We start from the raw sequence: 57,028 nt of genomic DNA on the forward strand, positions 1-57,028 counted from the left end.
GCCCTGCCTGCGCAAGGACTTTCTGGTCGATCCGTGGCAGGTCGCCGAAAGCCGGGCGCTGGGCGCCGACTGCATCCTGATCATCATGGACATGGTTGACGACACCCTGGCCGCCGACCTGCTGGCCGAGGCGACCCGCTGGGGCATGGACGCCCTGATCGAGACGCACGACGCGGATGAAATGGCCCGCGCCGCCAAGTTGGTTCAAGGCCGCGACGACGCCCTGATCGGCGTCAACAACCGCTCGCTGCGGACCTTTGAGGTCGATCTGGCGACGACGGAGCAACTGGCGGCGCTGAGCCCCGACGGCGCGTTGCTGGTCGCCGAAAGCGGCCTGTTCACGCCAGACGACGTGGCGCGCGTCGCCAAGGCCGGAGCCCGCGCCCTGCTGGTCGGCGAAAGCCTGATGCGCCAGGCCGATGTGGAAGCCGCGACGCGGGCGCTGCTGGCCTAAGTCTTTCTAAACCCGCTCATCCCGGCGGAAGCCGGAACCCAGTGCTTTGGCCACAGTCACAGCAGTAGCCAAGGGGGCTTCCAGCCCCATCAGCCGAGAACTGCGCGCGAGGTTCTTACTGGGTCCCGGCGTCCGCCGGGATGAGCGGAAATGAGCGCGCTACCCCGCCTTCGCCGCAATCACCCGCAGCACCGCATCGGCCGCCAGTTCCGACGGGTCCGGTCCCCCGCGCCCCATCAGGTCCAGCGCCTCGGTCTGGCGGCGCGCCTGATCGGCCGCCGCCTCGGGATCGGTCAGCAACCGCCCGACCGCCTTCGCCAGGGCCTGCGGCGTCGCTTCGTGCTGGATGAACTCCGGCGCGATGGCCTCGTCAGCGGCGATGTTGAACAGGGTGATGTGCTTGGCCGTCACCAGCCGCTTCATCAGAACGTAGCTCAGCCCGTCGATCTTATAGGCGATGACCATCGGCGCGTCCGCAAGCGCCAGTTCGGTGGAGACCGTGCCGCTGGTGGCCAGGGCGGCGTTGGCGGCCTTCATGGCGTCGTACTTGTCGGCTTCCTGCACCACATGTGCTCGGAAGGGCCAGGCGGCGACCCGGCCCGCCACGTCGGCGGCGACAGTGCCCGCCGCAACGACAGCGACTTCCAGCCCCGGAATCTGGGCCTTCAGCTGTTTGACCGCCTGCTCATAGACAGGCGTCATCCGCGTGATCTCGCTGGGTCGGCTCCCTGGCAGAACCAGCAGCAGCGGCGCATCCGCCGCAATGCCCCGCGCCGCGCGGAAGCGGGCGCCGTCGGCCCCCGCCATATCGACGTGCAGCGCCTGCGAACCCACGACCGTCGTCGGCAGACCCGCCTTCTCGAACCACGGCGCATCCAGCGCATAGAGGGCCAGCAGGTGATCCACCGCCCCCGCCAGCGTCTTCGCCCGGCCCGGCCGCGAGGCCCAGACCTGCGGCCCGACGTATTTGATCAGCGGCGTCTTCGGCGAGGCGGCGCGGATCGCCTGAGCCACGCGGATGGTGAAGCCCCAGCTGTCGATCAGCACCACGGCGTCCGGCTTTTCCGCCGCCGCCAGCGCCGCCGTCTCGGCCACGCGCTTCTTGACCCGGCCATAGGCCTTCAAGCCCTCGATCCAGCCCAGAATCGACAGTTCAGCGATGTCGAAGGGGCTGACGACGCCCTCGGCCGCCATCTTGGGGCCGCCCACGCCGACGAAGATCACGTCATTCCCCAACCGCGCCTTCAGCGCTCGCGCCAGCCCGGCGCCCAGAGCGTCGCCGGAGGCCTCGGCCGCCACAAGCATGACTTTCAGAGGACGGCTCATCGCGGTTCTCCCCAGACGAACAGGCCCAGACGGTCGGCCGCCTCGACCAGACCTTCATGATCGATGACGATCAGCCGCCCTTCGAACCCGCCGATCCCGGCCAGGCCGGCAGCGGCGGCCAGTTCAACCGTCATCGGTCCGATAACGGGCATGTCGACGCGCAGATCCTGAATCGGCTTGGGCGCCTTGCCCAGAGCCCCGCGCGCAAAGCCGGGTGAGCCGCGCAGGTCTGCAGGCAGACCCGCCACGCGGCGCAGCATCTCGTCCGTGCCTTCCTGCGCCTCGACCGCCAGCACCAATCCATCGCAGACGACCGCGCCCTGACCGATATCCAGTTCGCCTGATTTTTCAGCGACGTGCAGCGCCTTCTTCAGGTCCGCCAACTGCTCCGCCGTCGGCGCCACGCGGCCCAGCGCGCCCGCCGCCAGCATCTCGCCGCCCAGAATGTCGTCCGCGCCCTCTACGACGAAGCCTTCGTCCTCGAACACCGACAGGATCTTGCGCAGCAGGGCGTCGTCGCCCTTTGAGGCCGCCGCGATGATGCCGGGCAGCAGGGACGCACCCTTGAGATCGGGCTTCAGCGTCCTGAAATCCGGGCGGTTGACGTAGCCCGCCAGACAGACCGCGCGGCAACCTTCGGCGCGCATGGCTTTCACGATCCTGCCGATCTCGGCCATGCCGAAGTCCTGCCCAGGCCAGCGGTGCAGGTGGGCGTCGGCGAAGCCCTTCAGGCGGATGATGAAGACCTCGCGCCCCTCGGCCTCGCAGCGCTGGGCGACGCGGATGGGCAGATCGCCCGACCCCGCGATCAGGGCCAGCTTGGGCGCGGTCGTCATTCCGCGCCCGGAAGGCACAGCGGGCGCTTCCCGCCGTCACGGATGAAGGACGTGATCTCCATAATCTCGGGCAGGTCGGCATAGGCCTGTTCGACCCGATCCAGACGCTCGGCGAAGACGCCTTCGCCCTCGAACAGGTCGCGATAGGCGGCCAGCAGGCGGCGCACCGCATCCTTGTCGTAGCCCTTGCGCTTCAGCCCGATCACGTTGAGGCCGTGCAGGCTGGCGTGATTGCCCCAGACCGAGCCGTAGGGAATGACGTCGCGCGTCACAGCGGCCAGGCCGCCGACGATGGCGCCCTGCCCCACCCGGCCGTTCTGGTGGATAGCGCACAGGCCGCCGAGGAACACCCTGTCGCCGACATGGACGTGGCCACCCAGGGTGGCGTTGTTGGCCATGGTGACGCTGTCGCCGACCACACAGTCGTGGCCGACGTGGGCGCCGGTCATGAACAGATTGTTCGAGCCGACGCAGGTGACGCCGGCTCCCTGAGGCGTGCCCCGGTTGAAGGTGCAGTGCTCGCGGATCAGGTTGTTCTCGCCGATCTCCAGCCGCACGGGCTCGCCCTTGTAGCCGCCGTGCTGGGGATCGCCGCCGATGACCGCGAAGGGGTGGATCGTCGTCCCGGCCCCCACGGTCGTGTCCTGCTGGATCACCACATGGCTGACCAGACGCACGCCGGAAGCCAGCGCCACGCCCGGCCCGACGGTGCAGAACGGGCCGATCTCGACCCCGTCCGCCAGGGTCGCCGAGGCGTCGACGACGGCGGTCGGGTGGATGGTCACTGGGCGGGCTCCGCCACGGTCACGACCATGGCCATGAACTCGGCTTCAGCCGCCAGCTTGCCGTCGATGAAGGTCTCGCCGCGGAACTTATAGGCGTCGCCGCGCGCCTTGATCACCTTGACCTCCATGCGCAGCTGGTCGCCCGGACGGGCGGGCTTGCGGAAGCGCACGCCGTCGATCGACATGAACATGATGACCTTATCAGCCACCGCCACGTCCAGCGACTTGGACATCAGCAGCGCGCCCGTCTGGGCCATGGCCTCGACGATCAGCACGCCCGGCATGACCGGGTCGATCGGGAAGTGGCCGGGGAAGAAGGGCTCGTTGTGGGTGACGTTCTTGATGCCGACGATGGAGGTCGCCGCCACGAAATCCTGCGCCTTGTCGACCAGCAGGAAGGGATAGCGGTGCGGCAGGCGACGCATCACCTCGGCATAGTCGATCTTGTTGTCTTCGCTCATTCTTTCGATTCCTTCGCGCCCTTCTTCTGGGACGCCTGTTTGGACAGCCACACCGTCTCACGCAAGAACTGGCGGATGGGCTTTGCGGGATAGCCGGACCAGGTCTCGCCCGGCGGAATGTCGGCCAGAACGCCGCCGCCGGCCGCGACGCGCGCGCCTTCGCCGATGGTGATGTGGTCGCCCACGCCCGCCCGGCCGCCGAAGATGCAGTTGTCGCCGCTGGTGACCGAACCCGAGATACCGGTGTGCGCCGCCATCAGGTTGTTGCGGCCGATGACGCAGTTGTGGCCGATCATGACCAGATTATCGATCTTGGTATTCTCGCCGATGACGGTGTCGTCATAGGCGCCCCGGTCGATGCAGGAGTTGGCGCCCACCGTCACCCCGTCCTGCAGGATGACGCGGCCCAGTTGGGGAATGTCCACCGGTCCGGCCTTGGACCCGGCGGCGCCGAAGCCCGCCTCGCCGATGCGTGCGCCCGCCAGCAGCTTCACCCGGTCGCCCAGCAAGGCGAAGCCGACAGTGACGCCGGGGCTGATCAGGCAGTCGCGACCGATCTGGACGCCCGGCCCGATGACGGTGTTGGCGCCGATGCGACTGCCGCGACCGATGCGGACGCCCTCGCCCAGGATGACGCCCGGCTCGACCACCACGGTGTCGTCCTCAGCGGCCTCAGCGGCGGTGATGGCGCGGTCCAGACGGATCGGTCGGTGCAGCAGGGCCGAGGCCCGCGCCCAGGCGGCCTGAGCCTCGCCTGACACGATGACGGCGGCGTCAGCAGGCGCCGCATCCACGGCCGACGACGGCACGATCACGCACCCGGCCTTGGTCTCGGCCAAGGCGGCGGCGAACTTGCGGTCGCCCAGAAACGCAATCGCGCCCCGGTCCGCACTGGACAGGGGCGCAACGGCCGAGATGACGACCTCGCCGCCTCGGACCGCCTCCCCGCCGATGTGCTCGGCGAGGGCGGCGACCGTCAGGGGCGACAGGGTCTGGAAGAACCTCGGATCGGGCATGGCCCGTCTTACGACTGCGGCTGGGCCGGAACCGGCATGCGGTTGAAGCTCAGCGTCGGCAGCTGGGCGTTCAGGCGCTGGATCACAGTGTCGGTCACGTCCATGGCCGGGTTCATGATGAAGACGCTCTCACGGTCGAGCATGATGCCGCAGCCCTTCTCCTGATAGACGGCGACCAGCAGGGGCTCGATGGCCTCCGAGATCTTGCGGCGCTGTTCAGCCAGGGTGTAGCGCAGCTCATTGTCGCGCGTGGCTTCCAGTTGCTGGGCTTCCTGGATGCGCTGCTGCAGTTGCTGGCGGCGCTGGTTCATCTGGTCGGCCGGGATCGTCGCCTGACCCTGCTGCAGGGCCTGGGCCTCGGTCTGGATGGCGGTGGCGTAGGGCTGGAGTTCGCCCTGAACTTCCTGCGCCAGCTGTTCCATGCGGGCCTGAACAGCTTGGCCGACCGTCGACTGAGCCAGGACGCGTTGGTTGAAGTAGACGCAGACGCCGGGGATGGCCGGGCCGGGGTTGGCCGGGCCCTGCGACTGGGCCAGGGCGGCCGAGGCGGTCAGCGAAGCAAGGGCGAAGGCGCCGATGGCGATGAGTTTCATAATCTAAGCCTTAGTGACGGCGGTCAGACCGCAGTTAGAATTGGGTGGAGGTCGAGAAGCGGAACGTCTCGGTCTTGTCGTAGTCTTCGCGGTTCAAGACCTTGGACAGGTCGAAACGGATCGGCCCCATCGGCGAACGCCAGTGGATGCTGACGCCGGCCGCTGCGCGCAAGGCCAGGTCGTCGACAATGTTGGGGTTACGCAAACCCGTAGAGGGATCGATCAGATAGCGATCGTCCAGCTTGCCGATCGTGCCGAAGTCCGCGAACAGCGAGGTCTTGATGCCGTATTCATCGGGCAGCATGTTCGGCACGGTCAGCTCGACCGTACCAATGGCGTAGAAGTTGCCGCCCAGGGCGTCGGTCGTGGTCAGGTCGCGCGCGCCCATACCGGCCGTCTCGAAGCCACGGAAGGTGTTTCCGCCCTTGAAGAAGCGGTCGTTGATCCGGATCGGATCGCCGTTCCAACCGCTGACGTAGCCGGTCTGGCCTTGGAAGCTGACCACCCAGTTCGGGCGGATGCCATAGTACCAGGAGGCGTCCGCCTCGGTCCTGATGTAGTTCACGTCGCCGCCGATGCCGGCGAAATCCTGACGCAGGGAGGCGGTCCAGCCGCGCGTCGGGCGCACGGGATCGTTCAACCGGTTCACCAGCAGGGTGTAGCCCGCCGAGGAGTTCAGGTACGAGCCCGCCTGATCGCACAGGGCCGACGAGCCGGCGCCGACGCCGCCGCAATAGCCGTACGGGATGATGACCTCGTCATCCTTCAGGAAGTAGCGGGCGCTGAAGCTGGCGTAACCGTTCAACGGATAGGTGATGCGCACCCCGCCGCCCGTCGAGCGATAGTCATAGGACGAATATTTGCTGAGGTCGTAGCGGGTGTGGAACAGGTCAAAGCCCGCGCGCACGTCGCGACCCAGGAATTTGGGCTCGGTGAAGCGGAAGTCGATCTGTTGGCGCAGCGAACCCCATTCAGCGCGGGCCACGACGTTCTGGCCGCGACCCCGGAAGTTGCGCTCGGTGATGCCCAGGTTCAGCACGAAGGAGTCGACCGAGCTGAAGCCCGCGCCGACCGACAGTTCGCCGGTGGGCTGTTCTTCGACGGTGACGTTGACGACCGAACGGTCCGGCGCGCTGCCGCGCGTCTCTTCGATCTTGACGTCCTTGAAGAAGCCCAGGGCGCGCAGGTTATTGCGCGACCGCTCGACCAGCGAGCGGTTGAAGGCGTCGCCCTCGCCCACCATCAGCTCGCGGCGGATGACGCTGTCCAGGGTGCGGGTGTTGCCGACCACATTGATGCGGTCGATGTAGACACGCTGGCCTTCGCGGACATTGAAGGTGACGTTGACGGTGTCCGTCTCGGGGTCCGCGCGATAGGTCGGATTGATTTCGACGAAGGCGTAACCGGCCGAACCGGCGGCGAAGGTCAGGGTATCGACCGCCGCCTGGATGCGATCGCTCTCGTACAGGTCGCCCTTACGGATCGGCAGCAGCAACTGCAGGAAGTCGGCGTTCAGGCGGTCATTCTCCGTGACGACCTTGATCTCGCCGAAGTTGTAGCGATCCCCTTCATCCACCGTGACGGTGACGCCGAAGGCGCTGTTGTCGGGCTTCAGCTCAGCCACGGACGACAGGATGCGGAAGTCGTAATAGCCGCGGTTCGTATAGAATTTACGCAGCTGTTCCCGGTCGTAATCCAGCCGGTTCGGATCGTAGTTGTCGTTGGAGCTGAACAGCCGCCACCACTTGGAGGTCTTCGTCACCATGACCCCAGCCAGGTCGCTGTCCGAGAACGCCCGATTGCCCAGGAAGGTGATGGCCGCGATGCCCGTCTCAGGCCCCTCGTCGATCTCGAACACGACGTCGACCCGGTTTTGGTCCAGCTGGACCAGCTTGGGCGTCACCGTCGCCGAGATGCGGCCCGACAGGCGGTACAGTTCGACGATCTTGCCGACATCTTCCTGCACCCGCGCGCGGGTGTAGATGCCGCGCGGCTTGATGGTGACCTCGTCGCGCAGCTTCTTCTCGGCCAGCGCCTTGTTACCCTCGAACGTCACCTGGTTGATGATCGGGTTCTCGGCGATCTCGACGATCAGGTCGCCGTTCGCCTGCAGGCCCAGCTGGACGTCGGCGAACAGCCCCGTGCGCGACAGGGTCCGCACCGCCACGTCGATGGTCACGGCGTCGATGGTGTCCCCCGGCTGAATCGGCAGGTAGGACAGGACCGTCGTCTGGTCGATCCGTTCGTTGCCGCGCACCACGATGCGGTTGACCACGGCGCGATCAGCCTGAGGCGGCGCTTCCTGAACAACGACGTTGGGCGTCTGTTGCGCCAGCGCGGGGCTCGCGAGGCCGGCGGCGAAGGTCAGGGCCAGGGCGCTGACCCCGATAATGCGGCCACGGGTCTGGGTCATGAGGCGACTGTCGTTTTGATTCATGCGGATACCATCGGGGGCTGGCGTCGGCTCACGAGACGAGCCCGCCGAGGAATTTGAAGAGATTGAGCTTCTGCAGATCGTTCCAGGTCGCGAACAACATCAAACCCGCCAGCAAAGCAAGACCGACCCGATATCCCGCCTCCTGAACCCTGGCCGCCATCGGACGGCGCGCCACGGCTTCGTAAGCGTAGAACAGCAGGTGCCCCCCATCCAGGACGGGAATGGGCATCAGATTTAAAAAGCCGATTCCGACCGAAAGTATGGCCGCGAAGCTCGTCAGCGTCAGCAACAGATTGCGGACGATGGCCCAGGGCTCGGGATTGGCCGCCACGGCGGCGTTGGTCAGGGCGCCGGAAGCCTTGGCGATGCCCAGCGGCCCGCTGAACTGATCGCCCGACTCGCGGCCGGTGAAGATGCGGCCGATATAGGTCAGGGTCGTGTTCAGGATAGCGCCCGTCTCGCGCACGCCCTGCCCCACGGCCGCGACCGGACCGTAGCGGACATGGCGAATCTCGTCGCGGGTCGAGCCCAGGGCCAGGCCGATGCGGCCCACGCTGACCCGGCCGGCGATGCGATCGGTCTCGACGCGGCGCTCTGGCGTGGCCGTCAGTTCCACGGCGCGGTCGCCACGCTCGACGGTGAAGCGCACCGGATCGCCGCTGCTCAGGGCCACGACGCGCGTCACCTCGCCGCCGTCCGAGATCAGCTTGCCGTTGACGTGGGTGATCAGGTCGCCCTGCTGGAAACCGGCGGCGGCGGCGGGCGATCCCGCCTGCACCTGCATCACCCGCGCCGGGCGAAGCTCGACGCCGACCAGGCTGAACAGCAGGGTGAAGATGAAAATGGCCAGGACGAAGTTGGCGAACGGACCGCCCGCCACGACCAGGGCGCGCTGCCACAGCGGCTTGAAATACAGATAGTCGCGCTCAGCGCCCGGCCCGTGGGCCGCGACAAGCTGCTTGCGCATCGCCTCCAACCCGGCCCGGTCGGGCACGCCGGTCGCATCCAGATCGCCGGAAAACTTGACGTAACCGCCCAGCGGCAGCCAGCCGACGCGCCATTCGACGCCGTGTTTGTCAGTGCGTTTGAAGAGGGCGCGGCCAAACCCGATGGCGAAGCGGTCCATGTTCACGCCAAAGGCGCGCGCGGTCAGGAAGTGCCCGAGTTCGTGCACCGTCACGACCAGCGTCAGGACGAGCAGAAACGGCACGACATAGGTCAGAATCTGGCTGATCGCGCCTAACATGCCGCTCGTCTCTCCTGCGCCCTCAGGCAGCCATGTTCAGCGACGCGATGACGTCGCTCGCAATCCGCCGCGCCTGCGCATCGACGGCCAGAGCCGCATCGCAGGCATCGTCCGAACCGCAAGACACGCCCGCGCTGGTCGCCTTCTCAAGGGTGTCGGCGACGACTGCGGCAATATTGAGAAAGCCCAGCCGTCGGTCAAGAAACGCCAGAGCCGCCACTTCGTTGGCCGCATTGAAGACGATCGGCGCCGCGCCGCCCGCCGCCAGAGCTTCGCGCGCCAGCCTCAGGGCCGGAAAGCGCGCCTCATCCGGCGCCTCGAAGGTCAGTCGTCCCAGCGACGCCAGGTCCAGCTTAGGCGCGGGCCAGGCCAGTCGATCCGGCCAGGACAGGGCGCAGGCGATCGGCGTCCTCATGTCCGGCGGCCCCATCTGGGCCAGCGTCGAACCATCCACATATTCCACAAGGCTGTGGATGATCGATTCCGGGTGGACGACCACATCGATCCGCTCGCCCGGCATGTCGAACAGATAGGCGGCCTCGATCAGTTCCAGCCCCTTGTTGGCCATGGTGGCGCTATCGACCGAAATCTTGGCGCCCATGCTCCAGTTCGGATGGGCGACCGCCTGCTCGGGCGTAATCCGCGTCATGGCCGAGCGGGGCAGAGTGCGGAATGGCCCGCCCGACGCGGTCAGCACCAGCTTCGACACCCGCTCGGGCGCCTCGAGCGGGAAGACCTGAAAGATGGCGGAGTGCTCCGAATCGACCGGGATCAGCTGGCCCCCGCTGCGCCGGACCCGCTCGATCAGCGCCGGACCGCAGCAGACCAGGCTCTCCTTATTCGCCAGGGCCAGGGTCGCGCCCGTCCCCGCCGCCGCCCAGGCCGACCGCAGGCCCGCCGCGCCGACGATGGAGGCCATGATCCAGTCGGCCGGGCGCGTGGCTGCTTCCACGATGGCGTCGGGGCCGGCCGCCGTCTCGATCCCGGTTCCCGTCAGGGCTTCGCGCAGTTCATCCAAACGCGCGGGATCGGCTGTTACGGCGATGCGCGGCCGCCAGCGGCGCGCCTGCTCGGCCAGCCGGGCGATATTGGCGCCGCCGGTCAGGGCCTCGACCTCGAACCGCGCAGAGCCCGCGCCTTGCGTCTGTTCCATAAGGTCCAGCGTCGACGAGCCGACCGACCCGGTCGAGCCCAGAATCGTGACGCGCCGCGCGATCACGCCGCCCGCTCCAACATGAGGACGATCAGCCGCCCGGCGGCGACTACGACCACGGCGAACATGAGGCCGTCGACGCGGTCCAGCAGACCTCCGTGGCCTGGAATCAGATTGCCCGCGTCCTTGACGCCGAAACGCCGCTTCAGCGCCGACTCCCACAGATCGCCGCCCATAGTGGCCAGGGCGGCGGTCAGGCCCAGCACCCCGCCCCAGACGGCGGTCAGCATCCCCATGTCCAGCCAGCCCGCCATTGCGGCGCCGGCGATCATCCCGGCGGTCAGACCGCCGATGAAGCCGGACCAGGTCTTGTTCGGCGAAAAGCGCGGCCACAGCTTCGGGCCGCCGACGAAGCTGCCGACCAGATAGGCCAGGATGTCCGCCGACCAGGCGACGGCGAAGACCAGCACGGTCCAGTACAGCCCCTGCACTTCATGCAGGTCGCGCAGCCAGATCAACAGAACGCAGGGCCAGCCGAGGTAGAGCACGCCATAGGCGGTATCAAGCGCCGACTGGCCGCGCGTCCGGGCGAACAGGCCCGCCGCCAGCGCTCCGAACACCATCAACACCAGCGCTAGGGAAATCTGGCCGACGTGGGCGGCGATCACCGCCACGACCAGGGCCAGAGCCACCGCGACGCCGATCGGCCGCCACAGCCTGGGCGCGCACATCCTGGCCCATTCGAAGGCCAGCAACACCGCGCCCGCGACCACTAAGGCGCAGAACCAGTCGCCCCCGGCCCAGGTCGCCAGAACCGCCGCCGGGGCCAGCACGACCGCAGAGGCGGCGCGCAGGGCGATGTCGCGAGGCTTCAACGCCATATCAGACCGCCGCCTCGCCATAAGCCGTATCCATGACCTCGCGCCCGCCATAGCGACGCTGGCGACAGGCGAACTGGGCGATAGCCTCGGCCAGGGCTTCAGCGCCGTAGTCCGGCCACAGGATGTCCTGGAAAACCATCTCGGCGTAGGCCGCCTCCCACAACAGGAAGTTGGACAGACGCTGCTCGCCCGAGGTCCGCACGATCAGATCGACCGGGGGCGCCCCGGCCGTCGACAGCCCGGCGCCCAGCGCCTCTTCGTCGACGATGACGTCTTCGCCCGCGCGGGCCCGATCGACCAGCCGCTGGGCCGCATCGGCCAGATCCGCCCGGCCGCCGTAGTTGAAGGCCACCTGCAACAGGAATTTGTCGTTGTGGGCCGTCTGCGCCTCTGCCCGCGCGACGATGGCGGCGATGTCTTCGGGCAGCCCCTTGCGGCGCCCCAGCACCTTGACCCGCACGCCCGCAGCTTCCAGCCGTTTCAGATCGCTGCCGACGAAGGCGCGCACCAGCCCCATGAGGTCGGACACCTCATCGGCCGGACGGCTCCAGTTCTCGGTCGAGAAGCCGAACACCGTCAGGCACTGCACGCCCAGTTCAGGCGCGGCCTTGATGGTCCGGCGCAACGCCTGGACCCCCTCGCGGTGGCCCACGGCGCGCGGAAGGCTCCGTCGCTGCGCCCAGCGGCCGTTGCCGTCCATGATCAGGGCGACGTGACGAGGCCCCTTTGCAGGCGCCGTGGCGACGGGCTCGGCCGACATATGAGACCTTCCTTGGACAGACCAGACGCGAGCGTCAGACCTGCATGATCTCGACTTCCTTGGCCTTCAAGGTCTCGTCGATACGCTTGATGGCGGCGTCGGTGTCCTTCTGGACCTCGGCTTCCATCTTCTTCTGTTCATCCTGGCTGATATCACCGGCCTTTTCAGCCTTCTTCAGCTCGTCGTTGGCGTCGCGGCGCACGTTGCGCACAGCGATCTTCTTGTCCTCGGCGTATTTGGCGGCCAGCTTAGCCAGATCCTTGCGGCGCTCTTCGGTCAGCGGCGGGATCGGAATACGCAGATTCTGGCCGTCGACGATCGGGTTCAGGCCCAGGCCCGCGGAGCGGATCGCCTTCTCGACCGAGACCACCATGCCCTTGTCCCAGACGCTGACCGAGATCATGCGCGGTTCCGGCACGCTGATGGCGGCGACGGCGGTCAAAGGCGAGGTCGCGCCATAGGCTTCGACGACGACCGGCTCCAGCAGACCCGCGTTGGCGCGGCCCGTGCGCAGGCCCGCATAGTCGTCCTTCAGCGCGGAGACCGACTTTTCCATCCGGTCACGAAAGGTTTTGAGATCGGGTTTGGCCATGACGAATGTCCTTGGTCCTGTCGTTGAATAGCGAAGCCGCTCAGGAGGGCTTGTTGGTGATGACGGTATAGGTCCCCTGCCCCGTCAAGGTCTTATGCAGCGAACCTTCCTCGCGAATCGAGAAGACTACGATCGGAATCCCGCTGTCGCGCATCAGGGCGATGGCCGAAGCGTCCATGACCCGCAAGTCCTTGGCCAGCACGTCCTGATAGGTCAGCGTTTCGTAACGGGTCGCGGTCGCATCCTTCTTGGGGTCCGCCGTGTAGACGCCGTCAACGCTGGTGCCCTTCAGCAGGGCGTCGCAGTTCATCTCTGCTGCGCGCAGGGCGGCGCCGGAGTCCGTGGTGAAGAAGGGCGCGCCCACGCCCGCAGCGAAGATCACCACGCGGCCCTTTTCCAGGTGCCGCAGCGCGCGGCGGCGGATGTAGGGCTCGGCGATCGCGGCCATCGGAATGGCGCTCTGGACCCGCGTGTCGACCCCGATTTTTTCCAGCGCGCCCTGCATGGCCAGGGCGTTCATGATGGTGGCCAGCATGCCCATGTAGTCGGCGTTGGCGCGGTCCATGCCCTCGGCGGCCTTGGACAGGCCCCGGAAGATATTGCCCCCGCCGATGACTAGGCAGATTTCCACGCCCTGACGCGCCACGGCGGCGACGGCGGCGGCGACCACGTCCACCGTCTTCATGTCGATTCCATAGGGCTGATCGCCCATCAGGACCTCGCCCGAGACCTTCAGCAGGACGCGCTTGTAACGAAACTCAGAGGGGGCGTCGGGCATGGTCAGGAGTCCGTGGATACAGGGGTTAGCATCCGCGCGAAATGAATCGGCGGCTCATCATAGACGAAGGGCGCGTCAGCCTTCAAAGCCGAACGCGCCCAAACGCATAATTCTCCCTCCCCTTCGCGGGGAGGGAGAGGTCTTCTTAGTTGCCGCCGGTCATCGAGGCGACTTCCGACGCGAAGTCGGGAGCATCGGACTTCTCGACGCCTTCGCCCAGGGCCATGCGGACGAAACCGGCCAGCTTCAGCTCAGAGCCCAGCTCCTTGCCGGTGTTGGCGACCAGTTGTTCGATGGTCACGTCCGGGTCCATGACGAACGGCTGCTTGGTCAGCACCACGTCCTTCTGGAACTTGGCGATCTGGCCCGACACGATCTTCTCGATCATGTTTTCCGGACGGCCTTCTTCCTTGGCCTTCTCGATCAGGACAGCGCGTTCCTTCTCGATCGCGGCCGGGTCCAGGTCCGAGGTGTCCAGCGCCAGCGGAGCCGTGGCCGCCACGTGCATGGCGATCTTGCGGCCCACTTCGCGCAGGGCTTCCTTGTCGCCGGCGCCTTCCAGGGCGACCAGCACGCCAATGCGGCCGACGCCCGGCGACACGGCGTTGTGGACGTAGGTCGCAACCGCGCCTTCGCCAACCGACAGGCGAGCCGCACGACGCAGCTGCATGTTCTCGCCGATCGTGGCGATCAGGTTGGTGACTTCGGCCTCAACGGTCTTGCCGTTTTCCAGGGTCGCGCCGTGGATGGCGTCGACGCCGTCATGGTGCAGGCCCAGTTGAGCGAATTCCTTGGCCGCGGCCTGGAACAGGTCGTTGCGGGCCACGAAGTCGGTTTCGGCGTTGAACTCGATGGCCGAGGCGACTTCGCCCTTGCCGTCTTCGCGCACGGCGACGGCCACCAGGCCCTCGGCGGCGACACGGTCGGCCTTCTTGGCGGCCTTGGACAGACCCTTGGCGCGCAGCCAGTCGATGGCTGCTTCGATGTCGCCGTTGTTCTCAACCAGCGCCTTCTTGCAGTCCATCATGCCGACGCCCGAACGCTCGCGAAGTTCCTTCACGAGGGCGGCAGTGATCTCGGCCATGTCTTTCTCCTGAAATTCAAAATGGGCGGCCGGACTGTTTAGCCCGGCCGCATGTCAAGTTGACGTCGGTCCAGCGCGCTGGCGGCGCCGGAACGTCAGTCCTTAGCCTTCGACCTTCTCGGCCTCGGCGGCTTCGACCGCAGGGGTCTCGACGGCAGCGGCCTCGGCGGCGACCATCTCTTCAGCCACGCCTTCCGTGCCGGCCGGAGCCGGGTCGGCGGCCACGGGGGCCGAGGCTTCGCGCAGCATCGGCTCAACCGGAGCTTCCGAAGCGCCCAGGTCGATGCCTTGGGCGACGGCGCCGGCGGCCAGGCCGTCCAGAACGGCGTCGGCGATCAGGTCGCAGTAGGTCTGGATGGCGCGGGCGGCGTCATCGTTGCCCGGCACCGGATAGGTGATGCCGTCCGGGTCCGAGTTGGTGTCCAGGATGGCGATGATCGGGATGTTCAGCTTGCGGGCTTCCTGGATCGCGATCGATTCCTTGTTGGTGTCGATCACGAACATGATGTCCGGCACCGAACCCATGTCCTTGATGCCGCCCAGCGACAGTTCCAGACGGTCCTTCTCGCGCTGCAGGGTCAGCAGCTCCTTCTTGTTCCGGCCCTCGCCGGTTTGAAGGATGGTTTCCAGTTCGCGCAGGCGCTGGATCGAGTTCGAGACGGTGCGCCAGTTGGTCAGGGTGCCGCCCAGCCAGCGGTTGTTCATGTAGTATTGGGCGCAGCGCGTGGCGGCCTGCGCGACCGGGTCGGCGGCCTGACGCTTGGTGCCGACGAACAGAACGCGACCGCCCTTGGCGGCCACGTCGCGCACGGCGACCAGAGCCTGGTGCAGCAGCGGCATCGTCTGCGACAGGTCGATGATGTGGATGTTCGAGCGCGAGCCGAAGATGTAGCGGTCCATCTTCGGGTTCCAGCGGTGCGTCTGGTGACCGAAGTGAGCGCCGGCTTCCAGCAGGGTACGCATCGAGAATTCAGGCAGAGCCATGATCGTGTTTTCCTTTTTCCGATCAAACCTAGCGCGGGCGGTTAAAAGGATCGGCTGATCCCTCGGAACGGTGCAGGCCGGGATGTCTCCCCGAACCACGCCACGCCCACGTGCGAAGTGCGCCGCGCATATAGGCGAAAGGCCTGAAAAACACAAGCGGCCGAACAAGATGGCCGCATCAGCCGTCGCGGGCCCTACGTCACCCCGCGAGCCGACGCTTGGGCCGGATCAGAAGCTGCGGCCGTCCACGCGCTGCGCCGTCCAGGTCCAGGGCTCGATATCGGTCAGGGTGCGGATATTGATCGCGGCCACCTCGGCTCCGTCCGGCCCCACGCCGTAGCCGAACGGCTGCACACCGCAGGTCTTGCAGAAGCGATGATCGATCTTGTGCTGATTGAAGAAGTAGGATGTCATTTCACCCTCTCCCTTCGTCAGGCGGAACGCCGAGCGCGGCGCGAACGCCAGAACGAATCCCTTGCGGTAGCAATGGGAGCAGTTGCATTCGACCAGTCCATCCAGACCGACATCGACTTCATACGCGACCGCGCCGCAGTGGCAGGACCCGGCATGGGTCTTCACGCTCGTCTCGCTCATCATGCATCCTCCAGCATCACCACCCCCGGCGCCGACTTCAACGCGCCGCGCAGCGCCGCGTCCAGCCGGTATCGTCCAGGCAGCTTAATCTCGACCTCGGTGCGGCCACCCAGCGTCGCCTGCAGCCAGACCTCGCCGCCCTTGCCCTGCGCCCGCGCCCGATCCAGCCGCGCCTTCAGCGCCTCGGCGTCAGCCGACTGCGCCGACAGGATGACGCGCAAACCGATCTGGGCGTCGTCCAGCAATACGTCCATGCGGCTGGCGTCGTCGCCGAAGAAACGCACCTCCCCGTCCGCCGCCTTGGCCCGCACCCTGACCAGAACCGACGTGCCGACCTCCAGAACCTCCCGGCAGCGCCGCAGTTGCTCCGGCGGGAACAGGCATTCAAACTCGCCGGTCGGGTCCGAGAAGGTGACGAAGGCGAACTTCTCGCCGGTGCGGGCGCTGGCCCGTTCCTGACGGCGACGCACCACGCCCGCCATCTGAAACGCTTCGTGCCCCGCCTCGGCCAGCCCCTGCGCTTCGGCCACGAAGGTCACGCGCTTGCGCTTCAAGGCCGGCGTCAGTTCTTCCAGCGGGTGGCCCGACAGATAGAAGCCGACGGCGTAGAGTTCCTGATCCAGCTTGTCCGGGCCGGCCCATTGTTCGACGCTCTTCAGCCGTGGACGCGCAGCCCCCGCCTGATCGGCGCCGAACAGGCTGACCTGGGCCGAGGCACGTTCAGCCGCCACGCTCTGGCAATAGGCGATCAGAACGTCAGCCTGTTCGAACAACTGACGGCGGTTCGGATGAATGCTGTCGAACGCGCCCGCCCGCGCCAGCCCTTCCAGCGCCCGCTTGTTGACGGCCTTGGGATCGACCCGCTCCAGGAAATCAAAAATATCGGCGAACGGCCCGCCCGTCTCGCGCACCTCGACCACGTGACGCATCGCCTCAAGCCCCACGTTGCGGATGGCGCCGAGCGCATACAGCACGCTGCCCTGCCCGTCCTTCCACGACACGTCGAAGTCAGCGGAGGAGCGGTTGATGTCGGGCGCCAGCACCGGGACCTCGAACCGGCGGCAGTCCTGATAGAAGACCGCCAGCTTGTCCGTGTTCGACAGGTCCAGGCTCATGGAGGCGGCGAAGAACTCGACCGGGTGATTGGCCTTCAGCCAGCCCGTCTGGAACGAGATCAGCGCATAGGCCGCCGCGTGCGACTTGTTGAAGCCATAGCCCGCGAACTTGGCCACCAGGTCGAAGATGGAGCCAGACTGCGCCTCAGGCACCCCCTTTTCGGAGGCGCCCTTGACGAAGCGGAGGCGCTGGAAGTCCATCTCCTCTTTCTTCTTCTTGCCCATGGCGCGACGCAGCAGGTCGGCCTCGCCCAGGCTGTAGCCGGCCAGGATCTGGGCGATCTTCATCACCTGTTCCTGATAGATGATGACGCCGTAGGTCTCGGTCAGCACCTCCTTCAGGCTGGGGTGCAGGTAATCGACCTCGGCCCGGCCGAACTTCCGGTCGATATAGGTGTCGATCATCTCCATCGGCCCCGGCCGATAGAGGGAGATCAGGGCGGTGATTTCCTCGATCGAGCCGCAACGCATCTTGCGCAGGGTGTCGCGCATGCCCTGGGATTCCAGCTGGAACACCCCGACGGTCTGGCCCGACGCCATCAGTTCATAGGTCTTGGGATCGTCCAGCGGCAGCAGGCCCCAGTCCTGAGCCGCGCCGCGCCGTTCCAGATAGCCCTTGGCCCGGTCCAGAACCGTCAGCGTCTTCAGACCCAGGAAGTCGAACTTCACTAGGCCCGCCGGCTCGACCCACTTCATGTTGAACTGGCTGGCCGGGATGGTGGAGCGCGGGTCCTGGTACAGAGGCACCAGTTCCGTCAGCGGCCGGTCGCCGATGACGATGCCGGCCGCGTGGGTCGAGGCGTTGCGGTACAGCCCCTCAAGTTCCAGCGCCGTCTCCAGCAGCGCCTTGACTGAAGCTTCGGCGTCGCGCGCCTCGCGCAGGCGCGGCTCCAGGTCGATGGCCTGGGCCAGGGTCACGGGGTTGGCCGGGTTGGCCGGAACCATCTTGGCCAGACGGTCCACCTGGCCCAACGGCATCTGCAGCACCCGCCCCACGTCGCGCAGCACGGCGCGCGCCTGCAGGGTGCCGAAGGTGATGATCTGGGCCACCCGGTCCTTGCCGTAACGGTCCTGAACGTAGTCGATGACCTCTTCGCGCCGCTCCTGACAGAAGTCGATGTCGAAGTCGGGCATCGACACGCGTTCCGGGTTCAGGAAACGCTCGAACAGCAGACCAAACCGCAAGGGATCCAGGTCGGTGATGGTCAGCGACCAGGCCACCAGCGAGCCGGCCCCCGAACCCCGCCCGGGCCCGACCGGGATGTCATGCAGCTTGGCCCATTTGATGAAGTCGGCAACGATCAGGAAGTAGCCGGGGAACCCCATCTGCTGGATGATCCCCACCTCCCACTCGAGACGGTCCCAATAGTCCTGCTCGGGCGCATAAGCCTTATTCTTCTCCAGCCGCGCCTTCAGCCCCTCGCGCGCCTGGTGGGCCAGTTCGTCAGCCTCGGAACGGCCCGCCCCGGTGTCGAAGCGCGGCAGGATCGGCTTGTGCGTCTTAACCAGGAAGGCGCAACGACGGGCGATCTGAATGGTGTTGTCACAGGCCTCGGGCAGGTCCGTGAACAACTCGCGCATCGCCTCCGCCGACTTGAACCAGTGCTCGCCGGTGACGCGGCGGCGATCTTCCTGGCCGGTGAAGGCGCCGTCGGAGATGCACAGCAAGGCGTCGTGCGACTTCGCCTGCGCCGCCTTGGCGTAATAGACGTCGTTGGTCGCAACCAACGGGACATCGTGGGCGTAAGCCCACTCGACCAGCCCGCCCTCGGCCGCCGTCTCGCTGTCCAGGCCGTGGCGCTGAAGCTCGACATAGAACCGATCGCCGAAGACCCGCTTCATCTCAGCCAGGGCGGCGGCGGCCTCCGCCGGTTTCTTCTGCACGAACAGAGGGTCGACGGGACCGTCAGGCCCGCCTGATAGCAGGATGAGCCCTTCGGACTTATCCACAACCTGCCCCCAGGGCACCCCCGGCTCGGCCATTTCGCCTGCGTCGAGGTAGGCGGCGGATGACAAGGCGCACAGGTTGAGCCAGCCTTGCTCGTTCTGCGCGATTAAAACGATCGTCGGCGTCTTGGCCCAGCGCTGGGCCGACTGTCCGCCGATGTCGAGGACAGGCAGAGCGCAGGCGACGATCGGTTGGACGCCGGCTTCCTTTGTCGTCTGGCTGAACTCAAGCGCGCCGAACAGGTTGGCCCGGTCCGCCACCCCCACCGCCGGCATGCCCGCCTCTGCGGCCATCTTGCCGATCTTGCTCGCCTTGATCGCCCCTTCCAGAAGCGAATAGGCGCTGCGGACCCGCAGGTGGACAAAGCCCTGACTGTTCACCGCATCCGCCAATCGAAAACTCCGCATCGCAGCGCCGCTTAGACGACGCTTCTTCATCATGCAGGGAGTCGCCCCTCAGCGGGGCGCGGTCATGTCACCAGGAAGGCCGCCTGCCAGACCATCCAGACGAAGCCGCCGCAGGACGCAAGCGACAGAAGATCCCTCACCCAACGCGCCATTGATTTTATCCCCAGATCAGATGTTGCCTTTTTGTTCTAAGTTGCTCATTTGTTCTCGTCAACCCTCAATCCGCGAGGAAGGCGACCTGGGTCATGCCGCCCCATCGGACGATGGCTTAAGCCTGCGAACAGGCTTGTCGACCGCTAATAGGCCTGACTTTCGGCGGCGCGCTGCACCAGATGGCCGTCCTTCAGCGCGAAGACGCGGTCCATATGACCGGCCAGTTCCATGTTGTGCGTGGCGATCAAAGCCGCGACGCCCGTGGTCTTCGCCAGTTCGCGCAGGGCCTCGAACACCGCCTGACTGGTTGTTGGGTCCAGGTTCCCGGTCGGCTCGTCCGCCAACAGCAGACGCGGACTGTTGGCCAGGGCGCGGGCGATGGCCACGCGTTGTTGTTCGCCGCCCGACAGTTGCGCCGGCTGGTGCGTAATCCGCTGACCAAGGCCGAGCGCGGTCAGCTGCTCGGTCGCGCGGCGACGCGCCTCCCCTTCGCGCACGCCCGCAATGCGCATCGGCAGGGCGACGTTGTCCAGAGCGTCGAACTCCGGCAGCAAATGGTGGAACTGATAAACAAAACCGATGCGATGCAAGCGAAGGCGGGTGCGCGCCCGCTCGTCCAGCCCGCCGACATCCTCGCCGTCGATCAGCACCTGACCGCTGGTCGGCCGCTCCAGCAGGCCCGCCGCGTGCAGCAGGCTGGACTTGCCCGAGCCCGACGGTCCGATCAGGCCGACGACCTCGCCCGGCATGACCTCCAGATCGACGCCCTTGAGCACCGTCAGCCCGCCCTGCGCCGTCGGATAGGTGCGCGTGACCCCGCGCAGCGACAGGATGGCGCCGTTCGTCTCAGCGGCGACGACGGGCTTCTTCTTCAGCAGCCTATTCAAAACGCAGGGCCTCCACCGGATCGATGCGCGACGCATTCCACGACGGGGGCAAGCTGGCCAGGCAACTCATGAGGAAGGAGAAGACGGTCACACCGACCACGTCCCACAGATCAACCTTGGCCGGGACGGAATCGAGCATATAGACTTCGGCGTTGAACAGCTGGACGCCCAGCAGTCCCTCCAGGAAATGCTGGATCGCGCCGATGTTCCAGCAGAACAGCAGGCCCAGCACCAGGCCCGCAATCGTGCCGCCGATGCCGATGGCCGCGCCTGAGACGAAGAAGATGCGCAGGATGGACGACTGGCTGGCGCCCACGGTCCGCAGGATGGCGATGTCGCGCGTCTTATTCTTCACCAGCATGACGATGCCGCTGATGATGTTCATGGCGGCGATGGCGACCACCATGCCCAGAATGATGCTCATGGCCGTCCGTTCGACCTGGAGCGCGCCCCAGATCGCCGCCTGACGGTTGCGCCAGTCGGTCACGACGTTGCCGGCCCCGGCCGCGCGCTGCACCGGCGCCAGCAGGTTCTCGACCTTGTCCGGCTCGGCCACCTTCATCTCGATGATGTCCCAGACGCCGTCCTTGCCGAAGAAGAGCTGAGCCTGCTCCAAAGGCATGAAGATGAAGGCCCGGTCGTAATCGGCCGCACCCGACGTATAGACGCCGCCGACGATATAGGTCTTCTCCAGCCCGCCCAGATTGCCGAAGGCGCTGTCGGCGCCGGTCGGCGAATATAGCGAGATGGGATCGCCTTCGCGCAGGCCCGCTTCTGCGGCCAGGGTCTTGCCGATCAGGACGTGATCCCCGCCGTATTCGCCCTTGCCGAACTGCTCGCGCGCCTCGGGGCTCAGGCTTTCAAAGACGAACTTCATCGAGGCCAGATCCTGGGGCCTCACCCCACGCACCATGCCCCCGGTCGCCAGATTGCCCGCGCGGAACATGGCGGGGCTTTCGGTCAAAGGCGTCACCGATACGACGCCCGGCACGTCGGCGATCCGCTTCAGCGCCGCGTCGCGGTCAGGCGCATAGAGCACCGGCCCCTGCACGTACATATGGCCGTTGAACGACAGAATGCGGTCCATCAGCGTGCCGCGAAAGCCCGCCATGATGCTCATGACGCTGATCAACACGGCGACAGCCAGCATGATGCCGATGAAGCTGATCATGGCGATCAGCGCCACCCCGCCCTGTTTGCGCTTGGCGCGCAGATAGCGGAGGGCCAGCCCGATCTCCCAGCTGGAGAATGGGCCGGACCCTTTCGATGCGGGCGGCGGAGCGGAAGCCGTCGCGGCGTCGGTCATTTCGTAAGCAGCTCCAGGGCGGCGTCCAGCGACAGGCTCTGCTTCTCGCCGGTGGCGCGGCGCTTCAATTCCACCACGCCCTCGGCCAGTCCCTTGGGCCCGATGGTCAGCTGCCACGGCACGCCGATCAGGTCGGCGGTGGCGAACTTGCCGCCCGGACGCTCGTCCGTGTCGTCGTAGAGCACGTCCTTGCCCGCCGCTTCCAGCTTGGCCACGGCCTCTTCGCATGCGGCCGAGACGGCCTCGTCGCTTGCGCGCAGGTTGATGACCACCACCTCGAACGGGGCGACCGCGTCCGGCCAAATGATGCCGCCAGCGTCGTGGCTGGCTTCGATGATGGCGCCCAGCAGGCGCGAGACGCCGACGCCATAGCTGCCCATGTGGACCGGCGCGTCCTTGCCGTCCGGCCCCTGGACGTTGGCCTTCATCGCCGCCGAATATTTGGTGCCGAAGTAGAAGATGTGGCCGACCTCGATGCCGCGCGCCGACAGGCGGTCGCCCTCGGCGGTCTGGGCCTCGAACTGGGCCGCGTCGTGCATTTCCTCGGTCGCGGCGTAGAGGGCCGTGCGCTCGGTGAACACGCCTTCCAATTGCTCGACGCTGAGGTCGTGCCCCGGCGGCGCCATCTCGACCAGCTTGCGGTCGCAGAAGACTTCGCTCTCGCCCGTCTCGGCCAGGACGATGAACTCGTGGCTCAGGTCGCCGCCGATCGGGCCGGTGTCGGCGCGCATCGGGACCGCCTTCAGGCCCAGGCGGGCGAAGGTGTTCAGATAGGCGGCGAACATCCGCTTATAGGCGATGCGGGCGGACGCCTCGTCGATGTCGAAGGAATAGGCGTCCTTCATCAGGAACTCACGGCCGCGCATGACGCCGAAGCGCGGACGGCGCTCGTCGCGGAACTTCCACTGGATGTGGAAGAGGTTCAGCGGCAGGGCTTTGTACGACTTCACGAAGCCGCGGAAGATGTCGGTGATCATCTCCTCATTGGTCGGTCCGTAAAGCAGTTCGCGCTCGTGGCGGTCGGTGATGCGCAGCATCTCCGGGCCATAGGCGTCGTAGCGCCCGGACTCTCGCCACAGGTCCGCCAGCTGCAACGTCGGCATCAGCAGCTCGACGGCGCCGGCCTTCGTCTGCTCCTCGCGGACGATGTTCTCGATCTTGCGCAGCACCCGCAGGCCCAGCGGCAGCCAGGCGTAGATGCCGGCGGCCTCCTGCTTGATCATGCCCGCACGCAGCATCAGTTGATGCGACACGATCTGGGCGTCGGAGGGGGCTTCTTTCAGGATCGGCAGGAAGTAGCGCGACAGGCGCATGGGAGGATTCTCGGCAAATTCAGTCAGGCCCGAGGTTTAACCGGGCAAGGGGGACGAAAGCTAGAGCGCGTTCGCGTGGGTGATGTCGGGAACAGGGGTCCAGCCGACCCAGACGAAGGCGACGATCACCAGCCAGACGATGATCGACACCCAGGTCGTGGTGATGAACTTCTTCTTCAGGTTCGGATTCTTCGGCGCGCCCCACTGGGTGCCGTCCGTCGGCGGATCCTTGACCTGATCAGACATCCCCAGCGGCAGGATGGCGAACAAGACGATCCACCACACCGTCAGGAAAGTGGCGACCAGGGTGAAGGGGCCAAGGGGCATCGTCTCAAAAGTCCGTTCATCGCAATCATCGTCGCGGGGCGATAAGGAGGGCTCCGCAACAAGGACGCCCTGAATGCCACAGATTACGCTGGAACACTCCACCCATTTCGACGCGACCGACTGGCGCGCCCTGGCGCTGGAGATCCATCGCTTCTGTGTCGAGGTGGTCGGCGCCACCCTGCCCGCCTGCAAGACGCGCATCGTGCGCTGCGAAAACCTGATCATCGCCGACGGCGCGCCGGACCAGGCCATGGTCCACTGCGACCTGCGCATCCTCAGCGGCCGCACGCAGGAGCAGAAGACCGCCCTGGGCGAAGCGGTGCAAGCCGCCCTGCTGGCCGGCGTCGCGCCTTATGGCGGCCCACGCCAGATCTCGGTCGAGATCGGAAACCTGGACCGCGACAACTACCGCAAGGTCACGCTGTAACGCACAAACCTCTCCTCCCCATGCCATGGGGAGGGGGACCACGAAGTGGTGGAGGGGTCAAGGTCAGCGAAAACAGGCAGCCCCTCCGTCTCGGCGGCTATGCCGCCGATCCACCTCCCCATTACATGGGGAGGAGAAGGCATCAGGGATGCGGCCGCCCGATGCCGTAACGCGCGGCCCAGTACGGCAGGATGTCGTCATCCTGCAGGAAGCGCGCACCCGTTTCCTCGCTGACCTGAGCGTCCGGCCAGTCGAACTCGCCGTCCAGCACCAGAAGCGGGCAGCTCTGGTTCGCCTCCCCGACCTCGGCGATCACGGCCGGGCGCGGGCGCGGGTGATCCAGGTAGGTGACCGTCAGGTGCTCGCGCAGGCGCGGATAAAGGCCCAGCACCCCCTCGATCCGCGCGCCCGGCGGACAGAACCACGGCCCGCCCTGATCGTCGAACCAATCCGGATTCAGCAGATACAGCCGATCCGCCATCAGAGCCTCAGCACCACGGTTTCGACGATGGGACGACGGTCCCAGATTTGCTGGCTGGCCTTCTTCAGGGTCCGGCTGACGGCCTGTTCGATGACCATTTCGTCTTGCAGCGCCTCGCCCTTAAGACCGCGCACCGTGTTCTCGACGCGCTCGGCCATGTCGTCCAGCACGTCGCCCAGCGGACGATCCGCGTCGCCAGGCAGGCCGACGCCGCGCACGTCAATGTCGCTGGCGATGCGGCCGCGCTTATCCAGGGCGAAGCTGACGATCAGGATGCCGTTGTTGGCCGCGTGCCTGCGCTCGCGCAGAGCCTCGCCGCCCTCCTCGACCAGCATGCCGCCGTCGACGAACAGACGGCCCGAGGGCACTTCATCGATAATGGCTGCGGGTCCAGGCGCCAGGCGCACCATGTCGCCGTTGCGCGGCGTCACCGTCTCAGGCACCTGCATGTCCTTGGCCAGATTGCCGTGCTCGATCAGGTGGCGGCGCATGCCGTGGGTCGGCACGGCGATCTGCGGCCGGGCCCACTGATACATCTGACGCAGTTCGTCGCGGCACGGGTGGCCCGAGACGTGGATGCCGGGGTGATCCTTTTCGGTGTAGATGCGCACCCCGCGCTCGGCCATCTTGTCCTGCAGCCGGCCGATGGCCAGTTCGTTGCCGGGAATGACGCGCGACGAGAAGATGCAGTGATCCCCCTGCCCCAGCTTGATGAAGGGATGCGTCCCTTCGGCCACGCGCGACAGAGCCGCGCGGGCCTCGCCCTGGCTGCCGGTGCACAGGTACAGGATCTCGTCCGCCGGCCAGACTCTGGCTTCCTGTTCGGACAGGAAGGGCTTGAGGTCGCTCAACATGCCGACCGACTTGGCGGCGGCGGTGATGCGGTGCATCGAGCGACCGGCCAGAGCCACGCGGCGTCCGGCGGCCTCTGCCGCGCGGATTACGCTGTCCATGCGCGCGACGTTGGAGGCGAAGCAGCCCACGGCCACCCGGCCCTTCAGGCCCTGGATCAGCTCGGCCAGCTTGACCTTTACGTCACCCTCGGAGCCTGCGACGCCGTCGACGAAGACGTTGGTGGAGTCGCACACCATGGCCAGGACGCCCTCGTCGCCCAGCTTCTGGATGAAGTCGACGTCGGTGCGCTCGCCCACGACCGGATCGTTGTCGATCTTCCAGTCGCCGGTGTGCAGCACCGTGCCCAGCGGGGTCTTGATGGCCAGGCCGTTCGGCTCGGCGATCGAGTGGGTGATGGTGACATAGGTCACCTCGAACGGGCCCAGGTTCACCGTCGAACCCAGCGGGGCCTCGATCAGTTCGACATCTTCATAGATGCCCGCGTCGCGCAGCTTCTCGCGGATCAGGAAGGCGGTGAAGGGCGTGGCGTACAGAGGCGCCTGAATGCGCGGCCACAGCCAACCCAGGGCCCCGATATGGTCCTCGTGCGCGTGCGTCAGCACGATGCCGAGGATGTTCTCGCCTTCCAGGAAGGTCGGATCGGGCACGATCACGTCCACGCCCGGCGTGGACTGGTCGCCAAAGGTCACGCCGACGTCGACGATGATCCATTTACGATCATGCGCCGGGCCGAAGCCATAGGCGTTCAGGTTCATTCCGACCTCGTTCGAGCCGCCCAGCGGCAGGAAGACGAGTTCGTCGTTTTGATTTTTCTTAGTCATACGGCCTTACAGATGGGAGTTCCGCCGCCAGATTTCGAGTAGGCCGCGGATGGTCAGGTCCGGATCGAACCGGTCGATAGAGTCAGTTGCGCCCTCGAACAGTGAGGCGACGCCGCCAGTGCCGATGACCGTCATGGGCTTGCCCCACTCGGCCTTGATGCGGTCCACCAGCCCTTCGATCAGGGCGATATAGCCCCAGAAGACGCCCGATTGCATGGAGGTGACGGTGTCGCGCCCGATGACGGTTTCGGGGCGTTGAATGGCGATGCGCGGCAGCTTGGCCGCGGCCTCATGCAGGGCCTGCAGCGACAGGTTGATGCCCGGCGCGATCAACCCGCCCTCAAAGGCGCCCCCGCCCTTGCCGTTGGCGCCGGAGACGACGTCGAACGTGGTCGCCGTGCCGCTGTCGATCAGTAGCAGGTCGCCCTCATAGGCCTGTAGCGCGCCGATGGCGTTGACCAGGCGGTCGGCCCCGGCCTCGCTAGGCTTATGGATGCGCACCTCGATGCCCAGCTCGACATTCTCGCCGATTACCAAGGGTTCGACGCTGAGATAGCGACGCGCCAGGTTGCGCAGGTTGAAGATCGACTGCGGCACCACGCTGGAGATGATGCAGCCATCCATGTCGGCCATCGTCAGGCCCTGACCGCGCATCTCGAACAGCTGATGCAGCCAGACAGCGTATTCATCGGCCGTGCGCATAGGATCGGTGGCGGTGCGCCACTGGAAAATCCACTCCTGACCGTCATGGACGGCGAACAGGGTGTTGGTGTTGCCTTGCTCGATCGCCAGCAGCATCAGGCGGCCTCTCCGAAGAAGACGTCGCCCGCAGAGATCACTCGCAGGCTTCCGTCCGGCAATTTCAGACGCAGAGCGCCGTCGGCCTCGACGCCGTCGGCGATCCCGCTCACGGTTTCATGGCTTAATCGCGCGGTGCACGGCCCGAACAGACCCGGCGTCCGCGCCACCCAGGCGTCCAGCACCGGCTGAAAGCCCAACCGCGTCCAGCGTTCCAGCCAGGCGTCAAAGGTTTCGGCCAGCGCCCTGGCCCCCTCCTCCATCGACGGCCCGGCCGCCACGTCGTGACGCAGGTGCTCGGCGATGCAGGTTGTAGGCCGCTCGGTCCCTTCGGGCGCATGAGACAGGTTCACGCCGATGCCTACGGCCAGCCACAGGCCGCCGGAAGGCGCAGGACCGGATTCGATCAGGATGCCGGACGACTTACGCCCGTCCAGCAGCACGTCATTGGGCCATTTGATGCTGACCAGCGCGGGCGGAACATAAAGATCGAGCAGGTCGGCCACGGCCAGCGCGGCGGCGAAGGTCAGTTGCGCCGCCTCGGCCGGCGAGCGATTCAGCGTCAGCAACAGGGTCGTGGCCAGGTTGCCGTCCCGGCTGTCCCAGGCGCGGCCGCGACGGCCCCGCCCGGCGGTCTGACGCCGGGCCGCGATCCACAGCGGCCCGGCCTCGCCCGCCTCGGCGCGACGACGCGCCTCAGCGTTGGTGGAGTCGGTTTCTTCGAGGATCAGGACCGGAGCCGCCAAGGCCCCTTATCCGATCCCGACGCCTGCGGCCGCCGCGCGCGTCAGCGGCTCCAGCCAGGTCAGGGCGACCAGCAGCACCGGGAAGCTGAAGGCCGCCGCCGCCCAGCCGATCCACTGCGCGCTGACCGGCGCCTTGTCCGTCGTCACGTCGAACTCGGGCGTGTCGAACCAAATGACCTTGATAATGCGCAGGTAGTAGAAGCCCGCCACGACCGAGGCCACCAGGCCGGCGGCGCCCGCCATCCAGTAACCAGCGTCGGCGGCTGCGCCGAAGACGTAGAACTTGCCCCAGAAACCCGACATCGGCGGGATGCCGATGGCCGACAGCGACAGGATCGTCAGGGCGACGGCCGTCAGCGGGCGGTCCTTTTTCAGGCCCGCAAGATCCGCGATCTTGCGGATCGGACGGCCGTTGCGGCTCAGCGACAGAAGGATGGCGAAGAAGCCGATCTGGTCCACGACGTACAGGGTCATGAACATCAGGGTCGCCTGGACGCCGACCTGCGTGCCCGCCGCGACGCCGAGCAGGGCGTAGCCGATGTTGATGATCGAGGAATAGGCCAGCAGGCGCTGGATGTCCTTCTGCATCAGGCCGCCGAAGGCGCCGACGGCGAAGCTGATCAGCGAGATCAGGATCAGCACCTGCGCCCACTGCGCGTGGGCCAAGCCGAAACCTTCGATCAGGACGCGGATGATCAGCACCATCGCCGCCACCTTGGGCGCTGTCGAGAACAGGGCCACGACCGGGGTCGGGGCGCCTTCATAGACGTCCGGCGTCCACATGTGGAACGGCGCGGCCGAAACCTTGAACGCCAGACCGCAGATCAGGAAGACCAGACCGAAGATCAGGCCCGGACCGGGGTTGGCGCTGGCGAAGGCGGCGATGTCCTCGAACCGCATCGACCCGGCGAAGCCGTAGATCAGGCTGGCGCCGTACAGCAGCAGGCCCGACGACAGGGCGCCCAGCACGAAGTACTTCAGACCGGCTTCCGAGGCCTTCAGGTCGTCGCGGCGATAGGCGGCCAGGACATAGAGGGCCAGAGAGTGCATCTCGATGCCGATGTAGAGCGAGATCAGGTCGCCCGACGAGGCCATCATGCCCATGCCGACCGAGGCCAGCACGATCAGGATCGGATATTCGAACTTGGCGATGTTGTTGCGGTGCATCCAGCTGTCGCCCAGCACCACGGCCACAGCGGCGGACAGGAAGATGAGCGCCTTGCCGTAAACGGCCAGCGGATCGGCCACATAGGCCCCGTTGAAGGCCGAACCCAGGGGGCCGACGACGGCCAACGCCGTCGCCGCCAGCAGCAGCAGAACCGACAGGCCCGAAACCAGGCGCGTCGACCTCTCGCCGGAGAAGGCGCCGACCATGAGCAGCACCAGACCGCCGACCGCAAGGGTCAGTTCCGGGGCCGAGAGATGAAGGGCGGAAGACAGATCAGTCATTATGCTCTCACCCGCCGATGGCTGCGCGATAGGCGGTCGTCAGGGCCTCAACGCTTGGCCCGGTGTAGTCGAGGACGGCGTTGGGATAGAGGCCCAGCCAGATGGTGCCGACGATCAACGGCACGAAGATCAACAGCTCGCGCTTGTCGATGTCCGTGATGGTCTGCAGCGCCGGATTGGTGATCTCGCCGTACATGACGTTGCGGAACAGCGTCAGCGCGTAGACCGCCGAGAAGATCACGCCCGAGGCGGCGATCAGGGCGGTCCACGTCGAGGCCTGATAGGCGCCCGTCATGGTCAGCACTTCGCCGATGAAGCCGGAGGTGCCCGGCAGGCCGACGTTGGCCATGGTGAACATCAGGAAGATGGCCGCATACCAGGGCATCCGCGCCGTCAGGCCGCCGTAGAAGGCGATCTCACGCGTGTGCATCCGGTCATAGACCACGCCGACGCACAGGAAGAGCGCGCCCGAGATCAGGCCATGGCTCAGCATCTGGAAGACGGCGCCCTGCACCCCAGTGTCGTTGCCGGCGAAGACGCCCATGGTCACGAAGCCCATGTGGGCGACCGACGAATAGGCGATCAGCTTCTTGATGTCCGTCTGACGGAAGGCGACCAGCGACGTGTAGACGATGGCGATCACCGACAGGGCGAACACCAGAGGCGTGAACATCTGCGACGCCAACGGGAACATCGGGATGTTGAACAGGATGAAGCCGTAGCCGCCCAGCTTCAGCAGGATGCCGGCCAGGATGACCGAACCGGCCGTCGGCGCCTGAACGTGGGCGTCGGGCAGCCAGGTGTGCACCGGCCACATCGGCATCTTCACCGCGAAGGAGGCGAAGAAGGCCAGCCACAGGATCGGCTGCACCGAGGCGTCGAAGGCGTACTGCTTCAACTCCGGGATGCTGGTGGTGCCGGTCGTGTGGGCCATCCACAGCATGGCCAGCAGCATCAGGACCGAACCGGCCAAGGTGTAGAGGAAGAACTTGTAGGCCGCGTAGATCCGGTTGGCGCCGCCCCAGATGCCGATGATCAGATACATCGGGACCAGGGTGCCTTCGAAGAAGATGTAGAAGAGGAACAGGTCCAGCGAGGTGAACACCCCGATAACCAGCGTCTCCAGGATCAGGAAGGCGATCATGTATTCGACGACGCGCGTCTGGATCGACTTCCAGCTGGCCACGATACAGATCGGCAGCAGGAAGGCCGTCAGCAGGACGAACAGGATCGAGATCCCGTCCACGCCCAGATGATAGCCGGCGCCGGCGAACCAGGCGTAGTTCTCGACGAACTGATAGGCCGGGTTCGACGGATCGAACTGCGCGACCAGCAGGACCGACACGGCCAGCACCACCATGGTGGTGACCAGGGCGATCCAGCGGGCGGCCGGGGCCGTGGCGTCCTGACCGCCCTTGTTCAGCAGGCGCGCGACCAGGATCGCGGCTGCGCCGAGAAGCGGCAGGAAGGTGACGATGCTCAGAATGTGAGGCACGAGGCTCAGGCTCCCCACGTGAAGATGGCGAAGGCAAGGAACGCAGCCACGCCGATCAGCATCACGAATGCATAGAAGTAGACGAAACCGGACTGGAACCGGGACAGCCAGCCGCCCGACTTCAGCGAAGCCCAGGCCGCGCCGTTCGGGCCGAGGCCGTCGATGATCTTCACGTCGCCGATCTTCCAGAAGAAGTCGCCGAGCGCCTTGGCGCCCTTCACAAAGACGGCGTCATACAGCTCATCGAAGAACCACTTGTTGTAGAGGAAGGTCCACAGCGGGCCCTTGCGCTCAGCCATTTCCTTGGCCGCGCCTTCCTTCACGACATACAGCCAGTAGGCGATGGCCGTGCCTAGCAGCGTCACGATCAGCGGCGCCCACTTCACCCAGGTCGGGACGTTGTGGCTCTCGTGCAGGACGTGGTTGTCGCCGCCGACGAAGATGGCGCCGCGCCAGAACTCGGCCTCATGATGGCCAATGAAGTGCGGGGCGAAGATCATGCCCGCGAACACCGCGCCGATCGACAGCAGCAGCAGCGGCAGCACCATGACCCACGGGCTCTCGTGCGGCTTCAGCGGACCATGGTGATGATCGTCGTGCGCGTGATAGTCGCCGTCCAGAGGTTCGGAATGGGTTTCGATCTGGGCGTGCGAGGCGTGGTCGTCGCCCGCGTGAGCGTGCGCGCCCTCCTCTTCCTTCCAAACGGGCTTGTTGTGGAAGGTCATGAACACCAGACGCCACGAATAATAGGCCGTCAGAAGGGCGGCCGAGATGCCGATGACGAAGGCGAACATGCCTGCAGCCGAGTGGCCGGTCGTCGCCGCCGCATATGCGCTCTCGAGGATGGAGTCCTTGGAATAGAAGCCCGCGAAGCCGCCGACGCCGGGCATGCCCAGACCGGTGATGGCGATGGTGCCGATCATCATGGTCGCATAGGTGACGGGCAGCAGCTTCCACAGGCCGCCCATCTTTCGCATGTCCTGCTCGTGGTGCATGCCGTGGATCACCGAACCGGCGCCCAGGAACAGCAAGGCCTTGAAGAAGGCGTGCGTGAACAGGTGGAACATGGCGGGCTGGTAAGCGCCGACGCCCGCCGCGAAGAACATGTAGCCCAGTTGCGAACAGGTCGAATAGGCGATCACCCGCTTGATGTCGTTCTGCATCATGCCGACGGTCGCGGCGAAGATGGCCGTGATCCCGCCGATGATGGCGATGAACTGCGACGCGACCGGCGCGTGCTCATACAGCGGCGACAGCAGGCAGACCATGAAGACGCCGGCCGTCACCATGGTGGCCGCGTGGATCAGGGCCGACACAGGCGTCGGTCCTTCCATCGCGTCCGGCAGCCAGGTGTGCAGGAAGAACTGCGCCGACTTGCCCATGGCGCCGACGAACAGCAGCAGACCGGCCAGGTCCAGCGCCGACCAGGTGTAGCCCAGGAACTCCCACCCCGCGCCGACCTTGCCTTCGATCAGCGGGAACAGCTTGGCGAACTCGATCGTGCCGAACATCCAGTAGACGGTCATCATGCCGAGCAGGAAGCCGAAGTCGCCGACGCGGTTGACGACGAAGGCCTTGATGGCGGCGGCCGAAGCCGAGGCCTTCTTGTACCAGAAGCCGATTAGCAGATAGGACGCCAGGCCCACGCCTTCCCAGCCGAAGAACATCTGCACGAAGTCGGCGGCCGTCACCAGCGCCAGCATCATGAAGGTGAACAGCGACAGATAGGCGAAGAAGCGAGGACGGCTGTCGTCCTCCTTCATGTAGCCCCAGGAATAGAGGTGAACCAGCGAGGACACCGAGGTCACCACGATCAGCATGACCGCTGACATGGCGTCGACGCGGATCGACCAGTTCGACTGGAAATCGCCCACGTGGATGAAGGGCGCAATCTTGACGGTGAAGGCTTCCAGCCCGCCCCAGGTCCACTGTCCGAACACGATCCAGGAGACCGCGCACGAGAAGAACAGCAGGCCCGTCGTAACGGCCTGAGACGGAATGTCGCCGATCCGGCGACCGAAGAAGCCGGCGATCATGGCCCCCAGCAAGGGGGCGAATACGCCGAGAGTGACGAGAGTCTGGATAGTCACGGTTCCGATCAGCCCTTCATCACGGAGGCGTCGTCGACCGCGATGTCGCCGCGGTTACGGAAGAAGGTCACGAGAATGGCCAGGCCGACAGCGGCTTCGGCCGCGGCGACGGTCAGGACGAACATGGCCATCAACTGACCCGACACGTCGTTCAGGTGGGTCGAGAAGGCCACGAAGTTGATGTTCACCGCGAGCAGGATCATCTCGACCGACATCAGGATGATGATGACGTTCTTGCGGTTCACGAAGATGCCGAACACGCCGATGGTGAACAGCATGGCGGCGACCGCCAGATAGTGCTGGAGCGAGATATCCATCACAGAAGCTCCTCGGGGGTGACGCCCTGGCCCGTGGTCACGGACTTGACCTCGACGGCCTTGGCGCGTTCGCGGTTGGCCTGGGCCGCCAGATCCTGGCGATGCACGCCCGGACGGTGACGCAGGGTCAGAACGATGGCGCCGATCATGGCGATCAGCAGGACCACGCCCGCCGCCTGGAAGAAGTAGACGTAGTCCGTGTAGAGCACGCGGCCGATCGTCTCGATGTTGGTCGCGTCAGGCCCGGCCGGAACCGGCGAGGCGGTGTCGCGGGCGGCTCCGCCCTGAACGACGCTGATCGACACCATGATCATCTCGGCCAGCAGGACGCCCGCCACAATGCCCGCCAGCGGCAGGTAGCGCGCGTAACCCTCGCGCAGCTTCACGAAGTCGACGTCCAGCATCATGACGACGAACAGGAATAGCACCGCCACGGCGCCGACGTAGACGACCACCAGCAGCATCGCCAGGAACTCGGCGCTCAGCAGCACGAACAGGCCGGCCGCCGAGAAGAAGGTCAGGATCAGCCAGAGGACGGAGTGCACGGGGTTGCGCGCGGTCACCACCAGAAGGGCGGAAACCACGGCGACCGTCGCCAGAAGATAGAAGGCCAGGCCTTGCAACATGTGCGGGACGACGCCCCTCTTCAAAACCAATGGCCCGGGCGAACGCCTCGGACCCTTCCAGAAATCGGCCCCGGCCCGAAGGTCAGGGTCAGCGTGGCGGAATCGCCGCTCCGTTTAGCGATACGGAGCGTCGAGTTCCAGATTCTTCGCGATCAGACGCTCCCAGCGGTCGCCGTTGTCCAGCAGGCGCGCCTTGTCATAGAGCAGTTCTTCGCGCGTCTCGGTGGCGAACTCGCTGTTCGGTCCCTCGACGATGGCGTCCACCGGGCAGGCCTCCTGGCACAGGCCGCAGTAGATGCATTTGACCATGTCGATGTCGTAGCGCGTCGTGCGGCGGCTGCCGTCGGCGCGCGGTTCGGCCTCGATGGTGATGGCCTGCGCCGGGCAGATGGCCTCGCACAGCTTGCAGGCGATGCAGCGTTCTTCACCGTTCGGATAGCGACGCAGCGCGTGCTCGCCGCGGAAACGCGGCGACTGCGGGTTGCGCTCGAACGGATAGTTCACCGTGGCCTTGGGCTTGGCCATGTACTTCAGCGACAGGCCGACGGCGCCGAACACGTCGGTCAGCATCGCGCCCTTGGCCGCCTGAACGATACGGGTCAGCATTACGATTTCACTCCGGCGCACTCGCGTTCATAGCGGGCGCTTTCCTTGTCGAGAGTCTGGCACAGGCGCTGGCGTTCCGCCTCGCGCCGTTCAACTTCCTGCACCTTGCGCTCCCACTGATAGACCGAGACGGGCTCGGCCTCATAGGGCGCGCAGGCGCCGGCCGTCGCAGCGACGGCCAGGCCGATCAGCAGGGGCACGCGGATGCTCATCAGCCGCCCACCACGAACACGCGCCACGCCGCCACGAAAACCACGGCCACCAGCGAGGCAGGCAGGAAGATCTTCCAGCCCAGACGCATCAGTTGGTCGTAGCGGTAGCGAGGCACGAAGGCCTTCACGAGGGCGATCATGAAGAACCAGAAGACCACCTTCGCGGCGAAGACCGCCAGGTAGAACAGGTTGGCCACGAAGGCCGGCACGCTGTTCAGGAAGTCGGTCGGGAAGCCCGGATTCCACCCGCCGCAGAACAGCAGGGTGATCATGGCGCACATGAAGACGATGTTGGCGTACTCGCCGATCATGAACAGCAGGTACGGGGTCGAGGAATATTCGACCTGATAACCGGCCACCAGCTCCGACTCCGCTTCGGGCAGGTCGAACGGCGGGCGGTTCGTCTCGGCCAGGGCCGAGATGAAGAAGACGATGGTCATCGGCAGCATGACGATGATCGTCGGCAGGGTCTCAAGGCCGCCGCCGAAGGCGTTCCAGTTCCAGATCCAACCCTGTTGCTGGGTCACGATCTCGGTCAGGTTCATCGTCCCGGCCAGCAGGATCACGTTGATGATGATGAGGCCCATGGAGACCTCATAGGACACCATCTGCGCCGCCGAACGCAGCGAGCCGAGGAACGGGTACTTCGAGTTCGAAGCCCAGCCGCCCATGATGATGCCGTAAACGCCCAGCGAGCTGATCGCGAGGATGTACAGGATGCCCACGTTCAGGTCCGACACCACCCAGCCCGGCGCGAACGGAATGACCGCCCAGGCGATGAAGGCCAGCACGAAGCTGATCAGCGGAGCCAGAATGAAGACCACCTTGTCCGACCCGGCCGGGACGACGATCTCCTTCAACACAAACTTGAAGAAGTCGGCGAAGGACTGCAGCAGGCCGAAGGGACCGACCACGTTCGGACCCTTGCGCAGCTGAACGGCCGCCCAGATCTTGCGGTCAGCCAGCAGCAGGAAGGCCAGGGAGATCAGGATGCCGACCACGACCAGCAGGATCCCGCCCAGAGTGGCGAGGGTCCAGCCGACGGGAGTGGCCCAGAAGGAAGTCGCAGCGTCCATGTCTTACTCCGCCGCCAGGGCGACCGGCGCCGTCCGCTCAGCGGACAGTTGGGCCATCGTTTCACTGGCGCGCGCGATCGGGTTGGTCAGGTAGGGATCGGCGATGACGGAGACGAAGGCGACGTCGCCCAGGTCTCCCTTGGCGCCCAGCTTGGCGACGTCGAACGTCGCGGCCGGAGCCAGATAGTCGATGCGGCCGAAGGTCGGATGGTCGCCCATCAGCTTCGTACGCAGTTGCTCCAGGGTGTCGAACGGTAGCTTGTGGCCGACGCGTTCCGACAGGGCGCGGATGATGGCCCAGTCGTCCTTGGCCTCGCCCTTCGGGAAGACCACGCGCTCGGCCATCTGCACCCGGCCTTCGGTGTTGACGTAAAGGCCCGACTTCTCGGTGTAGGCCGCGCCCGGCAGGATCACGTCCGCGCCGTGCGCGCCGCGATCGCCATGCGAGCCCAGATAGACGCGGAAGGCGCCCGATGCGTCCGCGTTCACCTCATCGGCGCCCAGCAGGAACAGCACGTCCAGCGCGCCCGGCTTCAGCATGCCGGCCACGTCCAGACCGCCCTCGCCCGGCAGGAAGCCCATGTCCAGACCGGCGACGCGCGCGGCGGCGGTGTGCAGGACGTTGAAGCCGTTCCAGCCGTCCTTGACCACGCCGACCTTCTTGGCCAGCGCGCCCAGGGCGTTCAGCACGGCCGGGCCGGTCTCGCCGGTCAGGGCGCCCGCGCCGACGATGATCGCCGGGCGCTCGGCCTTGGTCAGGAAGTCGGTCGCGGCCTTGGGCAGCTTGCCCAGGGTCTTCGAACCGGCGCCGAGCCAGGCGTAATCATAGGTCAGGTCGGCTTGCGGGCCGATGACGCCGACTTCGACGCCGCCCTTCAGCCAGCTCTTGCGGATACGGGCGTTGAGCAGCGGCGCTTCCGTGCGCGGATTGGCGCCCACGATCAGGATGGCGTCAGCGTTTTCAATACCTTGCAGGCCAGAGTTGAACAGCCAGCCCTCGCGAGCCTCGCCGCCCAGCGCCGCGCCGTCCTGACGGCAGTCGGTGTTGGCCGAGCCCAGGGCGCGGAACAGGTCCAGCGTCGCCTTCATCGACTCGGCGTCCTGCAGATCGCCGGCGATGGCGCCGATGCGGTTAGCCGGAGCGGCCTTCAGCTTGTCGGCCACGACCGACAGGGCTTCATCCCACGAAGCGGGACGCAGCTTGCCGTTCTCGCGCACCCACGGGCGGTCCAGACGACGCGCCTGCAGGCCGTCGACGGCGTAGCGGCTCTTGTCCGACAGCCACTCTTCGTTGATGCCCTCGTTCACGCGCGGCAGCACGCGCATGACTTCGGCGCCGCGCGAGTCGGCGCGGATGTTGGAGCCGAGCGCGTCCATCACGTCGATGGTCTCGGTCTTCTTCAGCTCCCACGGGCGGTAGTGGTACTGCCACGGACGGTGCGTCAGGGCGCCGACCGGGCACAGGTCGTTGACGTTGCCCGACAGCTCGCTGTCGATGTTCTTTTCCAGATAGGTCGTGATCTCAGCGCTTTCGCCGCGCGAGATCATGCCGATGTCCGGCACGCCAGCCACTTCGGTAATGAAGCGAACGCAACGCGTGCACTGGATGCAGCGCGTCATGAACGTCTTGACCGTCGGGCCCATGTTCTTTTCTTCGACCGCGCGCTTGTTCTCGCCGTAGCGCGAGCCGTCGCGGCCGTAGCCGACGGCCTGATCCTGCAGGTCGCACTCGCCGCCCTGGTCGCAGATCGGGCAGTCCAGCGGGTGGTTGATGAGCAGGAACTCCATCACCCCTTCGCGGGCCTTCTTGACCATCGGCGTGTCGGTGAAGATCTCCTGGCCGTCGGCGGCCGGCAGCGCGCACGAAGCCTGCGGCTTCGGCGGTCCAGGCTTCACCTCGACCAGGCACATGCGGCAGTTGCCGGCGATGGACAGGCGCTCGTGGTAGCAGAAGCGCGGGATTTCCTGCCCGGCGCGCTCGGCGACCTGCAGCACGGTCATGCCCGGTTCGAACTCGACTTCAACGCCGTTGACCTTGGCGATAGGCATTACGATTACTCCGCCGCGATCGCGTGGCCGGCGAAGTTCGCGCGGCGGCTGCGGTAGGTGTGGATGCGCTCTTCGATCTCGTGACGGAAGTGCCGGATCAGGCCCTGCACGGGCCAGGCGGCGGCGTCCCCGAGGGCGCAGATGGTGTGACCTTCGACCTGACCGGCCACGTCGAGCAGCAGGTCGATCTCGGACGGGTCGGCGTCGCCGATGGCCATACGCTCCAGCACGCGCCACATCCAGCCGGTGCCTTCACGGCACGGCGTGCACTGGCCGCAGCTCTCGTGCTTGAAGAAGTAGCTGATGCGGGCGATCGCCTTCACGATGTCGGTGGACTGGTCCATGACCGTCACGCCGGCGGTGCCCAGCGACGAGCGATGCTCGCGCATGGAATCGAAGTCCATCAGGGCGACTTCAGCCTGTTCGCGTGTGATGACCGGGCAGGACGCGCCGCCGGGAATGATGGCCTTCAGGTTTTCCCAGCCGCCGCGCACGCCGCCGCCGTGATCCTCGATCAACTGGCGCAGCGGGATCGACATGGCTTCTTCGACCACGCAGGGCGTGTTTACGTGACCCGACAGCGACATCAGCTTGGTGCCGGTGTTGTTCGGACGACCGAAGCTGGCGAACCAGTCCGCGCCGCGACGCAGGATGGTGCCGACCACGGCGATCGATTCCACGTTGTTCACGGTCGTCGGGCAGCCATAGAGGCCGGCGCCGGCCGGGAACGGCGGCTTCAGGCGCGGCTGGCCCTTCTTGCCCTCCAGCGACTCCAGCAGGGCCGTCTCCTCGCCGCAGATATAAGCGCCCGCGCCGTGGTGGATGTAGACGTGGAAGTCCCAGCCGTGGACGTTGTCGTCGCCGATCAGCCTGGCCTCATAGGCCTGCTTGACGGCGGCTTCCATGCGCTCGCGCTCGAGGATGTATTCGCCGCGCAGGTAGATGTAGCAGGCGTGGGCCTTCATCGCGAAGGAGGCGATCAGAGCGCCTTCGATCAGCAGGTGCGGATCATGACGCATGATCTCGCGGTCCTTGCAGGTCGCGGGCTCGGACTCATCGGCGTTGATGACCAGGTAGTGAGGGCGATCCTTCACTTCCTTGGGCATGAAGGACCACTTCAGCCCGGTCGAGAAACCGGCGCCGCCGCGTCCGCGCAGGCCCGAGTTCTTGACGTTGTTGATGATCCAGTCGCCGCCAAGGTCCAGCATGTCCTTGGTAGCGTTCCACGCGCCGCGCGTCTTCGCACCCTCAAGGCCCCAATCGTGGAAGCCATAGAGGTTGGTGAAGATCCGATCCTTGTCTTGGAGGATGCCGACCATGATCCCTTAAAGTCCTTCCGCCATGCGGCGTTTATGGTGGCGGGTGCGCTGGAAGACGGCGTAGATCACCAGCACCCATCCGATAGCCAACAGGCCATAGGCCGCCATCACCGCGTTGTCAGTCAGGCCGAAACGGCCGTCGCGCGCGAACAAAACCAATGCGGCCGCGACCACGATGCAAGCCAGGCCAGCCCAACGCTGACGCCAGCCCACGCGACGCAGTTCAGCCCGATAGGCCGCCCTGCCCGCATCTGTCTCGAGGTCCGGCCGCGCCATCAGGCCGGCGCCTTTTCAGCGACGGGCTCCGAGTTCGGCAGCTTCGTAATCTTCCGGGCGGCCGAGCCGTCATACAGCGCCGGGTCCGTCAGAACGCGCGGGCCGCCCACCGGCTCAGACGTATGACGGCCGACATAGCTGCCCGCCTTCGGCGTCTTGCCCGCGGCGAAGTCGTCGATGATCTGGGCCATATTCTCAGGCGTCAGGTCTTCGTAATAGAGGTCGTTGATCTGGGCCACGGGCGCGTTCGAGCAGGCGCCGATGCATTCGACTTCCTGCCAGGTGAAGCGGCCGTCGGCGGACAGCTCGTCCTTGGGTCCGATCTTCTCGCGGCACACGCGCATCAGATCATTGGAGCCGCGCAACATGCACTGCGTCGTGCCGCAGACCTGGATCAGCGCGGTCGTGCCGACCGGCGTCAGCTGGAACATGGTGTAGAAGGTCGCGACCTCCAGCACCCGGATGTAGGCCATGCCCAACAGGTCGCCGATGGCGCGCAGGGCGGGTTCAGAGACCCAGCCTTCCTGCTTCTGGACCAGCCACAGGATCGGGATCACGGCCGACTGGCGACGCGATTCCGGATACTTCTTGATCCACCACTGAGCTTTTTCCATCGTCTCCTTCGAAAACTCGAAAGAGGCCGGTTGCTCCTTGGCGAGACGACGAACGCTCATCGGTCCACTTCTCCGAACACCATGTCGAGCGAGCCGAGGATGGCGGACACGTCCGCCAGCATGTGGCCGCGGTTCATCCAGTCCATCGCCTGCAGGTGACGGAAGCCGGGGGCCGACAGCTTGACGCGGTAGGGTTTGTTGGTGCCGTCCGACACCAGATAGACGCCGAACTCGCCCTTGGGCGCCTCGACGGCTGCATAGACCTCGCCTTCCGGGGTGCGGAAGCCCTCGGTGTAGAGCTTGAAGTGGTGGATCAGCGCTTCCATCGAACGCTTCATCTCACCGCGACGCGGCGGGGCGATCTTGTTGTCCTCGGTCAGGACAGGCTCGCCGGGGCAGTTGCGCAGCTTGTGGATGCACTGCTCCATGATGCGCACCGACTGGCGCATCTCTTCGACGCGGCACAGGTAGCGGTCCCAGCAGTCGCCGTTCTTGCCGACGGCGATGTCGAACTCCATGTCGGCGTAGCAGTCGTACGGCTGGGCCTTGCGCAGGTCCCAGGCGATGTCCGAGCCGCGCAGCATGACGCCCGAGAAGCCCCACGCCAGGGCGTTCTCCTTGGACACCACGCCGATGTCGACGTTGCGCTGCTTGAAGATGCGGTTCTCGGTGACCAGGCTTTCGATGTCGTTCAGCGCGGCCGGGAACTCGGCGCACCAGCGGCCGATGTCGTCGATCAGCTCGGGCGTCAGGTCCTGGTGGACGCCGCCCGGGCGGAAGTAGTTGGCGTGCAGGCGCGCGCCGCAGGCCCGCTCGTAAAATACCATCAGCTTCTCGCGCTCTTCGTGGCCCCACAGCGGCGGGGTCAGGGCGCCCACGTCCATGGCCTGCATGGTCGCGTTAAGAAGGTGGTTCAGGATGCGGCCCATCTCCGAGTACAGGACCCGGATCAGCTGGCCGCGATACGGCACGTCAATCTCCAGCAGGCGCTCGATGGCCAGGCAGAAGGCGTGCTCCTGGTTCATCGGCGAGACGTAGTCCAGCCGGTCCAGGTAGGGGATGTTCTGGAGGTAGGTGCGCGCCTCCATCAGCTTCTCGGTGCCGCGGTGCAGCAGGCCGATGTGCGGATCGACGCGCGTGACCAGCTCGCCGTCCAGCTCCAGCACCAGGCGCAGCACGCCGTGCGCGGCCGGGTGTTGCGGGCCGAAGTTGATGGTGAACTTGCGGTCGTCCATCGCCCGCGCGTGCGGGGTCAGGCCGTCCTCATAGTCCTCGAACGGGTCGATGGCCGAACCGAGCGGCGCGGGCATGTTCTTGACGTCGGCCATTACTGCGCTCCCGCCTTTTCATCGCCCGGCAGGACCGATGTCGGATAGTCGGCGCCTTCCCACGGAGACAGGAAGTCGAAGTTGCGGAATTCCTGCGTCAGCTTCACCGGCTCATAGACGATGCGCTTCTGCTCTTCGTCGTAGCGGACCTCGACATAGCCCGTCATGGGGAAGTCCTTGCGCAGCGGGTGCCCCTGGAAGCCGTAGTCGGTCAGGATGCGGCGCATGTCCGGGTGATCCGAGAAGATCATGCCGTACATGTCGAAGGCTTCACGCTCGAACCAGCCGGCCGACGGATAGACCGACGTCACGCTGGGGACCGGCTTGACCTCATCGGTCGACACCTTGACGCGAACCCGCGCGGCGCGGGTCAGCGACAGCAGGTGGTAGACCACCTCGAACCGCTCGGCGCGGTCAGGATAGTCGGCGCCGCAGACGTCCATGCACTGCTGGAAGCCGAACTGATCGCGCAGGGCCGTCATGATCTCGACGATGTTCTCGCGCGGGGCGATCAGGGTCAGTTCGCCATAGGCCACCACAGCCTCGACGCCGAGCGCCGCGACCATTTCCGTGCCCAGGGGCGTCAGGGCGGATTCGCGCTCCGCAACGCGCACCAGTTCGCTCATCGTTCGATGGTCCCCGTGCGGCGGATCTTCTTCTGCAGCTGCAGGATGCCGTACAGCAGGGCCTCGGCGGTCGGCGGGCAACCCGGAACGTAAACGTCCACCGGCACCACGCGGTCGCAGCCGCGCACGACGCTGTAGCTGTAGTGATAGTAGCCGCCGCCGTTGGCGCACGACCCCATCGAGATGACGTAGCGCGGGTCCGGCATCTGGTCGTAGACCTTGCGCAGGGCCGGAGCCATCTTGTTGGTCAGCGTCCCGGCGACGATCATCAGGTCGGACTGGCGCGGCGAACCGCGCGGCGCGGTGCCGAAACGCTCCAGGTCGAAGCGCGGCATCGACAGGTGGATCATCTCCACGGCGCAGCAGGCCAGACCGAACGACATCCACATCAGCGAACCCGTGCGGGCCCAGGTGATGACGTCGTCCAGAGAGGTCGTCAGGAAGCCGCGCTCGCCCAGCTCCGTATTGACGGACTCGAAGAACTTGTCGTGGATCTTGGGATCATAGCCCTCGACGGTCGAACGCGCCGCCGAACCGGCGGGGACCAGGGGGCTAGAGGGGGCGATCACTGCCATTCCAGTGCTCCCTTCTTCCATTCGTAGATGAAGCCGACCGTCAGGACGCCCAGGAAGACCATCATCGACCAGAAGGCGAAGACCATGCCGCCGTGCGACAGGTCGAACATCGACACCGCCCACGGGAACAGGAAAGCGATTTCCAGGTCGAAGATGATGAAGAGGATCGACACCAGATAGAAGCGCACGTCGAACTTCATGCGCGCGTCGTCAAAGGCGTTGAAGCCGCACTCATAAGCCGAGAGCTTCTCGGTATCGGGGTTCTTGGGGGCCAGCACCCAGGCCGCCAGCATGAAGCCGGCGCCGAGCACGATGGCGATGCCCAGGAAAACGACGATCGGAAGATATTCTAGAAGAAATTCGTTCATTCGAGCTGCCTCGCCCGCCGGGAGGTAGGGGGCGGATTCGGGGCTTCTTAGACCCAACCTCGCCAGGGTTCAAACCCATGTCGGCAAAGGTTTTTTGTTGCGAACGGTTCGCAGTTCTTTGCGCGATTTGCCGCAGCCCTTTCGATTGCCTCCTATGCCGGTGATCCGCGAAATGCGCTGTCGTCTATCCTGAACCCAGAGCTTGCGCATGAACCTGGCCGCCCGTCTGCTGAACACCGTCGAGCGTATCGGCAATCGGCTGCCAGATCCTGTCTTCCTGTTCCTATGGTTGATCGTCGGTCTGGTCGTGCTGAGCCTGGTCGGGGCCGGCCTGGGCTGGTCCGCCGTCAACCCGGTGACCGGCGAAGTGCTGCAGGCGCAAAGCCTGTTGTCGCCCGCCAATCTGGAGCGGCTGTTCATCGGCATGCCGCGCACCCTGGCCGACTTCCCGCCGCTGGGGATAGTCATCACCATCATCTACGGCGCCTCGGTGGCCGAGCGGACCGGCCTGTTCTCGACAGCGATCCGAGGCGCGCTGCTGAATGCGCCGCGCTTTATCCTGACGCCGATCGTGGTGATCACCGGCATGGTGTCGCACCACGCGTCGGACGCCTCCTATGTCGTGGTGATTCCACTGGCGGCCGTCATCTTCGCCGCTGCCGGCCGCCATCCGCTGGCGGGCCTGGCCGCCGGTTTCGCCGCCGTCTCGGGCGGCTATGCGGGCAACCTCTTCCCCGGCGCCAGCGACGCCCTGATCCTGGGCATCACCGAGCCGGCCGCCCATCTGATCGATCCGTCCTACGCCGTCAGCATCGCGGGCAACTGGTTCTTCATCGTCGGGGTGGTGATCGTCTTCACCCCCATCGTCTGGTTCCTGACCGACCGCGTCATCGAGCCGCGCCTGGGCGCCTGGATCCCGCACGACGCCGCCCCGGTCGCGGCCGAGGAGAAGACGCCCCTGACCGCCGCCGAGAAGCGCGGCCTGGCCTGGGCCGGCCTGACCATCCTGGCCATGATCGCCGTCTGGGCCGCGGTGACCTTCCTGCCCGGCTCCCCGTTCGTCGACGCCGACGCCGAGCCGGAGCAGCGCTTCAACCCTCTGTATCGCTCGCTGGTGGCCTTCTTCGCCCTGACCTTCTTCATGGCGGGCGCAGCCTTCGGCGCGGGCTCTGGCTCGATCAAGAGCCACCATGACCTGGTGCGGATGATGCGCGAGGGGATCAGCCAACTGGCGCCCTATATCGTCCTGGCCTTCTTCGCCGCCCACTTCGTCGCCATGTTCAACTGGTCCGGCCTGGGACCGATCCTGGCGGTCAATGCAGCCGCCTCCTTGCGCGAACTGGCCCTGCCCACGCCGTTGCTGCTGATCATGGTCGTGCTGGTGTCCGGCATCTTCGACCTGTTCATCGGCTCGGCCTCGGCCAAGTGGTCGGCTCTGGCGCCCATCGTGGTGCCCATGTTCATGCTTCTGGGCATCAGCCCGGAGATGACGACCGCCGCCTATCGCATGGGTGATTCCGTCACCAACATCGCCACGCCGCTGATGAGCTACTTCCCGCTGATCCTGACCTTCGCCCAGCGGTGGGATCCGAGATTCGGCCTGGGATCGCTGATGGCGACCATGCTGCCCTACGCCGGAGCCTTCCTGGTTGCGGGCCTGATCATGGTGGCGGCCTGGGTGGCGCTGGACCTGCCGCTGGGGCCGGGCGTGGGCGTGCACTACGAACCGCCCCCGCCGGCCACGGCCTCTCAGCTTCCGGCGGACGGCGGAATCGCCGGTCCCGCCGCCCCGCCTCAGGCCGCCGCAGCCGCTCCGACAAGATGATTTGATTTATCCACAGCCAGGTCGCTTGACCTTCGGCGCAGCCCCGCCTAAACGACGCCCCTCGCCGGGGCGCACAGTCGCTTCGGATGGGAACGCGGGTGTAGCTCAGTTGGTTAGAGTGCCGGCCTGTCACGCCGGAGGTCGCGGGTTCGAGCCCCGTCACTCGCGCCACTCCTCTCAAGGCTTTGAGGGAGTGGCGCACCGCCCTTCCCTCTTCTCCCTGAAAATCGAAACCGACAGCAGGCGCCGCTTTCGCACGCCTGCAGTTCAGTCGATCCCGAGCCCTAGTTGAGCGGCAGTCGCTCTCGCGGCGTGACAAAGGCGGCTTGCCCGGTCAGTTCGCCGTACAGCATGGTCAGGTCCTCGAACACCCGGTTCCAGGCGAACTGCTCGACCGCCTTGACCCGCGCCGCCGCGCCCAGCGCCTCTACGTCGCGCGCGAACAGCGCCTCAATGGCTGCGGCGTAGTCGACCGGGTCGGCCGAGGCGGCCAGTTGCCCCACGCTGTCATCGACCGTCTCGGCCACGCCGCCCGCGTTGACGCCGACCACGGCCCTGCCGCAGGCCATCGCCTCCAGCACGATCAAGCCGAACGGCTCCTTGTCATTGGCGTGCACGAAGGCGTCGCAACTGGCGATGATGCGGGCCACGGCGCGCGGGTCCTTCTCATACGGCAGGGAGATCACCCGATCTTCCGGCGGCATACCGGCGCCCGCGCCGACCAGCACCAGATGATAGGGCGCGCCCAGACGCTGGACCGCGTCGATCAGCACGCCGACGTTTTTCTCCTTGGCCGGACGCCCGGCGAAACACAGCAGACGGGCGTCGGCGCCCAGACCCAGCTTCTTCAGCAGCCAGTCGCGATCGCGACGATCCGGATGGAAGGTATCGACCTCCACGCCCAGCGGGCGCACGACGATGCCGCCGACGCCGGCCTCTTCCAGCCGCCGGGCAATGAAGCGGCTGGGCGAGACGACGCGATCGAACTGAGAGAACAGCTTGGCCCAGCGTTTCTCGACCGGCTTCTTGGCCCACTCGCCGAAATGCAGGGCCGCGAGACTCGCCGGGTCCGAATGACAGAAACCCACGACCGGACAGCCGACCCTCTGGCCTGCCTCCAGCGCGCCCTGCCCCGGCGTATAGGGATCGCCCGCTTCGATCAGCGCGGGATTCAGCGACGACACCCAGGCGCCCCAACGACGCACCGAACCGGGCCAACGATAACCGTCGCCGAACGGCAGCTTGGGGGCCTGCAGCCGCACCACGCCGTCGGCGCTCGCCCTATAGCCGGCGCCGGGCACGACGAGGCTGTGCGCCACATCGGGACGATTGTCCGCCAGCCACGCTTTCTTGGACAGCAGATAACGCTTCACTCCGCCCGATCGCGGCGCGAACAGCATGGTTGTGTCCACCAGCCGGGGGCGATCCTGGGCCGCGCAAGCCTTCAGCGCGCGAAGGGTCGCAGCGACATCGTCATCCAAGCCCGGAAACAGGCGCAGTTCGCTTTCCTGGACGTTGATCGGGCTAACGCTCATGCCTGGGGCCTTTCCGCTGAACTTCTTCACGCTAACGCCAAGGCTCCGACTTTGGATGCGGGACGGTGCAAATCAGCATCCTGCAGATTTTCCGCCGTATATCCGTCCCCGGCTACGCTGCAAGGCGGAAGCGCACAAGGCCGAGCTTGCATCCCGGCCACGCTGTGGTTTTCATCTGCCGTTCAGCTTCAGCCGCCTAACGCCAGGCCTTGCAATCGCCTCAAATTCAAGAAATTTGGGGCATGTGGGTGCGGACCCTGTTAGGAGGGTCGGCTCAGTCCTTGCGCGTGCGACCACGAGGGGTTTCCTACCGATGCGTATTCTGCTCGCGACCGCTGTAGCGATCGCTCCCCTGATGGTTGCGGCCGGCGCCCAGGCCGAACAGGTCATCTCGAACGGCCGCACCACGCCGATCAGCACCTCGACCGCCAATAACGGCGCCCGCGACGACGTGCGGATCGCCAACGGCGGCTCCATTGCGGTCACCTCCGGCGCAGCCGTGACGCTGGATTCCAGCAACAGCGTCAAACTCGACGCCGGCTCCAAGATCGACATGCTGAAGGCCGCCGACGGCGCCACGGGCATACTCGCCAACGGCGGCAACACCGGCGACATCACCATCGGCGGCCCCATCACCATCACCGATGCGATCGACGAATATAAGGACGACGACAAGGACGGCGACCTGGACGGTCCCTTCGCCGAGGGCAATAACCGCTATGGCGTTCGTGTCACCGGCGCTTCGCCCCTGACGGGCAATATTCGGATCGAAAACTCCGGTTCGATCCGGGTTGAGGGCAACAATTCCGCCGGTCTGTCGGTCGAAGCGCCCCTGACCGGCAATATCGTCAGCTTGGGCCAGATCAACGTCATCGGCGACAACGGCTATGGCGTCCGCACGAGCGGCGACGTCAGCGGCGACGTCACCCTGCTGGGCGGCATCGGCGTGGTCGGCGAGAACTCGACCGGCGTGGCCATCGACGGCGATGTCGGCGGCCAGGTCAAGATTCAAGGCGCCGTGACCGCCACCGGCTATCGCTACACCACGGCGCCGCCGTCCAAGCCCACGACGGGCGAACCCTGGCCCGGCCAGACCTATCTCGAAAACCTGGATGCGGACGACCTGCTGCAGGGCGGCCCGGCTGTGCGAATCGCCGGCGATGTCGGCAAGGGCGTCGTATTCGACACCGCCCCGTCCTACGGCCCCGGCGGCATCGACGGCGACGACGACGGCGACGGCGTCAAGAATGGCGACGAGGACGACGACGGCGACGGCAAGAAGAACCGCGAAGACGACGATCGCGACGGCGACGGCATCCCCGACGCCCAGGAAACGACCGCCACCATCCGCTCGTTCGGCGGGTCGGCGGCCGTGCTGGTCGGTTCGTCCGACAGCGCGATCACGCTGGGCGCGGCCGGCGCGGGCGATTCCGCCTATGGCCTGATCAACCGCGGCTCCATCGAAGCGGCAGGCGTTTACAAGGACGTCGACGCCAAGGCCGTGCAGATCGGCGGCACGGGGCAGGACGTGACGGTCGTCGGCGGCTTCCGCAACGAAGGCACCATCGTCTCGTCCGCCGTTTCCGCGAACAGCAGCACCGTCCTGGTCGGCAGCGGCGCTTCCTTGCCTACCATCTTCAACAGCGGCGCCATCCAGGGCTCCATCGCCACCTCCGACGCCGACACGGCGAGCGGCGTCCTGATCCAGAGCGGCGCCAACGTCGGCTCGATCTCGAACTCGGGCAACATCGCCGTGGCGTTGAACGGGTCCAAGGGTTCCGCCGTGGCGATCCGCGACGAATCCGGCACGCTTTCCACGATCAACAACACCGGTCGCATCATCGCCGTCGTCACTCCGGAAAAGGATGTCGAGCGCACCGGTTCCGCCATCGCCGTGGACGTGAGCGCCAATTCGACCGGCGTGACCTTCGTCCAGGACGGCGTGGTCATCCCGGACCACAAGTTGCCTGATGCTGACGGCGACGGGGTGCCGGACGCTAATGAACCTGGGATCGTCGGCGACATCCGCTTCGGCTCAGGCGCTGACGTGCTGGATCTGCGCAACGGCACGGTGAACGGCGACATCTCGTTCGGGACCGGGGCCGACCGCCTGTCGATCAGCGGCGGAGCCGTGGTCAAGGGCAAGCTGTCGAACGACGACGGCCAGCTCGACATCGACATTTCCAAGGGGGTCCTGGACGCTCAGCAGACCGCCAGCCTGGATATCTCCAGCCTGAACGTCGGCAAAGACGGCAAGCTGATCGTGACCCTGGACGAGGCCACGGCTGACGAGTTCCGCTACAATGTGTCCGGCTCGGCCGACCTGGCGGGCGCCAGCAGCCTGGGCGTGCGCTTCAACTCCCTGATCGCAGCCGAGGGCACGACCAGCTTCAAGGTGATCAAGGCCGGCGACCTGAACGCCGGAGACCTGACGTCCGAGCAGTTGCAGTCCAATTCTCCGTACGCCTTTGTCGTCGAGATCGGGGACGTGACCGGCAACGAACTGTCGATCGACGCCCGGAGGATCACGGCCGAAGAGGCCAAGATGATCAACTCGGAAGCCGCCGCCTACGACGTGCTCTACGCCGGGCTGGCCGATAACGAGGTCATCCGCGCGGCCCTGCTGAACCAGACGGATCGGGAAGGCTTCTTCAACGTCTATCAGCAACTGCTGCCCGAGCACTCGGGCGGCCCCCTGCTGTCGCTGGCCAGCGGCGTCGACGCCGTGACCCGCGCCCTGACCGGCCGCAACGCTGCGGCGACGCCGGGCGAGACCAGCGCCTGGGTTCAGGAGATCAACTTCTACGCCGACAAGGACAAGACCGACACCTACGGCTTCCGCTCGGAAGGCTTCGGCCTGGCGGGCGGCGTCGAGCGCGGCACCTCGATGGGCGCCTTTGGCCTGACCGCCGCCTTCACCTCGTCCGATTTGGAAGACCCGGAATCGGCCGCTGAAGAAGTGCTGTCGGCCAACCTGCTGGAACTGGGCCTCTATTGGCGCGCCCAAGGGCAGTATTGGTCGACCTGGGCGCGCGCGGCAGGCGGCTACGCCTCCTTCAGCGCGACGCGCAAACTGGTCGCCGAAGGCGTCAACCTGAAGAATGAGTCCGACTGGCACGGCTTCACCCTGGCCGCAGCGGGGGGGGCTTCTTACGAACGTCACTTCGGTCGTGTGAACGTCCGCCCTGAAGCCTATGTCGAATACTTCTCGCTGAGCGAGGACGCCCGCTCCGAACGCGGCGGCGGCGACGGCTTCGACTTGGATATCGATGAGCGCGACGGCCACCTGTTCTCGGGCGTGGCGGCCGTCAACATCGGCTACGGCTTCGGCAAGGACGGCTGGATCCGCCCGGAAGTCCGTCTGGGCTGGCGTCAGAACTTCTCGGTCGACGCCGGGACCACCATCGCTCGCTTCGCCTCGGGCGGCGACGCCTTCACCCTGACGCCCGCCAGCATCGAAGGCGGCGGCCCGATCCTGGGCTTCCGTCTGAATGTGGGCAACGAGCTGGGGATGCTGGCCATCACCGGCGACGCCGAACTGCTGGAAGACTACGTCCGCTACACCCTGCTGCTGCGGGCCAGCTTCAAGTTCTGATTCTTCTTCGGGATTCGGATCAAAAGGGGCCGCCGGATTCGTTCCGGCGGCCTTTTCCGTATCTTGTCGTCGCCTCGCGTCTTCCTATGATCCCTGTCAGTTCAGAGGGGGATTCATATGAACAAGTTCGCCTGGGCCGCCTGCGCCCTGATCCTTAGCGCCCATGCGCCGGCGCTGGCCCAGACGGCGCCGGCCCAGACGGCGCCGGCCGGTCAGACCGCCCTGCCCGCCGCCGACCGAGGCCTGTTCACGGCCCAGGACCTGTTCGGCATGGAGGTCGCCTCCGACGCCCAGATCAGCCCCGACGGCAGCCGGATCGCCTATGTCCGCCAGACGGCCGACATCATGACTGATCAGATGCGTCCGACCATCTGGCTGATTGACGTGAAGACGGGCCAACACACGCCGCTGATCGCTTCGGCCGGTTCCCACCGCCAGCCGCGCTGGTCGCCGGATGGAACGCGCCTGTCCTACATCTCGAACGCCGAGGGCGGCGCGCCGCAACTGTTCGTGCGCTGGATGGCGTCGGGTGAAGCGGTCCGCGTCACCAACCTGCCCAACACCCCGTCAAGCATCAGCTGGTCGCCCAACGGCGAGCAGTTGGCCTATTCGGTCCTGGTTCCCGGCGACAAGCCCAAGATCGGCTCGTCGCTGCCGAAGCCCGAAGGCGCCAAATGGGCGCCGCCGCTGGAGATTATCGACACCGTCTCGTACCGCTCGGACGGTCAGGGCTATCTCAAGCCCGGTTTCCGCCATGTCTTCGTCGTCGGCGCCCAGGGCGGCGGCGCGCGCCAACTGACTCACGGCGACTTCAATCACGGCGGCGGTCTGTCCTGGTCGGCTGATTCCCGCACCCTCTATCTCAGCGCCAACCGTCGACCCGACTGGCAGCGCGAAGCCGCCGACAGCGAAGTCTTCGCCCTGGACGTGCAGACCGGCGGCCTGACCGCCCTGACCAGCCGCGCCGGTCCCGACAACTCGCCCGTCGCCTCACCCGACGGACGCCGCATCGCCTATCTCGGCTATGACGACAAGCGGATGGGCTATCACAACACTCGCCTCTATGTGATGGACGCCGACGGCTCGAACAGCCGCGTGCTGACGCCGAACCTGGACCGCTCGGTCAAATCGCCGGTGTGGAGCCGCGATGGGCGCTCGGTCTATGTCGCCTATGACGATCAGGGGCGCACCAAGGTCGCCCGCGTCTCGCTGGACGGCGCCGTCACCACCCTGATCGAAGACCTGACGGGCGACGATTTCGGCCGTCCCTACACCGGCGGCGATTTCACCGTGGCCGACGACGGCGCCATCGCCTTCACGCGCGGCACGCCGATGCGTCCGGCCGATGTCCACGTCCTGAAGGGCGGCCGCAGCACTCAGCTGACCCGCCTGAACGCGGACTTCCTCAGCGCCCGCCGCCTGGGCGAGGTGCGCCGCATTCAGGTCGCCTCGTCTCACGACCAGCGCGCGGTCGAAAGCTGGCTGACCCTGCCGGCCGACTACGTCGAGGGCCAGAGCTATCCGCTGGTGCTGGAAATCCACGGCGGCCCGTTCGCCGCCTATGGCCCGCACTTCGCCACCGACAACCAGCTGTTCGCAGCTGCGGGCTACGCCGTTCTTTCGGTCAACCCGCGCGGCTCGACCTCCTATGGGGACGAGTTCGCCAACCTGATCCACCACAACTATCCGTCGAACGACTATGACGACCTGATCAGCAGCGTCGACGCCGTCATCGCTCAAGGCGTCGCCGATCCCCACCGCCTGTTCGTCACCGGCGGCTCGGGCGGCGGCGTGCTGACCAGTTGGATCGTCGGCAAGACCGACCGCTTCAAGGCCGCCGTGGTCCAGAAGCCCGTCATCGACTGGGCCAGCTTCGTGCTGACGGCCGACAACCCGGCCTTCTTCGCCCGCTACTGGTTCGGTGAATATCCGTGGGAGAACCCGGAGGCCTACTGGCGCCGGTCGCCGCTGTCGCTGGTCGGCAACGTCAAGACCCCGACCATGGTCGTCGTCGGCGACGAGGACTACCGCACCCCGGTCAGCGAGTCGGAGCAGTACTACACCGCCCTGCAACTGCGCGGCGTGCCCACGGCCCTGGTGAAGATCCCCGGCGTCGGCCACAGCCTGGCCGTCCGTCCGTCCCAGAACGCCGCGCGCATGAACGCCATGATCGAATGGTTCGAGCGCTATAAGGACGGCGCCCCGACCGCTCGCTAACGTCAGCACAGCACGGACCGAAACCCGCGCCCGCCGTCGAACGGCAGGCGCGGGTTTTTGCTTTGAGAGCCTTAAGCGTGGCGTTAGTTGACTTTTAACCAGAACACTTACAGAACATCACCAACGGTTCACGCCTTGTTCTGGATTCGCCGCCATGCTCACGAAGAAACAGCACGAACTCCTGATGTTCATTCATGAGCGCATTCGGGAAACGGGCGTGTCGCCCTCCTTCGACGAGATGAAGGAGGCGCTGGACCTGGCGTCCAAGTCGGGCATCCACCGCCTGATCACGGCGCTTGAGGAACGCGGCTTTATCCGCCGCCTGGCCCACCGCGCTCGCGCGCTGGAGGTCGTGAAGCTGCCGGAACAGGCGACGACCGCTGCTCCGGCCAAGGGGCGCGCTCCCTTCAAGCCCGACGTGATCGAGGGCGGCGGCCTGGGCCCGCGCCCGGCCGCGGCCGAGGCCGCCAACGACGTTCGTGACCTGCCCCTGTTGGGCAAGATCGCCGCCGGCACCCCGATCGCCGCCATCCAGCACGAACGCGAGCGCCTGCCGGTCCCGGAGTCCATGCTGGGCGCCGGCGAACACTACCTGTTGGAAATCGAAGGTGATTCCATGATCGAGGCCGGCATCCTCGACGGGGACACGGTCATCATCAAGCGGGTGGAGAGCGCCTCTTCCGGCGAAATCGTCGTCGCCTTGGTCGAGGGCGAAGAGGCCACGCTCAAGCGCCTGCGAAAGAAGGGCCAGTCCATCGCCCTGGAGCCCGCCAACAGCGCCTATGAGACCCGCATCTTCGGCCCTGATCAGGTTGAGGTTCAAGGCAAGCTGGTCGGCCTGCTGCGCCGGTATCACTGAGGCGCAGCCCTATAAACTCCGATCATCCCGGCCGACGCCGGGACCCAGTGCTTTGGCTTCAAACGGGGCCGTTTGATTGTCCCCTCGCCTCATCTGGCCAGCGACAGCACGCGTATCTCTTACTAGATCCCGGCGTCCGCCGGGATGAGCGGGATTAAAAGAGACGGCGCCTATTCTGCTCCTCCCCCGCTCCACGGTCGCCGTCCCCGCACTTCCGCCGCCCACAAGGCGCGCCAGCCGCCAGCGTCGTCGCGCCATAACTCCACCGAGCCGCCGCGCGCATAGTCGGCGCCGTCCAGCACCAGCCGCCCTTGGCACGACGACGGCAGGGTTGTGATCACGGCGCGCACGCTGATCACCTGCGCGCTACGGCACAGCTGGTCCAGTTGCTCGGCCGTCGGCGCCGCCTTGCCCCACCACAGCGCCAGCGGCCCCGGTTCGCCGTCCGGCGCGCAGTAGGAACGCTTGCAGGTCCAGCCCTCGGGCGGCCGTGCGACCGGCTCCAGCCCTCGACGCCGGGACCAAAGGTCGCTGGCGAATTGGCGCACCGCCGGCCGCACCACGACCGCCTCGCTTTCCAGCCGATAGGCCGCATTCGCTCCACCATCGCCGATCCAGATATCCGGCGGCGCCGGGCGCGGCCAGATCAGCACAGCCGCCGCAAGCGGCAAGCCCAGCAAGCGCCACGGTCCCCGCCACAGGCACATGAACAATATGCCCAGAAAGGCGACCGGCAGGGCGGCCGCAGGAGCGCTGGGGATCGCCTTCACGGCGCCCGGCAGACTGGCCGCCCAGTGTCCGATCGCCAGCATGGCGTCGACCGACTGACCCGCCACCCACAGGAAGGGCGCGCCCAACCCCAGCGGCTCCAGCGCTGCGCCCAGCGCCAGGGCGGGCATCATCACGAAGTCCGCCAGCGGCGCCGTCGCCATATTGGCGGTCAAGCCATAGACGGCCGTGCGGTTGAAATGCTGCATGGCGAACGGCCCGGTCGCCATGCCCGCCACCAGGCTGGCGGCGCAGGCGGCCATCAGCCAACTGGTAAACCGCTGCGCGGCGACGATAGGCCAGGGCGCGGCGAACTCGCGGATACGGCGCGGCCAGACCTCGACAAGCGCCACCAGCGCCGCCGTCGCCGCGAACGACATCTGGAACCCGGGCGTCACGACCGCCTCTGGCCGCAACAAGAGCACGACAAAAGCCGCCGCCGACAGCGCCCGCATGGTCACCGCCTGCCGATCCGTCAGGATCGCCAGAAAGGCGATCGACGCGGTAATCGCGGCGCGCTCGGCCGGCGGCGGCGCGCCCGAGATGACGAGATAGGTCCCGACCGCGATCAACCCTGCGATCGCCGCCGCCTTCTTGCCCGAGACGCGCAGCGCCAGCCACGGCCACGCCGCAACCAGAAGGCGGGCGGCAAAGAAGACAAAGCCGCCCACGACCGCCATATGCAGGCCCGAGATCGACAGGATGTGCGCCAGCCCGGAATCGCGCATGGCGTCCAGATCCGGATCCTGAATCCATGTTTCATGACCGGTCGTCATGGCCGCCGCCACCCCGCCGGTCCGCTCGCCCAGACGCGCCACGATCCGCTCAGCCAGGGCATAGCGGACGGCATTGATCTTCATCGTCGCCCTTACCCGCCACGGGGGCGGGGCGAGCACCGCCGGACGGGTCGGCCCCAGGGCGAACAGGGTCCCGCCCATCCCCTTGAAATAGGCGTTGCGGCCGAAGTCGTAGGCGCCGGGGCTGGCGGGCGGCGGCGGCGGGTTCAGGATGCCGAACACCCGGATCGGCGCGCCCGGCGGCGGCGGCGCCCCCTTCACCGTCACGCGCAGCCGCTCGGGCGTCTGCTCGGGCGTCAGACCCCGCACGCGCACCGGCGCCACCACGACGCGCGCGCCGTTCTGGCCGGACGAGTCCACGTCTATGACCCAGCCCTCGACCTGGGTGGGCGCCATGTCCGCAGGTGCGATCGGCGCCGCCACAGCGCCTGTTCTCAGCTTGGCCACCGCCAGTCCGCCCGCGAAACAGGCCAGCATCAGCAGGATCAAGGTCGCCCAACGCGGCGCGCCTCTGGCCCGCCCCATGATCCAGGCACCAAGCAGGACGACGGCGCCCAGCACCAGCGGCCAGGTCGCCGGCTCGCCCTTCAGAGCGAAGTAGGCCGCGCACCCAGCGCCGAAGCAGACGGACGACCATAGCGGCCAGCGTTCGGCCTGCGCCCGCGCGTCGGCGAGCAAGCTGGCAAATAACCGGGCCATAAGGGTTCGCTTCCCCACAGGCGGGCGTATAAGACCCTGCCCTATGGATGCTGCCTCTATGACCTCCCCTTCATCGACCGTCGTCACCCGCTTCGCCCCCTCGCCCACAGGCTACCTGCATATCGGCGGGGCGAGAACCGCGTTATTCAACTGGCTTTACGCCAAGGGACGCGGCGGCAAATTCCTGATCCGCATCGAGGACACCGACCGCGAGCGGTCGACGGATGAGGCGGTGAAGGCCATATTCGACGGCCTGTCCTGGCTTGAGCTGTTCGGCGACGAAGAGCCCGTCTTCCAGTTCGCCCGCGCCGACCGCCACCGCGAGGTGATCAATGAGCTGCTGGCGACAGGCCACGCCTATCGCGACTTCCTGACGGCCGATGAGACCACGGCCCTGCGCGACCAGGCCAAGGCCGAGGGGCGCGACTTCGTCTCGCCCTGGCGCGACCGCGAGCCCAGCGTCGATGACTTGGCCAAGCCCCACACGGTGCGCTTCCGTCGGCCGCTGGATCAGGCCGTCGTCGTCGAGGACGCCGTGCAGGGGACGGTGCGCTGGGAATCGGCGTCGCTGGACGACCTGGTCATCCTGCGTTCGGACGGGGCGCCGACCTATAATCTGGCCGTGGTGGTGGACGACCACGACATGGGCGTGACCCACGTCATTCGCGGCGACGATCACTTGAACAACGCCGCCCGCCAGAGCCTGATCTACGACGCGCTCGGCTGGACGCGCCCGACCTTCGCCCACATCCCCCTGATCCACGGCCCCGACGGCGCCAAGCTGTCCAAGCGCCACGGCGCCCAGGCGGTGCACGAATACGCCGACATGGGTTATCTGCCCGAAGCCATGCGCAACTATCTGGCCCGCCTGGGCTGGGCGCACGGCGACGACGAGTTGTTCAGCGACGAACAGGCCCTCGCCTGGTTCGACCTGGCGGGCGTCAACAAAGCGCCCGCTCGCCTGGACTTCGACAAACTGGCCCACGTCAACGCCCACTGGCTGCGGCTGGCGGACGACGACCGCCTCGCCAAACTGACGCTCGACGCCCATTTGGCGCGCGGCCGCACCCTGGAGCCGGACGACGAGGAACGGCTGCTGCGGGCCATGCCTTTCGTCAAGGATCGCGCCAAGACCATCCCCGAGTTGGCGGATCAAACGGCATTCGTGTTGCAGGCGCGTCCACTCGCGCTCAACGAGAAATCGGCCAGTTTGCTGCAAGGCGAAAGCGGGCAGAGAATTTCACGACTGCGTGAACGTCTGGCTCTTTTCCAAAGCTGGGATGTCTTCGCCCTTGAAGCCGAACTTAAGGCGTTCGCCGAGGAAGAAGGCGTAGGCTTCGGAAAAATAGGACCTTCCATGCGCGCCGCCTTGACGGGCGGTTCGGCCTCGCCCGATATCGCACGAACTCTTTGCGCTCTCGGGCGTGACGAAAGTCTCGGACGCTTGGATGATGCGCTGCAACAGACTAAGTGATCTCCCATAACCAACTCAGGCCGACCGCCTCCCCGCGCCGGTCCAAGGAAGAACAAGGGGCCTAGATGACTGAACAAGCGAAACCCGCCGGCTCGGCGACCCTGTCCTATCAGGACAAGACTGTAGAGCTCCCCGTCCTTTCCGGCTCGACCGGCCCGGACGTCATCGATATCCGCAAGCTGTACGGCGGCACCGGCGCCTTCACCTTCGACCCCGGCTTCACCTCTACGGCGGCCTGCGAATCGGCCCTGACCTATATCGACGGCGACGCTGGCGTGCTGCTGCACCGCGGCTATCCGATCGACCAGTTGGCCTCGAAGTCCAACTTCCTGGAAGTCTGCCACCTGCTGCTGCATGGCGAGCTGCCGAACGCCGCCGAATACGAAGAGTTCGAGCAGTGCGTCACGCGCCACACCATGCTGCACGCGCAGTTCGACCGCTTCTTTGAGGGCTTCCGCCGCGACGCCCACCCGATGGCGATCATGGTCGGCACCGTCGGCGCCCTGTCGGCCTTCTATCACGACAGCCTGGACATCCATGATCCGGTGCAGCGCAACATCTCGGCCATCCGCCTGATCGCCAAGATGCCGACGATCGCGGCCCGCGCTTACAAGTATCACATCGGGCAGCCCTTCATCTCGCCGCGCAACGACCTGTCGTACGCCGAGA

Annotated in this window: 51 protein-coding genes and 1 tRNA gene (2 of these 52 cut by a window edge); 9 read left to right on the forward strand and 43 right to left on the reverse strand. The window is 66.3% G+C overall.

Annotated elements, in window-relative coordinates; translation table 11 throughout:
- On the forward strand, window positions 1-454 hold the 3' portion of the coding sequence (gene trpC, locus PIB44_RS09045) for an indole-3-glycerol phosphate synthase TrpC (protein WP_278069128.1). It extends 350 nt beyond the left edge of the window; 454 of the gene's 804 nt are visible here — the last part of the coding sequence; its start codon lies beyond the left edge, outside the window; its stop codon occupies window positions 452-454.
- Between the two features lie 159 nt (window positions 455-613).
- Here trpC and lpxB read toward each other — a convergent pair whose 3' ends face one another.
- From lpxB to PIB44_RS09150, 21 genes are all read right to left on the reverse strand, one after another.
- Window positions 614-1,780, reverse strand: coding sequence for a lipid-A-disaccharide synthase (gene lpxB / locus PIB44_RS09050; RefSeq protein ID WP_278069129.1), 1,167 nt, complete (start codon window positions 1,778-1,780; stop codon window positions 614-616).
- Entirely contained in the window at window positions 1,777-2,616 is an 840-nt protein-coding gene (gene lpxI / locus PIB44_RS09055; RefSeq protein WP_278069130.1) for a UDP-2,3-diacylglucosamine diphosphatase, read from the reverse strand. Before lpxI ends, lpxB begins: the two co-directional genes overlap by 4 nt.
- Window positions 2,613-3,401 (reverse strand): acyl-ACP--UDP-N-acetylglucosamine O-acyltransferase, encoded by a 789-nt coding sequence (lpxA, locus tag PIB44_RS09060; protein WP_278069131.1) that lies wholly within the window; start codon window positions 3,399-3,401, stop codon window positions 2,613-2,615. The genes lpxI and lpxA overlap by 4 nt, the downstream gene beginning before the upstream one ends.
- Complete coding sequence (gene fabZ, locus PIB44_RS09065) at window positions 3,398-3,862, reverse strand: 3-hydroxyacyl-ACP dehydratase FabZ (RefSeq protein ID WP_024352581.1); 465 nt, start codon at window positions 3,860-3,862, stop codon at window positions 3,398-3,400. Before fabZ ends, lpxA begins: the two co-directional genes overlap by 4 nt.
- On the reverse strand, window positions 3,859-4,878 hold the full coding sequence (lpxD, locus tag PIB44_RS09070; protein WP_278069132.1) for a UDP-3-O-(3-hydroxymyristoyl)glucosamine N-acyltransferase: 1,020 nt from the start codon (window positions 4,876-4,878) through the stop codon (window positions 3,859-3,861). Before lpxD ends, fabZ begins: the two co-directional genes overlap by 4 nt.
- Before the next feature lie 8 nt (window positions 4,879-4,886).
- Window positions 4,887-5,471, reverse strand: a complete 585-nt coding sequence (locus PIB44_RS09075; RefSeq protein ID WP_227157652.1) for an OmpH/Skp family outer membrane protein — start codon at window positions 5,469-5,471, stop codon at window positions 4,887-4,889.
- Between the two features lie 34 nt (window positions 5,472-5,505).
- Window positions 5,506-7,884 (reverse strand): outer membrane protein assembly factor BamA, encoded by a 2,379-nt coding sequence (gene bamA / locus PIB44_RS09080; protein WP_029972539.1) that lies wholly within the window; start codon window positions 7,882-7,884, stop codon window positions 5,506-5,508.
- 52 nt (window positions 7,885-7,936) lie between these two features.
- The gene (locus PIB44_RS09085) at window positions 7,937-9,154 is read right to left on the reverse strand and encodes a M50 family metallopeptidase (protein ID WP_278069135.1); all 1,218 of its coding nucleotides are present in this window, start codon (window positions 9,152-9,154) and stop codon (window positions 7,937-7,939) included.
- Window positions 9,155-9,176: 22 nt separating this feature from the next.
- Complete coding sequence (gene dxr, locus PIB44_RS09090) at window positions 9,177-10,373, reverse strand: 1-deoxy-D-xylulose-5-phosphate reductoisomerase (RefSeq protein WP_278069136.1); 1,197 nt, start codon at window positions 10,371-10,373, stop codon at window positions 9,177-9,179.
- Window positions 10,370-11,188, reverse strand: a complete 819-nt coding sequence (locus tag PIB44_RS09095) for a phosphatidate cytidylyltransferase (RefSeq protein ID WP_025977367.1) — start codon at window positions 11,186-11,188, stop codon at window positions 10,370-10,372. The genes dxr and PIB44_RS09095 overlap by 4 nt, the downstream gene beginning before the upstream one ends.
- 1 nt (window position 11,189) lies before the next feature.
- Window positions 11,190-11,948, reverse strand: coding sequence for a polyprenyl diphosphate synthase (gene uppS / locus PIB44_RS09100; RefSeq protein ID WP_278069137.1), 759 nt, complete (start codon window positions 11,946-11,948; stop codon window positions 11,190-11,192).
- A 34-nt stretch (window positions 11,949-11,982) separates the two neighbouring features.
- The gene (gene frr, locus PIB44_RS09105) at window positions 11,983-12,540 is read right to left on the reverse strand and encodes a ribosome recycling factor (protein WP_134581089.1); all 558 of its coding nucleotides are present in this window, start codon (window positions 12,538-12,540) and stop codon (window positions 11,983-11,985) included.
- Between the two features lie 40 nt (window positions 12,541-12,580).
- Complete coding sequence (pyrH, locus tag PIB44_RS09110) at window positions 12,581-13,318, reverse strand: UMP kinase (RefSeq protein ID WP_278069138.1); 738 nt, start codon at window positions 13,316-13,318, stop codon at window positions 12,581-12,583.
- A 145-nt stretch (window positions 13,319-13,463) separates the two neighbouring features.
- Window positions 13,464-14,402, reverse strand: coding sequence for a translation elongation factor Ts (gene tsf / locus PIB44_RS09115; RefSeq protein WP_025977369.1), 939 nt, complete (start codon window positions 14,400-14,402; stop codon window positions 13,464-13,466).
- Between the two features lie 102 nt (window positions 14,403-14,504).
- Window positions 14,505-15,386, reverse strand: a complete 882-nt coding sequence (gene rpsB, locus PIB44_RS09120; protein ID WP_025977370.1) for a 30S ribosomal protein S2 — start codon at window positions 15,384-15,386, stop codon at window positions 14,505-14,507.
- Between the two features lie 228 nt (window positions 15,387-15,614).
- Window positions 15,615-15,980, reverse strand: a complete 366-nt coding sequence (locus PIB44_RS09125) for a GFA family protein (protein WP_029972540.1) — start codon at window positions 15,978-15,980, stop codon at window positions 15,615-15,617.
- Window positions 15,980-19,435, reverse strand: a complete 3,456-nt coding sequence (gene dnaE, locus PIB44_RS09130; protein ID WP_278070981.1) for a DNA polymerase III subunit alpha — start codon at window positions 19,433-19,435, stop codon at window positions 15,980-15,982. The genes PIB44_RS09125 and dnaE overlap by 1 nt, the downstream gene beginning before the upstream one ends.
- A gap of 311 nt (window positions 19,436-19,746) precedes the next feature.
- Entirely contained in the window at window positions 19,747-20,490 is a 744-nt protein-coding gene (locus PIB44_RS09135; protein WP_025977373.1) for an ABC transporter ATP-binding protein, read from the reverse strand.
- Window positions 20,483-21,796 carry a lipoprotein-releasing ABC transporter permease subunit gene (locus PIB44_RS09140; RefSeq protein ID WP_278069139.1) on the reverse strand — a complete coding sequence of 438 codons (1,314 nt, stop codon included), beginning with the start codon at window positions 21,794-21,796 and terminating at the stop codon, window positions 20,483-20,485. The genes PIB44_RS09135 and PIB44_RS09140 overlap by 8 nt, the downstream gene beginning before the upstream one ends.
- Window positions 21,793-23,109, reverse strand: a complete 1,317-nt coding sequence (gene proS / locus PIB44_RS09145; protein ID WP_278069140.1) for a proline--tRNA ligase — start codon at window positions 23,107-23,109, stop codon at window positions 21,793-21,795. Before proS ends, PIB44_RS09140 begins: the two co-directional genes overlap by 4 nt.
- A gap of 60 nt (window positions 23,110-23,169) precedes the next feature.
- The gene (locus PIB44_RS09150) at window positions 23,170-23,436 is read right to left on the reverse strand and encodes a DUF1467 family protein (protein ID WP_278069142.1); all 267 of its coding nucleotides are present in this window, start codon (window positions 23,434-23,436) and stop codon (window positions 23,170-23,172) included.
- 73 nt (window positions 23,437-23,509) lie between these two features.
- Between PIB44_RS09150 and PIB44_RS09155 the strand changes: the two genes are divergently transcribed.
- Entirely contained in the window at window positions 23,510-23,863 is a 354-nt protein-coding gene (locus PIB44_RS09155; RefSeq protein ID WP_278069143.1) for a 5-carboxymethyl-2-hydroxymuconate Delta-isomerase, read from the forward strand.
- A 142-nt stretch (window positions 23,864-24,005) separates the two neighbouring features.
- Here the strand turns inward: PIB44_RS09155 and PIB44_RS09160 are convergent, their stop codons facing one another.
- From PIB44_RS09160 to PIB44_RS09255, 20 genes are all read right to left on the reverse strand, one after another.
- Window positions 24,006-24,344 carry a DUF3088 family protein gene (locus PIB44_RS09160; protein ID WP_025977378.1) on the reverse strand — a complete coding sequence of 113 codons (339 nt, stop codon included), beginning with the start codon at window positions 24,342-24,344 and terminating at the stop codon, window positions 24,006-24,008.
- Window positions 24,344-26,020, reverse strand: coding sequence for a ribonuclease J (locus tag PIB44_RS09165; RefSeq protein ID WP_278069144.1), 1,677 nt, complete (start codon window positions 26,018-26,020; stop codon window positions 24,344-24,346). The genes PIB44_RS09160 and PIB44_RS09165 overlap by 1 nt, the downstream gene beginning before the upstream one ends.
- 6 nt (window positions 26,021-26,026) lie before the next feature.
- The gene (locus PIB44_RS09170; protein WP_035302244.1) at window positions 26,027-26,821 is read right to left on the reverse strand and encodes a type III pantothenate kinase; all 795 of its coding nucleotides are present in this window, start codon (window positions 26,819-26,821) and stop codon (window positions 26,027-26,029) included.
- Window positions 26,818-27,564, reverse strand: coding sequence for a biotin--[acetyl-CoA-carboxylase] ligase (locus PIB44_RS09175; protein ID WP_278069145.1), 747 nt, complete (start codon window positions 27,562-27,564; stop codon window positions 26,818-26,820). Before PIB44_RS09175 ends, PIB44_RS09170 begins: the two co-directional genes overlap by 4 nt.
- A 6-nt stretch (window positions 27,565-27,570) precedes the next feature.
- The gene (gene nuoN / locus PIB44_RS09180) at window positions 27,571-29,013 is read right to left on the reverse strand and encodes an NADH-quinone oxidoreductase subunit NuoN (RefSeq protein WP_278069146.1); all 1,443 of its coding nucleotides are present in this window, start codon (window positions 29,011-29,013) and stop codon (window positions 27,571-27,573) included.
- A 7-nt stretch (window positions 29,014-29,020) separates the two neighbouring features.
- Complete coding sequence (locus PIB44_RS09185) at window positions 29,021-30,508, reverse strand: NADH-quinone oxidoreductase subunit M (protein ID WP_278069147.1); 1,488 nt, start codon at window positions 30,506-30,508, stop codon at window positions 29,021-29,023.
- Between the two features lie 5 nt (window positions 30,509-30,513).
- Window positions 30,514-32,544: an NADH-quinone oxidoreductase subunit L gene (gene nuoL / locus PIB44_RS09190; RefSeq protein WP_278070982.1), complete on the reverse strand. Its 2,031-nt coding sequence runs from the start codon at window positions 32,542-32,544 to the stop codon at window positions 30,514-30,516.
- 62 nt (window positions 32,545-32,606) lie between these two features.
- Entirely contained in the window at window positions 32,607-32,915 is a 309-nt protein-coding gene (nuoK, locus tag PIB44_RS09195) for an NADH-quinone oxidoreductase subunit NuoK (protein WP_003164596.1), read from the reverse strand.
- The gene (locus tag PIB44_RS09200) at window positions 32,915-33,541 is read right to left on the reverse strand and encodes an NADH-quinone oxidoreductase subunit J (RefSeq protein WP_278069148.1); all 627 of its coding nucleotides are present in this window, start codon (window positions 33,539-33,541) and stop codon (window positions 32,915-32,917) included. The genes nuoK and PIB44_RS09200 overlap by 1 nt, the downstream gene beginning before the upstream one ends.
- Before the next feature lie 114 nt (window positions 33,542-33,655).
- On the reverse strand, window positions 33,656-34,147 hold the full coding sequence (gene nuoI, locus PIB44_RS09205) for an NADH-quinone oxidoreductase subunit NuoI (protein WP_003170180.1): 492 nt from the start codon (window positions 34,145-34,147) through the stop codon (window positions 33,656-33,658).
- Complete coding sequence (locus PIB44_RS09210; RefSeq protein WP_025977386.1) at window positions 34,147-34,359, reverse strand: hypothetical protein; 213 nt, start codon at window positions 34,357-34,359, stop codon at window positions 34,147-34,149. Before PIB44_RS09210 ends, nuoI begins: the two co-directional genes overlap by 1 nt.
- Complete coding sequence (gene nuoH / locus PIB44_RS09215; RefSeq protein ID WP_278069149.1) at window positions 34,359-35,435, reverse strand: NADH-quinone oxidoreductase subunit NuoH; 1,077 nt, start codon at window positions 35,433-35,435, stop codon at window positions 34,359-34,361. Before nuoH ends, PIB44_RS09210 begins: the two co-directional genes overlap by 1 nt.
- Window positions 35,436-35,438: 3 nt before the next feature.
- Window positions 35,439-37,484: an NADH-quinone oxidoreductase subunit NuoG gene (gene nuoG / locus PIB44_RS09220; protein WP_278069150.1), complete on the reverse strand. Its 2,046-nt coding sequence runs from the start codon at window positions 37,482-37,484 to the stop codon at window positions 35,439-35,441.
- 5 nt (window positions 37,485-37,489) lie between these two features.
- On the reverse strand, window positions 37,490-38,803 hold the full coding sequence (gene nuoF / locus PIB44_RS09225; protein ID WP_025977389.1) for an NADH-quinone oxidoreductase subunit NuoF: 1,314 nt from the start codon (window positions 38,801-38,803) through the stop codon (window positions 37,490-37,492).
- Window positions 38,804-38,809: 6 nt separating this feature from the next.
- Window positions 38,810-39,079: a hypothetical protein gene (locus tag PIB44_RS09230; protein WP_025977390.1), complete on the reverse strand. Its 270-nt coding sequence runs from the start codon at window positions 39,077-39,079 to the stop codon at window positions 38,810-38,812.
- Window positions 39,079-39,753: an NADH-quinone oxidoreductase subunit NuoE gene (nuoE, locus tag PIB44_RS09235; protein WP_278069151.1), complete on the reverse strand. Its 675-nt coding sequence runs from the start codon at window positions 39,751-39,753 to the stop codon at window positions 39,079-39,081. The genes PIB44_RS09230 and nuoE overlap by 1 nt, the downstream gene beginning before the upstream one ends.
- On the reverse strand, window positions 39,750-40,928 hold the full coding sequence (locus PIB44_RS09240) for an NADH-quinone oxidoreductase subunit D (RefSeq protein WP_225212312.1): 1,179 nt from the start codon (window positions 40,926-40,928) through the stop codon (window positions 39,750-39,752). The genes nuoE and PIB44_RS09240 overlap by 4 nt, the downstream gene beginning before the upstream one ends.
- A gap of 92 nt (window positions 40,929-41,020) precedes the next feature.
- Window positions 41,021-41,647 (reverse strand): NADH-quinone oxidoreductase subunit C, encoded by a 627-nt coding sequence (locus tag PIB44_RS09245; protein ID WP_025977393.1) that lies wholly within the window; start codon window positions 41,645-41,647, stop codon window positions 41,021-41,023.
- Complete coding sequence (locus tag PIB44_RS09250) at window positions 41,644-42,243, reverse strand: NuoB/complex I 20 kDa subunit family protein (protein WP_119412176.1); 600 nt, start codon at window positions 42,241-42,243, stop codon at window positions 41,644-41,646. Before PIB44_RS09250 ends, PIB44_RS09245 begins: the two co-directional genes overlap by 4 nt.
- Window positions 42,213-42,590, reverse strand: a complete 378-nt coding sequence (locus PIB44_RS09255) for an NADH-quinone oxidoreductase subunit A (protein ID WP_003164585.1) — start codon at window positions 42,588-42,590, stop codon at window positions 42,213-42,215. Before PIB44_RS09255 ends, PIB44_RS09250 begins: the two co-directional genes overlap by 31 nt.
- Before the next feature lie 208 nt (window positions 42,591-42,798).
- Between PIB44_RS09255 and PIB44_RS09260 the strand changes: the two genes are divergently transcribed.
- Window positions 42,799-44,415: an AbgT family transporter gene (locus tag PIB44_RS09260; RefSeq protein ID WP_278069152.1), complete on the forward strand. Its 1,617-nt coding sequence runs from the start codon at window positions 42,799-42,801 to the stop codon at window positions 44,413-44,415.
- Between the two features lie 94 nt (window positions 44,416-44,509).
- Window positions 44,510-44,586: transfer RNA gene (locus tag PIB44_RS09265), tRNA-Asp, on the forward strand.
- A 113-nt stretch (window positions 44,587-44,699) separates the two neighbouring features.
- On the opposite strand, the gene PIB44_RS09270 is transcribed toward PIB44_RS09265, so the two are convergent.
- Window positions 44,700-45,950, reverse strand: coding sequence for a glycosyltransferase (locus PIB44_RS09270; RefSeq protein ID WP_278069153.1), 1,251 nt, complete (start codon window positions 45,948-45,950; stop codon window positions 44,700-44,702).
- Between the two features lie 313 nt (window positions 45,951-46,263).
- Between PIB44_RS09270 and PIB44_RS09275 the strand changes: the two genes are divergently transcribed.
- The 3 genes from PIB44_RS09275 (at window position 46,264) to lexA (ending at window position 52,621) form a co-directional block, all read left to right on the forward strand.
- Window positions 46,264-49,545 carry an autotransporter outer membrane beta-barrel domain-containing protein gene (locus tag PIB44_RS09275; protein ID WP_278069154.1) on the forward strand — a complete coding sequence of 1,094 codons (3,282 nt, stop codon included), beginning with the start codon at window positions 46,264-46,266 and terminating at the stop codon, window positions 49,543-49,545.
- 117 nt (window positions 49,546-49,662) lie between these two features.
- Entirely contained in the window at window positions 49,663-51,762 is a 2,100-nt protein-coding gene (locus tag PIB44_RS09280; RefSeq protein ID WP_278069155.1) for a S9 family peptidase, read from the forward strand.
- A 154-nt stretch (window positions 51,763-51,916) separates the two neighbouring features.
- A complete protein-coding gene (gene lexA / locus PIB44_RS09285) occupies window positions 51,917-52,621 on the forward strand; it encodes a transcriptional repressor LexA (protein ID WP_278069156.1) in 705 nt (234 codons plus the stop codon).
- Window positions 52,622-52,791: 170 nt separating this feature from the next.
- Here lexA and PIB44_RS09290 read toward each other — a convergent pair whose 3' ends face one another.
- Window positions 52,792-54,885 carry a ComEC/Rec2 family competence protein gene (locus PIB44_RS09290; RefSeq protein WP_278069157.1) on the reverse strand — a complete coding sequence of 698 codons (2,094 nt, stop codon included), beginning with the start codon at window positions 54,883-54,885 and terminating at the stop codon, window positions 52,792-52,794.
- 58 nt (window positions 54,886-54,943) lie between these two features.
- On the opposite strand from PIB44_RS09290, the gene gltX reads away from it, so the two are divergent.
- Window positions 54,944-56,359 carry a glutamate--tRNA ligase gene (gene gltX / locus PIB44_RS09295; protein ID WP_278069158.1) on the forward strand — a complete coding sequence of 472 codons (1,416 nt, stop codon included), beginning with the start codon at window positions 54,944-54,946 and terminating at the stop codon, window positions 56,357-56,359.
- A gap of 65 nt (window positions 56,360-56,424) precedes the next feature.
- Window positions 56,425-57,028, forward strand: partial view of a citrate synthase gene (gene gltA, locus PIB44_RS09300; protein WP_025977401.1) — the 5' end (the start) only. It continues 698 nt past the right edge of the window; the window shows 604 of its 1,302 coding nt (coding positions 1-604); the start codon lies at window positions 56,425-56,427; the stop codon falls past the right edge of the window.

The organism is Brevundimonas sanguinis (assembly GCF_029636725.1).
GTDB classification, from domain to species: Bacteria; Pseudomonadota; Alphaproteobacteria; order Caulobacterales; family Caulobacteraceae; genus Brevundimonas; species Brevundimonas sanguinis.

What these genes read in the sequence shown, in the direction of transcription:
- lpxB (WP_278069129.1), bottom strand. Translation starts at nt 1,780, where the DNA reads ATGAGCCGTCCTCTGAAAGTCATGCTTGTGGCGGCCGAGGCCTCCGGC.
- lpxI (WP_278069130.1), bottom strand. Translation starts at nt 2,616, where the DNA reads ATGACGACCGCGCCCAAGCTGGCCCTGATCGCGGGGTCGGGCGATCTG.
- fabZ (WP_024352581.1), bottom strand. Translation starts at nt 3,862, where the DNA reads ATGAGCGAAGACAACAAGATCGACTATGCCGAGGTGATGCGTCGCCTG.
- lpxD (WP_278069132.1), bottom strand. Translation starts at nt 4,878, where the DNA reads ATGCCCGATCCGAGGTTCTTCCAGACCCTGTCGCCCCTGACGGTCGCC.
- PIB44_RS09075 (WP_227157652.1), bottom strand. Translation starts at nt 5,471, where the DNA reads ATGAAACTCATCGCCATCGGCGCCTTCGCCCTTGCTTCGCTGACCGCC.
- bamA (WP_029972539.1), bottom strand. Translation starts at nt 7,884, where the DNA reads ATGACCCAGACCCGTGGCCGCATTATCGGGGTCAGCGCCCTGGCCCTG.
- PIB44_RS09085 (WP_278069135.1), bottom strand. Translation starts at nt 9,154, where the DNA reads ATGTTAGGCGCGATCAGCCAGATTCTGACCTATGTCGTGCCGTTTCTG.
- PIB44_RS09095 (WP_025977367.1), bottom strand. Translation starts at nt 11,188, where the DNA reads ATGGCGTTGAAGCCTCGCGACATCGCCCTGCGCGCCGCCTCTGCGGTC.
- uppS (WP_278069137.1), bottom strand. Translation starts at nt 11,948, where the DNA reads ATGTCGGCCGAGCCCGTCGCCACGGCGCCTGCAAAGGGGCCTCGTCAC.
- frr (WP_134581089.1), bottom strand. Translation starts at nt 12,540, where the DNA reads ATGGCCAAACCCGATCTCAAAACCTTTCGTGACCGGATGGAAAAGTCG.
- pyrH (WP_278069138.1), bottom strand. Translation starts at nt 13,318, where the DNA reads ATGCCCGACGCCCCCTCTGAGTTTCGTTACAAGCGCGTCCTGCTGAAG.
- tsf (WP_025977369.1), bottom strand. Translation starts at nt 14,402, where the DNA reads ATGGCCGAGATCACTGCCGCCCTCGTGAAGGAACTTCGCGAGCGTTCG.
- rpsB (WP_025977370.1), bottom strand. Translation starts at nt 15,386, where the DNA reads ATGGCTCTGCCTGAATTCTCGATGCGTACCCTGCTGGAAGCCGGCGCT.
- PIB44_RS09125 (WP_029972540.1), bottom strand. Translation starts at nt 15,980, where the DNA reads ATGAGCGAGACGAGCGTGAAGACCCATGCCGGGTCCTGCCACTGCGGC.
- PIB44_RS09140 (WP_278069139.1), bottom strand. Translation starts at nt 21,796, where the DNA reads ATGACCGACGCCGCGACGGCTTCCGCTCCGCCGCCCGCATCGAAAGGG.
- proS (WP_278069140.1), bottom strand. Translation starts at nt 23,109, where the DNA reads ATGCGCCTGTCGCGCTACTTCCTGCCGATCCTGAAAGAAGCCCCCTCC.
- PIB44_RS09150 (WP_278069142.1), bottom strand. Translation starts at nt 23,436, where the DNA reads ATGCCCCTTGGCCCCTTCACCCTGGTCGCCACTTTCCTGACGGTGTGG.
- PIB44_RS09155 (WP_278069143.1), top strand. Translation starts at nt 23,510, where the DNA reads ATGCCACAGATTACGCTGGAACACTCCACCCATTTCGACGCGACCGAC.
- PIB44_RS09160 (WP_025977378.1), bottom strand. Translation starts at nt 24,344, where the DNA reads ATGGCGGATCGGCTGTATCTGCTGAATCCGGATTGGTTCGACGATCAG.
- PIB44_RS09165 (WP_278069144.1), bottom strand. Translation starts at nt 26,020, where the DNA reads ATGACTAAGAAAAATCAAAACGACGAACTCGTCTTCCTGCCGCTGGGC.
- nuoN (WP_278069146.1), bottom strand. Translation starts at nt 29,013, where the DNA reads ATGACTGATCTGTCTTCCGCCCTTCATCTCTCGGCCCCGGAACTGACC.
- nuoL (WP_278070982.1), bottom strand. Translation starts at nt 32,544, where the DNA reads ATGATCGCCGGCTTCTTCGGTCGCCGGATCGGCGACATTCCGTCTCAG.
- nuoK (WP_003164596.1), bottom strand. Translation starts at nt 32,915, where the DNA reads ATGGATATCTCGCTCCAGCACTATCTGGCGGTCGCCGCCATGCTGTTC.
- PIB44_RS09200 (WP_278069148.1), bottom strand. Translation starts at nt 33,541, where the DNA reads ATGTTGCAAGGCCTGGCCTTCTATCTTCTGGCGACGGTCGCCGTGGTT.
- nuoI (WP_003170180.1), bottom strand. Translation starts at nt 34,147, where the DNA reads ATGCTGACCCGTATCGTTCAGGCGGCCAAGGGCGCGATGCTGACCGAC.
- PIB44_RS09210 (WP_025977386.1), bottom strand. Translation starts at nt 34,359, where the DNA reads ATGAGCATCCGCGTGCCCCTGCTGATCGGCCTGGCCGTCGCTGCGACG.
- nuoH (WP_278069149.1), bottom strand. Translation starts at nt 35,435, where the DNA reads ATGGACGCTGCGACTTCCTTCTGGGCCACTCCCGTCGGCTGGACCCTC.
- nuoG (WP_278069150.1), bottom strand. Translation starts at nt 37,484, where the DNA reads ATGCCTATCGCCAAGGTCAACGGCGTTGAAGTCGAGTTCGAACCGGGC.
- nuoF (WP_025977389.1), bottom strand. Translation starts at nt 38,803, where the DNA reads ATGGTCGGCATCCTCCAAGACAAGGATCGGATCTTCACCAACCTCTAT.
- PIB44_RS09230 (WP_025977390.1), bottom strand. Translation starts at nt 39,079, where the DNA reads ATGGCGCGGCCGGACCTCGAGACAGATGCGGGCAGGGCGGCCTATCGG.
- nuoE (WP_278069151.1), bottom strand. Translation starts at nt 39,753, where the DNA reads ATGAGCGTTCGTCGTCTCGCCAAGGAGCAACCGGCCTCTTTCGAGTTT.
- PIB44_RS09240 (WP_225212312.1), bottom strand. Translation starts at nt 40,928, where the DNA reads ATGGACGACCGCAAGTTCACCATCAACTTCGGCCCGCAACACCCGGCC.
- PIB44_RS09245 (WP_025977393.1), bottom strand. Translation starts at nt 41,647, where the DNA reads ATGAGCGAACTGGTGCGCGTTGCGGAGCGCGAATCCGCCCTGACGCCC.
- PIB44_RS09250 (WP_119412176.1), bottom strand. Translation starts at nt 42,243, where the DNA reads ATGGAAGAAGGGAGCACTGGAATGGCAGTGATCGCCCCCTCTAGCCCC.
- PIB44_RS09255 (WP_003164585.1), bottom strand. Translation starts at nt 42,590, where the DNA reads ATGAACGAATTTCTTCTAGAATATCTTCCGATCGTCGTTTTCCTGGGC.
- PIB44_RS09260 (WP_278069152.1), top strand. Translation starts at nt 42,799, where the DNA reads ATGAACCTGGCCGCCCGTCTGCTGAACACCGTCGAGCGTATCGGCAAT.
- PIB44_RS09270 (WP_278069153.1), bottom strand. Translation starts at nt 45,950, where the DNA reads ATGAGCGTTAGCCCGATCAACGTCCAGGAAAGCGAACTGCGCCTGTTT.
- PIB44_RS09275 (WP_278069154.1), top strand. Translation starts at nt 46,264, where the DNA reads ATGCGTATTCTGCTCGCGACCGCTGTAGCGATCGCTCCCCTGATGGTT.
- PIB44_RS09280 (WP_278069155.1), top strand. Translation starts at nt 49,663, where the DNA reads ATGAACAAGTTCGCCTGGGCCGCCTGCGCCCTGATCCTTAGCGCCCAT.
- lexA (WP_278069156.1), top strand. Translation starts at nt 51,917, where the DNA reads ATGCTCACGAAGAAACAGCACGAACTCCTGATGTTCATTCATGAGCGC.
- PIB44_RS09290 (WP_278069157.1), bottom strand. Translation starts at nt 54,885, where the DNA reads ATGGCCCGGTTATTTGCCAGCTTGCTCGCCGACGCGCGGGCGCAGGCC.
- gltX (WP_278069158.1), top strand. Translation starts at nt 54,944, where the DNA reads ATGACCTCCCCTTCATCGACCGTCGTCACCCGCTTCGCCCCCTCGCCC.